The sequence below is a fragment of the Arthrobacter sp. P1_B3 genome, assembly GCF_056406615.1.
The window spans coordinates 283,054-338,353 of sequence record NZ_JBFTZV010000001.1 but is presented as its reverse complement, the minus strand read 5'-3'; the positions used below and the strand labels follow the sequence as shown (position 1 = coordinate 338,353).

General features: G+C 68.2%; 55 protein-coding genes (2 of these 55 running past the window's edge). 15 read left to right on the top strand and 40 right to left on the bottom strand.

All coding sequences use genetic code 11. From position 1 onward, the window contains the following. From panC to dacB, 14 genes are all read right to left on the bottom strand, one after another. Window positions 1–190, bottom strand: partial view of a pantoate--beta-alanine ligase gene (gene panC / locus AC1D2F_RS01595; protein ID WP_229994122.1) — the beginning only. It extends 713 nt beyond the left edge of the window; the window shows 190 of its 903 coding nt (coding positions 1–190); the start codon lies at window positions 188–190; its stop codon lies beyond the left edge, outside the window. Window position 191: 1 nt separating this feature from the next. Next, window positions 192–1,112, bottom strand: coding sequence for a Rossmann-like and DUF2520 domain-containing protein (locus AC1D2F_RS01590; RefSeq protein ID WP_364746891.1), 921 nt, complete (start codon window positions 1,110–1,112; stop codon window positions 192–194). After that, window positions 1,105–2,706 carry a PH domain-containing protein gene (locus AC1D2F_RS01585; protein WP_229994120.1) on the bottom strand — a complete coding sequence of 534 codons (1,602 nt, stop codon included), beginning with the start codon at window positions 2,704–2,706 and terminating at the stop codon, window positions 1,105–1,107. The genes AC1D2F_RS01590 and AC1D2F_RS01585 overlap by 8 nt, the downstream gene beginning before the upstream one ends. An 18-nt stretch (window positions 2,707–2,724) precedes the next feature. Beyond that, a complete protein-coding gene (locus AC1D2F_RS01580) occupies window positions 2,725–3,237 on the bottom strand; it encodes a PH domain-containing protein (protein WP_229994119.1) in 513 nt (170 codons plus the stop codon). Then, window positions 3,218–3,742: a DUF3180 domain-containing protein gene (locus tag AC1D2F_RS01575; RefSeq protein ID WP_476966052.1), complete on the bottom strand. Its 525-nt coding sequence runs from the start codon at window positions 3,740–3,742 to the stop codon at window positions 3,218–3,220. Before AC1D2F_RS01575 ends, AC1D2F_RS01580 begins: the two co-directional genes overlap by 20 nt. Continuing rightward, on the bottom strand, window positions 3,739–4,308 hold the full coding sequence (folK, locus tag AC1D2F_RS01570) for a 2-amino-4-hydroxy-6-hydroxymethyldihydropteridine diphosphokinase (RefSeq protein ID WP_476966051.1): 570 nt from the start codon (window positions 4,306–4,308) through the stop codon (window positions 3,739–3,741). The genes AC1D2F_RS01575 and folK overlap by 4 nt, the downstream gene beginning before the upstream one ends. After that, complete coding sequence (gene folB, locus AC1D2F_RS01565) at window positions 4,305–4,664, bottom strand: dihydroneopterin aldolase (protein ID WP_476966050.1); 360 nt, start codon at window positions 4,662–4,664, stop codon at window positions 4,305–4,307. Before folB ends, folK begins: the two co-directional genes overlap by 4 nt. Window positions 4,665–4,677: 13 nt before the next feature. Beyond that, a complete protein-coding gene (gene folP, locus AC1D2F_RS01560; protein WP_229994115.1) occupies window positions 4,678–5,628 on the bottom strand; it encodes a dihydropteroate synthase in 951 nt (316 codons plus the stop codon). 11 nt (window positions 5,629–5,639) lie between these two features. Next, window positions 5,640–6,284, bottom strand: coding sequence for a GTP cyclohydrolase I FolE (gene folE / locus AC1D2F_RS01555; RefSeq protein WP_229994114.1), 645 nt, complete (start codon window positions 6,282–6,284; stop codon window positions 5,640–5,642). Window positions 6,285–6,293: 9 nt separating this feature from the next. Beyond that, the gene (ftsH, locus tag AC1D2F_RS01550; RefSeq protein ID WP_476966049.1) at window positions 6,294–8,360 is read right to left on the bottom strand and encodes an ATP-dependent zinc metalloprotease FtsH; all 2,067 of its coding nucleotides are present in this window, start codon (window positions 8,358–8,360) and stop codon (window positions 6,294–6,296) included. A gap of 201 nt (window positions 8,361–8,561) precedes the next feature. Further along, on the bottom strand, window positions 8,562–9,113 hold the full coding sequence (gene hpt / locus AC1D2F_RS01545) for a hypoxanthine phosphoribosyltransferase (protein WP_091564803.1): 552 nt from the start codon (window positions 9,111–9,113) through the stop codon (window positions 8,562–8,564). 30 nt (window positions 9,114–9,143) lie between these two features. Continuing rightward, on the bottom strand, window positions 9,144–10,181 hold the full coding sequence (gene tilS, locus AC1D2F_RS01540; protein ID WP_476966101.1) for a tRNA lysidine(34) synthetase TilS: 1,038 nt from the start codon (window positions 10,179–10,181) through the stop codon (window positions 9,144–9,146). Window positions 10,182–10,279: 98 nt separating this feature from the next. Then, on the bottom strand, window positions 10,280–11,437 hold the full coding sequence (locus AC1D2F_RS01535) for a zinc-dependent metalloprotease (RefSeq protein ID WP_476966048.1): 1,158 nt from the start codon (window positions 11,435–11,437) through the stop codon (window positions 10,280–10,282). Between the two features lie 111 nt (window positions 11,438–11,548). Further along, window positions 11,549–13,051 carry a D-alanyl-D-alanine carboxypeptidase/D-alanyl-D-alanine endopeptidase gene (gene dacB / locus AC1D2F_RS01530; protein WP_476966047.1) on the bottom strand — a complete coding sequence of 501 codons (1,503 nt, stop codon included), beginning with the start codon at window positions 13,049–13,051 and terminating at the stop codon, window positions 11,549–11,551. 141 nt (window positions 13,052–13,192) lie between these two features. Here dacB and AC1D2F_RS01525 point away from each other — a divergent pair, with 141 nt between their 5' ends. Further along, window positions 13,193–13,684, top strand: a complete 492-nt coding sequence (locus AC1D2F_RS01525) for an inorganic diphosphatase (RefSeq protein WP_018774943.1) — start codon at window positions 13,193–13,195, stop codon at window positions 13,682–13,684. 100 nt (window positions 13,685–13,784) lie between these two features. Beyond that, window positions 13,785–14,537 carry a DUF429 domain-containing protein gene (locus AC1D2F_RS01520; protein ID WP_476966046.1) on the top strand — a complete coding sequence of 251 codons (753 nt, stop codon included), beginning with the start codon at window positions 13,785–13,787 and terminating at the stop codon, window positions 14,535–14,537. A gap of 14 nt (window positions 14,538–14,551) precedes the next feature. Here the strand turns inward: AC1D2F_RS01520 and AC1D2F_RS01515 are convergent, their stop codons facing one another. Continuing rightward, the gene (locus AC1D2F_RS01515; RefSeq protein WP_364747073.1) at window positions 14,552–16,963 is read right to left on the bottom strand and encodes a phosphoketolase family protein; all 2,412 of its coding nucleotides are present in this window, start codon (window positions 16,961–16,963) and stop codon (window positions 14,552–14,554) included. Window positions 16,964–17,152: 189 nt separating this feature from the next. On the opposite strand from AC1D2F_RS01515, the gene AC1D2F_RS01510 reads away from it, so the two are divergent. Continuing rightward, the gene (locus tag AC1D2F_RS01510) at window positions 17,153–17,752 is read left to right on the top strand and encodes a hypothetical protein (RefSeq protein WP_229994109.1); all 600 of its coding nucleotides are present in this window, start codon (window positions 17,153–17,155) and stop codon (window positions 17,750–17,752) included. Between the two features lie 40 nt (window positions 17,753–17,792). Here AC1D2F_RS01510 and AC1D2F_RS01505 read toward each other — a convergent pair whose 3' ends face one another. Continuing rightward, on the bottom strand, window positions 17,793–18,623 hold the full coding sequence (locus tag AC1D2F_RS01505) for an HAD family hydrolase (RefSeq protein ID WP_476966100.1): 831 nt from the start codon (window positions 18,621–18,623) through the stop codon (window positions 17,793–17,795). Between AC1D2F_RS01505 and AC1D2F_RS01500 the strand changes: the two genes are divergently transcribed. Beyond that, the gene (locus tag AC1D2F_RS01500) at window positions 18,523–18,819 is read left to right on the top strand and encodes a pentapeptide repeat-containing protein (protein ID WP_476966099.1); all 297 of its coding nucleotides are present in this window, start codon (window positions 18,523–18,525) and stop codon (window positions 18,817–18,819) included. The two genes, AC1D2F_RS01505 and AC1D2F_RS01500, sit on opposite strands and share 101 nt — an antisense overlap. An 87-nt stretch (window positions 18,820–18,906) precedes the next feature. Here AC1D2F_RS01500 and serS read toward each other — a convergent pair whose 3' ends face one another. Continuing rightward, on the bottom strand, window positions 18,907–20,187 hold the full coding sequence (gene serS / locus AC1D2F_RS01495; protein ID WP_229995923.1) for a serine--tRNA ligase: 1,281 nt from the start codon (window positions 20,185–20,187) through the stop codon (window positions 18,907–18,909). Between the two features lie 77 nt (window positions 20,188–20,264). Between serS and AC1D2F_RS01490 the strand changes: the two genes are divergently transcribed. Next, window positions 20,265–21,329 carry a diacylglycerol/lipid kinase family protein gene (locus AC1D2F_RS01490; protein ID WP_229995922.1) on the top strand — a complete coding sequence of 355 codons (1,065 nt, stop codon included), beginning with the start codon at window positions 20,265–20,267 and terminating at the stop codon, window positions 21,327–21,329. A gap of 25 nt (window positions 21,330–21,354) precedes the next feature. On the opposite strand, the gene AC1D2F_RS01485 is transcribed toward AC1D2F_RS01490, so the two are convergent. From AC1D2F_RS01485 to AC1D2F_RS01475, 3 genes are all read right to left on the bottom strand, one after another. Further along, complete coding sequence (locus AC1D2F_RS01485; protein WP_018774949.1) at window positions 21,355–21,576, bottom strand: hypothetical protein; 222 nt, start codon at window positions 21,574–21,576, stop codon at window positions 21,355–21,357. A gap of 94 nt (window positions 21,577–21,670) precedes the next feature. Then, the gene (pheA, locus tag AC1D2F_RS01480) at window positions 21,671–22,654 is read right to left on the bottom strand and encodes a prephenate dehydratase (RefSeq protein WP_476966045.1); all 984 of its coding nucleotides are present in this window, start codon (window positions 22,652–22,654) and stop codon (window positions 21,671–21,673) included. Window positions 22,655–22,672: 18 nt separating this feature from the next. After that, window positions 22,673–22,999 (bottom strand): rhodanese-like domain-containing protein, encoded by a 327-nt coding sequence (locus AC1D2F_RS01475; protein ID WP_229995920.1) that lies wholly within the window; start codon window positions 22,997–22,999, stop codon window positions 22,673–22,675. 288 nt (window positions 23,000–23,287) lie between these two features. Between AC1D2F_RS01475 and AC1D2F_RS01470 the strand changes: the two genes are divergently transcribed. Continuing rightward, window positions 23,288–24,760, top strand: a complete 1,473-nt coding sequence (locus tag AC1D2F_RS01470; protein ID WP_476966044.1) for an amidase — start codon at window positions 23,288–23,290, stop codon at window positions 24,758–24,760. 326 nt (window positions 24,761–25,086) lie between these two features. On the opposite strand, the gene AC1D2F_RS01465 is transcribed toward AC1D2F_RS01470, so the two are convergent. Further along, window positions 25,087–27,030 carry a sialate O-acetylesterase gene (locus tag AC1D2F_RS01465; protein WP_364746877.1) on the bottom strand — a complete coding sequence of 648 codons (1,944 nt, stop codon included), beginning with the start codon at window positions 27,028–27,030 and terminating at the stop codon, window positions 25,087–25,089. A 403-nt stretch (window positions 27,031–27,433) separates the two neighbouring features. Between AC1D2F_RS01465 and AC1D2F_RS01460 the strand changes: the two genes are divergently transcribed. The 3 genes from AC1D2F_RS01460 (at window position 27,434) to AC1D2F_RS01450 (ending at window position 31,072) form a co-directional block, all read left to right on the top strand. After that, on the top strand, window positions 27,434–28,579 hold the full coding sequence (locus tag AC1D2F_RS01460) for an alcohol dehydrogenase catalytic domain-containing protein (RefSeq protein WP_364746875.1): 1,146 nt from the start codon (window positions 27,434–27,436) through the stop codon (window positions 28,577–28,579). Between the two features lie 128 nt (window positions 28,580–28,707). Next, complete coding sequence (locus tag AC1D2F_RS01455; protein WP_364746873.1) at window positions 28,708–30,213, top strand: peptide MFS transporter; 1,506 nt, start codon at window positions 28,708–28,710, stop codon at window positions 30,211–30,213. Window positions 30,214–30,217: 4 nt separating this feature from the next. Next, window positions 30,218–31,072 carry an aminoglycoside phosphotransferase/kinase family protein gene (locus AC1D2F_RS01450; RefSeq protein ID WP_229995629.1) on the top strand — a complete coding sequence of 285 codons (855 nt, stop codon included), beginning with the start codon at window positions 30,218–30,220 and terminating at the stop codon, window positions 31,070–31,072. 30 nt (window positions 31,073–31,102) lie between these two features. On the opposite strand, the gene AC1D2F_RS01445 is transcribed toward AC1D2F_RS01450, so the two are convergent. After that, window positions 31,103–31,846, bottom strand: coding sequence for a DUF4190 domain-containing protein (locus tag AC1D2F_RS01445; protein ID WP_476966043.1), 744 nt, complete (start codon window positions 31,844–31,846; stop codon window positions 31,103–31,105). A gap of 148 nt (window positions 31,847–31,994) precedes the next feature. On the opposite strand from AC1D2F_RS01445, the gene pgm reads away from it, so the two are divergent. Further along, window positions 31,995–33,644 carry a phosphoglucomutase (alpha-D-glucose-1,6-bisphosphate-dependent) gene (gene pgm, locus AC1D2F_RS01440; RefSeq protein WP_229995631.1) on the top strand — a complete coding sequence of 550 codons (1,650 nt, stop codon included), beginning with the start codon at window positions 31,995–31,997 and terminating at the stop codon, window positions 33,642–33,644. Between the two features lies 1 nt (window position 33,645). Here the strand turns inward: pgm and AC1D2F_RS01435 are convergent, their stop codons facing one another. The 3 genes from AC1D2F_RS01435 to AC1D2F_RS01425 form a co-directional block, all read right to left on the bottom strand. After that, complete coding sequence (locus AC1D2F_RS01435) at window positions 33,646–34,794, bottom strand: GGDEF domain-containing protein (protein WP_229995632.1); 1,149 nt, start codon at window positions 34,792–34,794, stop codon at window positions 33,646–33,648. A 147-nt stretch (window positions 34,795–34,941) separates the two neighbouring features. Continuing rightward, on the bottom strand, window positions 34,942–35,508 hold the full coding sequence (locus AC1D2F_RS01430) for a hypothetical protein (RefSeq protein ID WP_229995633.1): 567 nt from the start codon (window positions 35,506–35,508) through the stop codon (window positions 34,942–34,944). Between the two features lie 215 nt (window positions 35,509–35,723). Beyond that, the gene (locus AC1D2F_RS01425) at window positions 35,724–36,329 is read right to left on the bottom strand and encodes a malonic semialdehyde reductase (protein ID WP_229995634.1); all 606 of its coding nucleotides are present in this window, start codon (window positions 36,327–36,329) and stop codon (window positions 35,724–35,726) included. A 293-nt stretch (window positions 36,330–36,622) separates the two neighbouring features. Here AC1D2F_RS01425 and AC1D2F_RS01420 point away from each other — a divergent pair, with 293 nt between their 5' ends. Then, window positions 36,623–37,978: a uracil-xanthine permease family protein gene (locus AC1D2F_RS01420; protein ID WP_476966042.1), complete on the top strand. Its 1,356-nt coding sequence runs from the start codon at window positions 36,623–36,625 to the stop codon at window positions 37,976–37,978. A gap of 58 nt (window positions 37,979–38,036) precedes the next feature. On the opposite strand, the gene AC1D2F_RS01415 is transcribed toward AC1D2F_RS01420, so the two are convergent. Further along, window positions 38,037–38,333, bottom strand: a complete 297-nt coding sequence (locus tag AC1D2F_RS01415; RefSeq protein WP_476966041.1) for a hypothetical protein — start codon at window positions 38,331–38,333, stop codon at window positions 38,037–38,039. 60 nt (window positions 38,334–38,393) lie between these two features. Beyond that, window positions 38,394–39,326 (bottom strand): SDR family oxidoreductase, encoded by a 933-nt coding sequence (locus AC1D2F_RS01410; RefSeq protein WP_476966040.1) that lies wholly within the window; start codon window positions 39,324–39,326, stop codon window positions 38,394–38,396. A 226-nt stretch (window positions 39,327–39,552) separates the two neighbouring features. Between AC1D2F_RS01410 and AC1D2F_RS01405 the strand changes: the two genes are divergently transcribed. Beyond that, the gene (locus AC1D2F_RS01405) at window positions 39,553–40,053 is read left to right on the top strand and encodes a DUF6328 family protein (RefSeq protein WP_476966039.1); all 501 of its coding nucleotides are present in this window, start codon (window positions 39,553–39,555) and stop codon (window positions 40,051–40,053) included. Further along, window positions 40,050–40,760 carry a DUF6766 family protein gene (locus AC1D2F_RS01400; protein WP_356815845.1) on the top strand — a complete coding sequence of 237 codons (711 nt, stop codon included), beginning with the start codon at window positions 40,050–40,052 and terminating at the stop codon, window positions 40,758–40,760. Before AC1D2F_RS01405 ends, AC1D2F_RS01400 begins: the two co-directional genes overlap by 4 nt. A gap of 40 nt (window positions 40,761–40,800) precedes the next feature. Here AC1D2F_RS01400 and AC1D2F_RS01395 read toward each other — a convergent pair whose 3' ends face one another. From AC1D2F_RS01395 to AC1D2F_RS01350, 10 genes are all read right to left on the bottom strand, one after another. Continuing rightward, complete coding sequence (locus tag AC1D2F_RS01395) at window positions 40,801–41,925, bottom strand: glycerate kinase (RefSeq protein ID WP_229995639.1); 1,125 nt, start codon at window positions 41,923–41,925, stop codon at window positions 40,801–40,803. A 51-nt stretch (window positions 41,926–41,976) separates the two neighbouring features. Then, window positions 41,977–42,819, bottom strand: coding sequence for a glycerophosphodiester phosphodiesterase family protein (locus AC1D2F_RS01390; RefSeq protein WP_229995640.1), 843 nt, complete (start codon window positions 42,817–42,819; stop codon window positions 41,977–41,979). A gap of 69 nt (window positions 42,820–42,888) precedes the next feature. Continuing rightward, window positions 42,889–43,137: a hypothetical protein gene (locus AC1D2F_RS01385; protein ID WP_229995641.1), complete on the bottom strand. Its 249-nt coding sequence runs from the start codon at window positions 43,135–43,137 to the stop codon at window positions 42,889–42,891. Between the two features lie 174 nt (window positions 43,138–43,311). Then, entirely contained in the window at window positions 43,312–44,130 is an 819-nt protein-coding gene (locus AC1D2F_RS01380) for an HAD family hydrolase (protein ID WP_229995642.1), read from the bottom strand. A 130-nt stretch (window positions 44,131–44,260) separates the two neighbouring features. Then, on the bottom strand, window positions 44,261–44,773 hold the full coding sequence (locus tag AC1D2F_RS01375; RefSeq protein WP_476966038.1) for a YbhB/YbcL family Raf kinase inhibitor-like protein: 513 nt from the start codon (window positions 44,771–44,773) through the stop codon (window positions 44,261–44,263). 13 nt (window positions 44,774–44,786) lie between these two features. After that, the gene (locus tag AC1D2F_RS01370; RefSeq protein WP_364746861.1) at window positions 44,787–45,740 is read right to left on the bottom strand and encodes a carbohydrate kinase family protein; all 954 of its coding nucleotides are present in this window, start codon (window positions 45,738–45,740) and stop codon (window positions 44,787–44,789) included. 74 nt (window positions 45,741–45,814) lie between these two features. Next, on the bottom strand, window positions 45,815–47,176 hold the full coding sequence (locus AC1D2F_RS01365; RefSeq protein ID WP_229995823.1) for an MBL fold metallo-hydrolase: 1,362 nt from the start codon (window positions 47,174–47,176) through the stop codon (window positions 45,815–45,817). A 30-nt stretch (window positions 47,177–47,206) separates the two neighbouring features. Continuing rightward, the gene (locus AC1D2F_RS01360; protein ID WP_229995824.1) at window positions 47,207–47,509 is read right to left on the bottom strand and encodes a rhodanese-like domain-containing protein; all 303 of its coding nucleotides are present in this window, start codon (window positions 47,507–47,509) and stop codon (window positions 47,207–47,209) included. 159 nt (window positions 47,510–47,668) lie between these two features. Continuing rightward, window positions 47,669–49,021: a Na+/H+ antiporter NhaA gene (nhaA, locus tag AC1D2F_RS01355; RefSeq protein ID WP_229995825.1), complete on the bottom strand. Its 1,353-nt coding sequence runs from the start codon at window positions 49,019–49,021 to the stop codon at window positions 47,669–47,671. A gap of 177 nt (window positions 49,022–49,198) precedes the next feature. Then, window positions 49,199–49,996: an alpha/beta hydrolase gene (locus AC1D2F_RS01350; protein WP_229995826.1), complete on the bottom strand. Its 798-nt coding sequence runs from the start codon at window positions 49,994–49,996 to the stop codon at window positions 49,199–49,201. 247 nt (window positions 49,997–50,243) lie between these two features. Between AC1D2F_RS01350 and AC1D2F_RS01345 the strand changes: the two genes are divergently transcribed. Next, entirely contained in the window at window positions 50,244–51,350 is a 1,107-nt protein-coding gene (locus AC1D2F_RS01345) for a GTP pyrophosphokinase (protein WP_229995827.1), read from the top strand. 232 nt (window positions 51,351–51,582) lie between these two features. Here AC1D2F_RS01345 and AC1D2F_RS01340 read toward each other — a convergent pair whose 3' ends face one another. Together AC1D2F_RS01340 and AC1D2F_RS01335 are read right to left on the bottom strand one after the other, a co-directional pair. Next, window positions 51,583–51,867, bottom strand: coding sequence for a DUF1540 domain-containing protein (locus AC1D2F_RS01340; RefSeq protein ID WP_229995828.1), 285 nt, complete (start codon window positions 51,865–51,867; stop codon window positions 51,583–51,585). A 127-nt stretch (window positions 51,868–51,994) separates the two neighbouring features. Next, window positions 51,995–53,518: a SulP family inorganic anion transporter gene (locus tag AC1D2F_RS01335; RefSeq protein WP_476966037.1), complete on the bottom strand. Its 1,524-nt coding sequence runs from the start codon at window positions 53,516–53,518 to the stop codon at window positions 51,995–51,997. A gap of 248 nt (window positions 53,519–53,766) precedes the next feature. On the opposite strand from AC1D2F_RS01335, the gene AC1D2F_RS01330 reads away from it, so the two are divergent. Then, window positions 53,767–54,834: a bile acid:sodium symporter family protein gene (locus tag AC1D2F_RS01330; RefSeq protein ID WP_364746852.1), complete on the top strand. Its 1,068-nt coding sequence runs from the start codon at window positions 53,767–53,769 to the stop codon at window positions 54,832–54,834. 7 nt (window positions 54,835–54,841) lie between these two features. Here AC1D2F_RS01330 and AC1D2F_RS01325 read toward each other — a convergent pair whose 3' ends face one another. Next, window positions 54,842–55,300, bottom strand: partial view of a LacI family DNA-binding transcriptional regulator gene (locus tag AC1D2F_RS01325; protein ID WP_476966036.1) — the 3' portion only. Its footprint extends 117 nt past the window's final position; only the last 459 of its 576 coding nucleotides appear in the window; its start codon lies beyond the right edge, outside the window; it ends in the stop codon at window positions 54,842–54,844.

Sequence of the window (55,300 nt, the reverse complement as noted above, 5' to 3'; positions counted from 1 at the left end):
GCGGGTTGACGAAGATGCTGGCCACCACGACGTCGTTCTGGGCGACGGCTGTCCGGGCCAGCTGGGCATGCCCCTCATGCAGTGCGCCCATGGTCGGCACGAGCCCCTGGGACGTGCCACCTTTCTGCGCCAGCAGCCGGGCGCTTCCGGCGCGGAGCTGGGCGGCCGTGGTCACGAGTTGGATTGCCATGTCAGGGTCCTTCCGGGGCGTGCGTCCCGTTCTGGTCGGGGCCGCCGAGCGCCTGTTCGATGCCGTCGATTTGTTCCGGCTTCAGGAGTCCGCGGCTTCCTGCCCGGCGGGCTGTCGCCCGGGCCATGGCCAGGTACGCCTCAAGAATATCGCCGGCGGCCCCGCCGTCGTATTCGCGGAGGGCGCCGGCGTGCGCGGCAACCGTGCCGGTGTCGCCGCGGGCTACGGGCCCGGTCAGGGCCGATTCGCCGGAGGCGAGGGCGTTCTCGAGGGTGGCGCGCAGCAGCGGGCCCAGCATCCGGTCCGGGGCCTCGACGCCGACGTCGCGGAGCAGTTGCGAGGCCTGCGCCACGAGCGTGACCAGGTGGTTCGAGCCGTGCGCGAGGGCAGCGTGGTAGAGGACGCGGTCGGCCTCGGCGATCGCGACGGGCTCGGCGCCCATTTCGACGACGAGTGCCTGGGCGATCGGCAGCATCGCGGCGTCGGCCGTGACGCCAAAGGTGCAGTCCAGGAGCCTCGTGAGGTCCAGGCTCATGCCCGTGAACGTCATGGCCGGGTGCAGCGCGAGCGGCACGGCGCCGGCGGCACGGACCGGGTGCAGGATCCCGACGCCGAAGCGCCCGGAGGTGTGCGCCACGAGCTGGCCGGGTTGCCAGGCGCCGAGCTTGGCCAGGCCGTTCACGAGCGGGCCCAGGGCATCGTCAGGGACGGCGAGCAGGACCAGCTCGGCGCGCTCCACGATGTCCTGCACGTCCAGGATCGGGACGCCGGGCAGGAGTGTTTCGACGCGTTCCCGGCTGGCGTCCGAAACGGCGGACGCCCCGATGACAGCGTGCTCGGCTCCGCGCAGCGCCGCCCCCAGGACGGCACCGACCTTCCCGGCGCCAATGATTCCGACGCCGAGGCGTCCTGGTTTAGCCATGATGCGGGCCTTCCTGGGGGTCGTCTGCGGGTGGTGCGGCCGGCTTGGCCGCCGGCTCCATCCAGTGCTCGCTCTTCTGGCGCTTGCGCGCGGCGCGGGCACGGGACGACTGGGCATCGAGCAGGGCCCGGGCTTCGTCGAGGCCGGCCTGGATGAGCCGCGGGGCCACCGGACCTGCCGTGGTGTGCAGGACCAGGTCCGCCACGCGGAATCTGCGGGCGAGCGGGCCCTGCTGCAGGGCCATGGACTGGGTGCGCTGATGCGGCACCACCACGAGGTTCCGCCACCACCGCCCCGATCTCAGGAGCAGGGCGGTCTCCGTTGCCGTGAAGCCGTTGCGCCGCCAGCCCAGCGGTGCCAGGAACCGGGCCCGGCGCGGGCTGGTCACGAAGCCGCCGTCGGTGTCCTGCCCGCCTCCGCTGCCTGGCGTCCCGGCGGCGTCCGCGAGGCCGGTGATCCCTGCGGTGAACACGCCCAGCGGATCCGGAGTGCCTGGATCCGGGAGCACCAGGGCGAGGATTTCCAGGACGTCGGCGAGGGATCCCACCGGAAGCAGCGTGGTCCGGGCTGATCCTTCGCCGGCGCTGGCGGCCAGGCCGTAACCGGCCACATTGACCTGGATCCGGTACCAGCCGAACAGCCGCCACAGCGGCGGCTGGCTGACCTTCAGCGCCTGGATCCTGCCCGGCGGCACGGTCTGCGCCTGTGTGTCCAGCAGGCCGTAGCGCAGCCGGATGCCGTCCGGGGAAACGGCGGCGGTGAAGTTGTAGCCCTTGTTGAACGAGGACCAATAGGAGGCCACGAGTCCGATCGCGGCAGGGATCAGGAAGACCGCGAAGCTCCGGTTTTCGGTGACGGCGGAAAGCAGCACTGAGGCGATGCCGCCGGCCAGGATCACGACGCTTTGTTCGCTCAGGAGCAGCGAGCCCATCAGGCGTGGCGGCGGCACGGTCAACACCACTCGTTCCGGGGCCTCCACGGCGGCGGTCTCGGGCTGTCCCGGCTCCGGCGACGGCGACAGCGACCCGCCGGAGGTGCCTGAGGCGCCTGAGGCGCGGGCCAGGATTGTCGCGCGGAGCTGTCGGGCCTCGTCCGCGCGCAGGTACGCCAGGCGCACGGCGGATTCGCCGGCGTCGGCGACTTCGAACCTCAGTTCAGCGAGTCCGAAGATCCGTGCCAGCAGGGGCTGCACGACGTCGATTGCCTGCACCCGGTCCAGCCTGGCCTGCCGCTGCTGCTTGAAGAGGAAACCAGTGTTGACGCGCACGTAGCCGCCTGCGACCTGGTAGCGGGTGAAGTACCAGCTCAGGACGTAACCGAAGACAGTCAGCAGCAGCAGGATGCCGCCGCCGGCCAGCAGCCACGGCGCCCGTCCGGCCAACCGCTCGTCAAAGAGCGGGCCACCCTGAAGGAGACGTTCGAAACTGTCACGTCCAAAAAAGAACAACAGTGCGGCCAGCGCCACCCAGCCGCGGACAAAGGGGGACGCCGGGTGCACGCGCAGCCAGACGTCGTCGGCGGGTCCGCCGGCGTCTGCCGTTCCGGCGGCGATTCCGTCGCCGGCGGGTCCGGCGCCCTGCGGTGTCAGCGCCATCCCGTCACGCTCTTCCCGTCACAGCCCGGCCAGCCGGGCTTCGCCGCGGGCGGACAGCTGTTCGCGGAGCCTGGCCCCTTCGCTGGCGGGCAGGCCGGGAATCTCGGCGCTGGTCGCGGCTGCGGCGGTGTGCAATTTCAGGGTGCACAGGCCCAGCGGACGCTCGACCGGGCCCACCGAGATGTCCACGTACTGCATCCGCCCGTAAGGGACCACGAGGGTGCGCTGGAAGAAGATGCCCCGCCGGATCAGGAGGTCGTCCTCCCGCTCGGCGTAGCCGATCGAGCGCACCTGCCGGGGAATCAGCACGAGCCGCCACAACGCCAGAAGCAGCCAGGCGGCGGGAATGGCGATGCCCAGCCAGACCGGCGGCCAGGTCCACGCGCCGGCAAGCACCAGGACCAGGGGAAGCGACAGCAGGGACACCGCGATCAGGTTTCCCAGCGCCCACCCGGCGAGGCGCACCGTGACGTACTTCGGGGACACCCTGAGCCAGTCGATGCCCGGGGGATCAATCGCTTCGGTACGCATATTCGCCTTCCGCCGAGGGCTTGCTGCGCTTTCCCTGCACGCCGGGCCGGGATTCGGCCTCGCCGTCCTCGGGCGGAATCCGGCAGAACCGCTCGACGACGAGCCCCACGATCACCATGATCAGCCCGCCGCCGGCCATTGCCAGGGCCTGCCAGGTGAGGTCCTGGTTGCTGCGCAGGTTCCACAGCCGCAGTTGCTCCAGCACAATTCCCGCGTGCCAGCCCAGCAGGACCGTGCCGGTATAGGCGCAGGCCTGGGCGAGGACCAGGGTCCAGGCCGCCAGGATGGGGTTGAGGATTTTCTTCTTCTTGCCGTTGCGCCACCGGAGCACGCGGATGCCCAGCACCAGGGTGAGGGCCACGATCACGCCCATGGTCAGCAGCCCCGTCAGCGGCAGCACCGGGGAGGCCAGGCCGTAGCGGCCCGAGAGCATGGTGGCGAACCAGCCGGCCACGGCCAGGACCACGCAAATGGCCAGCAGGAGCAAGGGGCTGGTCAGCTTCACGGCCGCTCCGCCGCGCCGGACACGCCGGAGCGCCCTGTGGCTGCGATGTCCGCGCCAGCGGTGCTCTGGAAGCCGTCAAACGTGGCGAGGTCGCCGAAATCGGCGGCTTTCGCGGCGAGGTCGCCCACGCGTTCGCCGTTGAGCTCCGCCGCGGAATCGATCAACGACCACGGGTAGAGCACGAACGCCCGTTCCGCGGCCCGGGGGTGGGGCAGGGTGAGCTCCGGGTCGGAGCTCACCACGTCCCCGTAGGTGATGATGTCCACGTCCAGGGTCCGCGGCCCCCACCGGACCTCGCGCACACGCAAATGCTTCTGCTCCACGGCGTGGCAGTGCTCCAGCAGGGCGCGCGGCGGCAGGGACGTCTCGACGGCAATCACCATGTTCAGGAAGTCAGGCTGGTCGGGCGGGCCACCCACGGCCTTCGTCTGGACGATCGGCGAGATGGCCAGCAGGCGCACCTCCGGCGGGTCGACGAGGTCCGCGACGGCGGCAGAGAGCGTGTCGCTGCGCTCCCCCAGATTGCTGCCGAGCGCGATCACGGCGCGGGTGTAGAGCGGGCTCACGGCCGCCTCCGGTGCACGCTGACGGAAACGTCGCCGAAGTCGACTTCGATTGGGGCCTTGGGCTTGTGCACGGTGATGTCCACAGCGGCCACCGGAAATTTCTGCAGCACGTCCTCGGCAATCCGCACGGCGAGGGCCTCGATCAGGTTCAGCGGAACACCCGTGATCCAGTCCCGAATGCAATTGGCCACTTCGCCGTAATGCGCCGTGTCCAGGACGTCGTCGGAAGTCGCGGCCTTGCTGAAGTCCAGGTGCAGCACCGCGTCAACGACGAACGGCTGGCCGTCGCGGCGCTCGAAATCGAACACACCGTGATGGCCGACGGCGGTGACGCCGCTCAGCGTGATCTGGTCCATGGCGCCGGCCGGATCAGTTGGTGCCGGCGTCGGCGGAACCAGCCGTTGCCGGGGGCGTCGGGGGTGCCATGCGGGCGGCGACCTTGACGGCGTCGAGGCTCGCGCCGACGTCGTGCACGCGTACGGCCCAGGCGCCGCGGAAGGCGCTGATGGCGGTCACGGCGGCGGTCGCGGCGTCGCGTTCAACGGGCTGGGCGGCCTTGCCGGCGACGGTCAGGAGGCTGCCGAGGAAGCGCTTGCGTGAGCCGGCGACGAGGACCTTGTGACCCATGGCCTGCAGCACATCCAGGTGCTGCAGGAGCTCCCAGTTCTGGACCTCGTTCTTGGCGAAGCCCAGTCCCGGGTCCACAATGATCTGCTCCGGCGTGACGCCGGCGGCGTAGAGCTTTTCGCGGACACCGGCGAGTTCCGTCACCACTTCGCCGGCGACGTCACGGTAGTCCGTCAGGGAGTTCATGGTGCTGGCGTCGCCGCGGCGGTGCGTCAGGATGTAGGGGACCTTGGTGCGGGCGGCCAGTTCCGCCATTTCAGGCTCCATAGTCAGGCCCGAGACGTCGTTGATGATCGCGGCGCCGGCTTTCAGGGCCGCAGCCGCCGTCACGGCGTGGGTGGTGTCGATGCTGACGAGGGCGCCTGCCTTGACCAGGGCCTCGATGACCGGCAGGACCCGGCGCTGTTCCTCGTCAACGCCGACTGCCGTGGCACCCGGGCGGGTGGATTCGCCGCCGACGTCGATGATGTCCGCCCCGGCGTAGAACATCCGCAGTCCCGCCGCGATCGCCGTGTCCGGGGTCGCGTGCGCTCCGCCGTCGCTGAAGGAGTCGGGGGTGACGTTGAGGATTCCCATCACGAGTGTCCGGTCCGCGGGCAGGTCCTGGAACTTCGCCGCCGGGCGCGGTTTGCGCAGGATGGGCAGGGGCGAGGTGGCGGGCCCGGTCCCCGGGGCTGCAGCTAGGGAGTCCATAGTCTGTGTTCTTACCTTCCGAGTATGAGGCTCATGGCTTCGGCACGGGTGGCCGGGTCATGCAGTTGCCCGCGCACTGCGCTGGTGACGGTCTTGGCGCCGGGCTTGCGGATTCCCCGCATGGACATGCACAGGTGTTCACATTCGACGACGACGATCGCGCCGCGCGGTTTGAGGTGCGTGACGAGGGCCTCGACGATCTGGGTGGTCAGGCGTTCCTGTACCTGCGGGCGCTTGGCGAACATGTCCACGAGCCGGGCCAGCTTGCTCAGGCCCGTAACCTTGCCGTCATGAGACGGGATGTAGCCCACATGCGCCACCCCGTGGAACGGCACCAGGTGGTGCTCGCATGTGGAGTAGAACGGGATGTCCTTGACCAGCACGAGTTCCTCGTGGTCGAGGTCGAAGGTGGTGGCCAGGATCTCGGAGGGGTCGTGGTGCAGGCCGGCAAACATTTCCGTATAGGCCTTGGCCACCCGCTTCGGGGTGTCCAGGAGACCGCCGCGATCCGGGTCCTCGCCGATGGCCAGCAGGATTTCCCGCACGGCGGCTTCGATCCTGGGGCGGTCCACCTTGGACCGTGAATGTGGGGTTTCCCCGTCCCCCGCCGAAGCAGCAGCGGGGGCGGGAACGTCGTCGTCGAAGTTAGAAGTCACAGAAGAAGCCTAGCCGGGATGACCATCAGTCCCGATATCCGTTGCACCGCCCTGGAAGGACTCCTGTCCGGACACGCCCTGGGCATGCGGGGGCTGGGCATCCAGGGGCTCTTCGAGCCGGGCCTGCGTAGCTTCCTCCTGCGCTTCACGCTCCGCCTTTTCGCGGCGCGACTCCACCGGGCCGGCGGACTGGAGCGTGCGGGTCTCCTTGGAGAGCCAGACGTCGCGGAAGTCGCGCTTGCGGATGTTGGTGAAAACTTGCGCGATTTCGGCCTGGTTCAGCGTCTCGCGTTCGAGCAGTTCCAGCGCCAGTTCGTCCAGGACGTCCCGGTTCTCGGTCAGGATGGCGTAAGCCTCATCATGCGCGCCGTCGATCAGGCGGCGCACCTCTTCGTCGACGATGTAGGCGATCTGGTCCGAGTAGTTGCGCTCGTGGCCTGCGTCGCGGCCCAGGAACGGCTCGCCGCCGCCCTGGCCGAGGCGCACCGACCCGACCCTTTCACTCATGCCGAACTCGGTGACCATCTTCCGGGCGATTCCGGTGGCCTTCTCGATGTCATTGGAGGCACCCGTGGACGGATCGTGGAAGACGAGTTCCTCGGCGACGCGGCCGCCCATGGCGTAGGCCATCTGATCGAGCAGCTCGTTGCGGGTGATGGAGTACTTGTCGTTTTCCGGGACCACCATGGTGTAGCCGAGGGCACGGCCGCGGGGCAGGATGGTGATCTTGGTGACCGGGGCGGAGTTCCGCAGGGCAGCCGCCACGAGGGCGTGGCCGCCTTCGTGGTACGCGGTGACCTTGCGTTCGTGTTCCTTCATGACCCGGCTGCGCTTCTGCGGGCCTGCCATGACGCGGTCGATCGCCTCGTCGAGGGCGCGGTCATCGATCAGGTTGGCGTTGGAGCGGGCCGTCAGCAGGGCGGCCTCGTTCAGGACGTTGGCCAGATCCGCGCCGGTGTAGCCGGGGGTCTTCTTGGCAACAGCCTTGAGGTCGACGCCGGCAGCCATCGGCTTGCCCTTGGCGTGCACCTGCAGGATCTGGTCGCGGCCGATCAAATCGGGGGCCTCGACCGAGATCTGCCGGTCGAAGCGGCCCRGACGCAGCAGTGCGGGGTCCAGGACGTCGGGGCGGTTGGTGGCGGCAATCAGGATGACGTTGGTCTTGACGTCGAAGCCGTCCATTTCCACCAGCAGCTGGTTCAGGGTCTGCTCGCGCTCGTCGTTGCCGCCGCCGATTCCTGCGCCGCGGTGCCGGCCGACGGCGTCGATCTCATCGACGAAGATGATTGCCGGCGCGTTGGACTTGGCCTGCTCGAAGAGGTCGCGGACGCGGGAGGCGCCCACACCGACGAACATTTCCACGAAGTCGGAGCCGGAGATGGAGAAGAAGGGAACGCCGGCCTCGCCGGCAACCGCGCGGGCCAGGAGGGTCTTGCCGGTGCCCGGAGGGCCGTAGAGCAGCACGCCCTTGGGGATCTTGGCGCCGACGGCCTGGAACTTGGCCGGCTCCTGCAGGAATTCCTTGATCTCCTCGAGTTCCTCGACGGCCTCATCGGCGCCGGCGACATCGCTGAAGGTCACCTGGGGCATGTCCTTGTTGACGAGCTTGGCCTTGGACTTGCCAAACTGCATGACCTTGGACCCGCCGCCCTGCATCCGGGAGAGCAGGAACCAGAACAGGACGCCGAGCAACAGCACGGGCACCAGCAGGGAGAAGAGCCCGGAGAACCAGTTGTTTTCGAGCGGCTGGTCCGTGAAGCCGCCCGACGGTTTAGAGTCCGTGACCGCCTTGACGACGTCCTGGGCCCGGGCGTTTACGAAGTAGAACTGGACGTTCTTGCCCTTGTCCTGCCCGTCGACCTGCAGGTTGTCCTTAAGGACCAGGTCCACACGGTTCTCGGCGTCGAAAATCTTGGCCTGTTCAACCTTGCCGCCGGCCGTCAGCAGTTCAAGGCCTTTGTCGGTGTCGATCCGGCTCGCGCCGCCCGGTGCCAGGGTGGCAAATGCCAGCAGCAGCATGGCCACCACGACGACAATCCAGATGCCGGGGCCCTTGAAGAAACTCTTAGCTTTCATCTGTTCGGGGCTGGCCCCGTCCCTCCTGGTAGTGCTGCACGGCGACCGTTCTGCGCGCGTGTGGTGCTGCGTCAGGTTCTAGCTATACACCGTCGCACTAACTCACGCACGGCGGAGTGCAAAAGTTCCCTGTGGGCGTAGCGGGGCCGGGCCTCCCCGGCACCCGGGCGCCGGGCGGAGGGGTGCCTCTGCACGAACGATTTACTCGTAGACGTGCGGGGCCAGGGTGCCAACGAAGTCCAGGTTGCGGTACTTCTCGGCGTAATCCAGGCCATAGCCCACGACGAATTCGTTGGGAATGTCGTAGCCGACATACTTGACGTCGATCTTGACCTTGGCGGCCGTCGGCTTGCGGAACGCGGTGCAAATTTCCACCGACGCCGTGCCGCGGGATTCCAGGTTCGTCTTGAGCCAGGACAGTGTGAGGCCGGAATCGATGATGTCCTCGACGATCAGGACGTCCTTGCCCATCAGATCGGTGTCGAGGTCCTTCAGGATGCGGACCACGCCTGAGGACTGCGTGCCGGAGCCGTACGAGGAGACGGCCATCCAGTCCATGGAGACGTGGCTGTGCAGTGCACGGGCCAGGTCCGCCATGACCATGACGGCGCCCTTGAGCACGCCGACGATCAGGAGGTCACGGCCCGCGTAGTCCTTGTCGATCTGCGCCGCGAGTTCGGTGATCCGTTCCTGGATCTGTTCCTTGGTGTAGAGAACGTGTTTGAGGTCTGCCTGGACGTCGTTTGAATCCACCAATGGCTCCTGTGTAGATGCGGGGTGCGACTAATTTCGGGGCGGCTGTTGAGGCCGGAATACAAGCTTCCCACAGCGGGCGGCTTCGCGGGGAACACCGGAGGCACCGGACGGCTCCGCAGCAAGGAGCTGCGCGAGCGAGAGCCGGTAGACGCTGACCGCACCGGGAAGCTCCACCGGACCGGCTGATCCCTGCCGGCGCAAGAGTGCTTCCGCTGCGAGCAGGCGCTGGTAGCTGGGCTGCTGGCCTCCGACGGCGGCGGCGGCCTTGGCGATCACCCGGAACCTCACGGCCGGGGCAAGATCGCGCAGCTCAGCTTCCGGGAGGCTGATCTCCTCCCCGGTCTGCTCGCGCAGCCGGTCGAAGGTGTCGTTCGCCACGTCCTCCAGGTAATCGGCGTCCAGCTGGAGGATCGCGGCCGTGCGGGCGAGCGATTCGGCGACGCCGGGGCCGAGCTTGTCCTCAAGCAGGGGCAGCACTTCAACCCGGGTCCGGGAGCGCGCGTACACCGGGTCCGTGTTGGACGGGTCGTGCCAGGGCACCAGGGCCTCCACCCGGCAGATCTCAAGGGTGTCCGCACGCCGCAGGCCCAGGAACGGGCGCAGCAACCTGCCCCGGGAAGGTCGCATCCCGGCGAGGGACCGGGTGCCCGACCCCCGCGCCAGGCCGAGCAGCACTTGCTCGGCCTGGTCATCGAGGGTGTGGCCGAGCAGGATCGCGCCTGCACCCGCCTCATCCGCGGCGGCCTCGAGGGCCGCGTGGCGGGCGTCCCGGGCTGCCGCTTCGGGGCCCACGCCGGTGGATGCGACGTCGACAGTCCGGATCTGCACGGGAGAGAGCCCGAGGTCCTCAAGGGTCCGGGCGGCGGTGGCGGCGACCCCGGCCGAGCCCGGCTGCAGCTGGTGGTCCACGACGACGGCGCCAATGGACACAGGGCGGCCGTCCACGTGACCGCGGCGGGCGAAGTAGGCGGCGACGGCGGCGAGAGCGAGCGAGTCCGGCCCGCCGCTGCAGGCGACCAGGACGCGCTCGGGGTAGCCGGCCCCGGCAAGGGCGTCCTGCAGCATTTTTCGCGCCGTGCCGACCACCGGCGCGAGGCGGCCGGGCCGGCGTCGTCCGCTGGAAACTGAGGTCGAACCGGCCCCGTTGCGGGCAGTCATGACGGTTAGAGGCCCATCCGGTCGAGCCAGAGCTTGGAGTCGTGGATCTCGGGTTCGCTGGGGAGATGCTCAGCGGACTCCCAGACCTTGTTGAAGCCTGCCATGCCGGCGGCGTCCACCACTTCCCGGACGAACTTGGCGCCGTCAGTGTACTGGCGCATCTTGGCGTCGAGGCCGAGCAGGTTGCGGATGAACTTCTCGATCATGCCGCGGTCCTGGCCGCGGGCATTGAAACGCTGCCGGATGGTCTTCACCGAGGGGACGATGCTGGCGTCCACGGCGTCCATGACAACAGTGGCGTGGCCCTCGAGCAGGCTCATGAGAGCCGTCAGGCGGGACAGGGCCGCCTTTTCCTCCGGGTTCTGGAGCAGGTCCAGGATGGCGCCACGTCCGGGCGCGGCGCCGGGTGCCGCGCGGTCCTTCAGCGACTTCGCGGCGGCGGAGGCCCGTTCCATCAGGGAATCGACGTTGCCCAGCAACAGCCCGCTCAGGTTTTCGATCTCTTGGAGCATGTGGTGCCGCAGCCACGGGGCGGCGGCAAACTGCACCCGGTGCGTCTGTTCATGGAGGCAGACCCAGAGCCGGAAGTCCGCGGGCTCGACGTTCAATTCGCGTTCCACGGAGATGATGTTCGGAGCGACAAGCAGCAGGCGCCCGGATGCGGGGGCCGTGGAGTTTTCGGCCAACGCGGAGAAGGGATCGTACTGGCCCAGGACTTTGCTGGAAAGGAAGGCCAGGATGGCGCCGAGCTGGCTGCCGGTGATGGCCGCGCTGACGCCGGCAGCTCCGGGGCTGAGGGATCCGCGGCCCTCCAGCAGCTTTTGCATGGCGGGCTTGAGCATGACGGCGAAGCTTTGCGTGTTGGCCTTGGCCCATGAGGCCCTGTCCACCACGAGGACCTCGGAGTCGCGCAGGTCCCGGGCGGCGTCAAGGCCGGTGATGTCGTGGACGTGCGGCACGGAAATGTCCGCCATGAGCCGCAGGTTCTCGACGGCGGCGCCGATCTCGGCAGCGCTCAAAACAGGGCCCGCCGGGGTCAGGCGGGCCGCCGTGGACGCGGCGAGCTCCCAGTTGATGAGATCTTGGGCCTGGACCTCGCTTGATGTCCCACTCGGCGTCCTTGGTGATGGCTTGCTTGATGTCTCGCGTGCAGAGGGCTCCATGGGATCCATCAGAACACAGAGGCCCGACAATCCGCCTTAATTTTCGCTGACCGGCGAACCAGCCGGCCCAAGTCACGGGCGGGCACCGGGGTCCAGCCGGGCCGCCGACTGTCAGCGGCAGCCGCAGCCGGCGAGGACAGCGGCGGAGCGGTCCAGCGCGGCCTTGTTCGCGGCGCCCGGGGTCAGCCCGTTGCCGACGAACGAAAAGACCAGAAGCCGGCCGTCGGCGTCGACGACGTAGCCGCTGAGCGCAATGACCGTGTTCAGCGTGCCCGTCTTGGCGCGGACCAGCCCGGCGCCCGCGGCCGAAGCCGCGTCCGTGTACCGGTCCCCCAGCGTGCCGGTGAGACCGGCTACCGGGAACCCGGTGAGGGCGGCGCGCAGCCGGGCGTCTGTCCCCGAGGTCATGGCCCGGACCACGTCCGTGAGCTGCCGGGCCGAGACCCTGTTGGCCAGGGCCAGGCCGGAGACGTCCGCGGCCCGGAGGGCGTCCGTGGGAACGCCCATATCCCGGACCTGCGCCAGCACGGCGGCAATGGCGTCGTCGCTGCTGCCGGGCCGGCCGGCGCCGAGGGCGGTCATCCGTCCCATCACCTCGGCGAGATAGTTGTCCGAGGTCTGCAGCATGAAGTCCACCTGCTGCCCCACCGTGGCGGACTGGACCTCGGCCAGGACCTTGGCGTGTGCGCTGTCGTATGCGCTGTCCGGTGCGCCGGCGCCGATCCGGGCGACCCCGGGGGCCACGGACAGCCCCGCGGCCGCCGCGGCCGCCGTGAGCCGGGCGGCGAACGCCTCGGCGGCGGTCATGGCGGCGTCCTGCGGGCGGGGTCCGGTGGTCTTGGCGGGATCGAACCTGGCGGAGTTCAGGGCCAGCGGGTACAGCGGGGCCATCTCGCCGGCGGCCACGTCCTCGGGGTTCCATGCCTGGCTGAGCGACGGGCCGGTGAAGAGGGAGTCATCCAGCAGGACGCTCACGGCGCCGGTCACGCCGCCGGCCTGGAGGGCCTCGACCGTCGCGTCGGCGAGCGTCGCGAGCCCGGCACGGCCCAGAACGGCCGCGGGGGCGGATTCTCCGGCGCCCAGGAGGACGTCGCCCCCGCCGGTCAGGACYACCGAGCCGGGGGTTGGCCCGGCCACCACCCGGGTGCTGAAGCGGCGGTCCGGGCCCAGGACGCGCAGGGCCGCGCCCGCTGTGAGGAGCTTCATGTTCGACGCCGGAATGCGGGCCTCGTCGGCCGCGCGGTCAAAGAGCACCTGCCCCGTGGTGGCATCCTGGACGATCCCGGTGAAGGAGCCGGCGCCGTCGGGCTTTAGCGTCCCGTTGAGCTGCGCCGCGAGGGCAGCGCCGGCTGGGACTGGCGCGTTATCGCTGAGGGGCCCGATTCCAGCGGCACCGCTGCCGGGGGCGCTCAGCGTGGCGGGGATCTGCTGCCAGGGCGGGGCTGCCTGCGAGGCGCCGAAGGGCCGGTCAGGGCCGAGGAATGCCGGGGCGATGGCGATGCCGGCGGGCAGTGCCACCGCTACCACCAGGAGGGTCTGGAGCAGCAGTACGGGGATCCCGCGAATCCTGCCGGCCGCCTGTTCGGTGCCCGCGCGGCTGGTTCTCGGTTTCATGCTGCTGCTGGTCCTTAGTCCTGAAATGTCCCCACTAGTTCCTGAAACCAGCGCCTCTCGCTATATCCTCAATAGTAGTCGGCGGCACCGACAGCCCTTATGCACGTGCCGCGCACCCCTGAATTCGTCAAGGAGCATTCCATGAAGCATGACGTGACCATCGAGATCCCCAAGGGATCGCGCGTCAAGTACGAAGTCGACCACGAGACCGGCCGCGTCCGCCTGGACCGCGTCCTGTTCACGTCGATGCAGTACCCCACCCACTACGGTTTCTTCGAGAACACCCTGGGTGAGGATGGAGATCCGCTGGACGCACTGGTGCTCCTGCAGGACTTCGACCTTTACCCCGGCGTGATCGTCGAGTCCCGCCCGATCGGCGTTTTCAACATGACCGACGACGGCGGCGGGGACGCCAAGGTCCTGTGCGTCCCGACCGATGCCCGGTTCGACCACATCAAAGAGATCAGCGATGTCAGCGAGTTCCTGATCAAGGAAATCGAGCACTTCTTTACCCGCTACAAGGACCTGGAGCCGGGCAAGTGGGTCAAGGCCGAAGGTTGGGGCGACCGCGCCGCCGCCGAAGCCGAACTGGCTGCGTCCATCAAGCGCTACGTTCCGGCAGCCGGCCACTGACCGTTTCTGCGCTCCAACGCGGGGTTACTTGCCGCCCATCCGGACCTCCGGACCGGGCGGCAAGTGACCCCGCGTTTCTTTATTTACTGACGGCGCAACGGTGAGGACCCTCGGCGTCGACCTCGCTGCCGCCGAGAAGAAAACGGCGGTGGCGGTCATCGAATGGGCCGACGGCGCGGCACGCCTGGCGCAACTGTCCCTGGACGTTGGCGACGAGGAGATCCTCCGGCTCTTCGGCACCAGCGACATGACGGGAATCGACTGCCCCCTGGGCTGGCCGGACGCGTTTCTTCCCTTTATCGCCGGGCACCTGAACTTCGACGCCCATCCGGTGCTGGACCATGACGGGATCGAAGGCCGCCGGCTGCTGGCCTACCGGGACACAGACAGGTTCGTCACCGGCCAAACGGGCCTGATCCCGCTCAGCGTCTCCGCTGACCGGCTGGCCCACCCGGCGATGCGTTGTGCCGTCATCCAGGCAAAGATCGCCCGGGAATTCGGGGTGCAGGCCAGGGACGGCAGCGGCCGGCTCGCCGAGGTGTACCCGGCGGCTTCGCTGAAATTGTGGGGCCTGCCGACCCGCGGCTACAAGGGGCGGGGCGCACCGGAAACGGAGCGGCTGGCAGTGGCCCTGGACGCGCTGTCGACGGCCGCACCGTGGCTGGACCTGGCCGGACATGATGACCGGCTGGCCGCCTCCGATGACATGTTCGACGCCCTCATCGCCTCCCTGACCGCGCGGGCAGTGGCCCTGGGCAGGACGCTGCACCCCGATGACGGACATCGCCGGGCCGCCCTGACCGAGGGCTGGATCCACATCCCCCGGGGCGGGCTGCAAGAGCTCTCGGGCTAGCCCCGACGGAGGGGCTACTCTCGCAGCGACCAGTTGCTGATCGCGGCCGGGTCCTCGCCGTGCTCCCGGGTGTGGTCACGGGCGCGCATGCGGCTGTCCTGCAGGGACTGGCGCAGCAGCGAGTGCTTCTCGGACAACCCTGGGACCCGGTCGATCGCGTCAATTGCCAGCTGGAACCGGTCGATCCCGTTCAGCATGGCCATGTCGAAGGGGGTCGTGGTGGTGCCTTCCTCCTTGTAGCCGCGCACATGCAGGCCCTCCTGGTTGGTGCGCCGGTACGTGAGCCGGTGGATCAGCGCGGGATAGCCGTGGTAGGCGAAGATCACCGGTTTGTCCGCCGTGAAAATGCCGTCGAAGTCCCGGGACGTCAGCCCGTGAGGGTGCTCGCTGGCGTCCTGGAGCCGCATGAGGTCCACCACGTTGACCACCCGCACTTTCAGCCCGGGCGCCCCCTGCTTCAAGAGTTCGGCCGCGGCAACGGTTTCGACTGTGGGGACATCGCCGGCGCAGGCCAGGACGACGTCGGGCTCCTCACCGCTGACTTCGGAGCCGGCGAACTCCCAGATGCCCAGGCCGCGGCGGCAATGGTGCGAGGCCTCGTCCGGCCCGAGCCAGGTTGGCGAGGGCTGCTTTCCGCTGACCACGATGTTGATGTAGTCGCGGGAGTCCAGGCAGTGCTCCATCACGGCCAGCAGTGTGTTGGCGTCCGGCGGCAGGTAGACCCGGATGATCTCGGCCTTCTTGTTGACGGCGTGGTCAATGAAACCGGGGTCCTGGTGCGAAAAACCGTTATGGTCCTGCTGCCACACATGGGAGGACAACAGGTAGTTCAGCGAGGCCACGGGCTGGCGCCACGGCAGCTGCCGGTGGACCTTGAGCCACTTGGCGTGCTGGTTGAACATCGAATCGACAATGTGGATGAACGCCTCATAGCAGTTGAACACCCCGTGCCGGCCGGTCAGCAGGTACCCCTCGAGCCAGCCCTGGCAGAGGTGTTCGCTGAGGACTTCCATCACCCGCCCGGCGCGGGCAATATGCTCATCCAGCGCATCAATCCTGTACTGCCAGACCTTGTCGGTGGCGTCGTAGACGGCCTGCAGCCGGTTCGATGCGGTCTCGTCCGGGCCCAAGAGCCGGAAGGTGTCCGGGTTCAGGGCAATAACGTCCCGCAGCCAGGGTCCGAGCGTCGTCATCGGACTGATCCGCTCGACGCCGGGTTCGGCGACGTCGACGGCGTGCCGGCGGTAGTCCGGCAGGGTGAGCGGACGCAGCAGCAGCCCGCCGTTGGCGTGAGGGTTTGCGCTCATCCGCAGCGGGCCGGCAGGGGCGTTCCTGGCCGTCTCCGGCAGCAGCCGTCCGCGGCCGTCGAAGAGTTCCTCGGGCCGGTAGGACTCGAGCCACTGCTGCAGCTGGCTCAGGTGCTCGGGGTTGGTGCTGACCCCGCCCAGCGGAACCTGGTGGCTGCGCCAGGTTCCCTCCACCTGCAGCCCGTCCACCTCCTTGGGCCCGGTCCAGCCCTTGGGGGAACGCAGCACGATCATCGGCCACTGCGCTGCCCCGTCCTGCGCAGTGCCGTCCTGCGCCGTCCGGCCGCTGCGGTGGGCCTGCTGGATGGTCCGGATCTGGGCCAGGCAGGTGTCCAGCGCGGCCGCAAAATCCCGGTGGGCCGCGGCCGTGTCCGCCGGATCGGCCACGGTGACGAAATGGGGGACGTGCCCGTAGCCGCGCAGCAGCTGTTCCAGCTGGGCTTCTGGCATGCGGGCCAAAATCGTGGGGTTGGCGATCTTGTAGCCATTCAGGTGCAGGATGGGCAGCACCGCGCCGTCGGCCGCCGGGTCCAGGAAGTTGTGCGAATGCCAGCTGGCGGCCAGCGGCCCGGTCTCGGCCTCGCCGTCACCGATGACGACGGCGGTGATCAGCTCCGGGTTGTCGAAGACGGACCCGTACGCGTGTGCGAGTGAGTACCCGAGCTCGCCGCCTTCGCTGATCGAGCCGGGGGTCTCAGGGGCGGCGTGGCTTGGAATGCCTCCCGGGTAGGAGAACTGCCGGAACAGCTCGGCCAGGCCGGCTTCGTCGTCGCCGACGTGCCCGTAAATCTCCGAATACGTGCCTTCCAGCCAGGCGTTGGCCACCAATGCGGGGCCGCCATGGCCGGGACCGGCGACGAACAGCATTTGCTGGCTGTCCCGGCGGATGGCCCGGTTCAGGTGGGCATAGACGAAATTCAGTCCGGGCGTGGTCCCCCAGTGGCCAAGGAGCCGGGACTTTGTGTGTTCTGCGCTGAGGGGTTCGCGCAGCAGCGGATTGGACCGGAGGTAGATTTGCCCCACTGAGACATAGTTCGCCGCCCGCCACCAGCGGTCCACCAGGTCCATGGCCGCACCGTCCGGGATCGGGCCGGCCAGAATCGGGCCGTCGGCCGGCATTTGAGTGCGGGTGCTTCCATTCACGTCACTGCTGGACATGTCACTGCTCACTGGGGTCCTCGCATCCGTGGTCCTGCCTCGGCGTATTTTGTCCATCGCAACACGTCCGGCGGACGGGACACAACCCCGGTCCACGGGCGCTGCCGGCGACTTGCCCCCCAAGTGCCAGCAGGTAGTGTGTCATCCAGAATGTTCACGCTGACCATCAATCAAACCGACAGCCGGCGCGACGGCGACCGCGTGCCGCAGCTCCTGAGGGACCTGCGGCACATTCCGGCGCGCCTCGATTTCGACCGTTCCGTGGAGGACGAGGTACAGGGGATCGTGGACTGTCCGCATCAGGCGGTGGAAGCGGCCATGATCGCCCTGCGCAGCGGCAGCTGGTACGTCGGCATTGGCGTGGGACCGGTCAATGAACCCCTGCCGAACCAGATCAAGGACGCCTCCGGACACGGGCTGATCTATGCCAGGCGCGCCGTGGATCGCCTCCGGAACCACAAGGACCGCGTTCGGGTGGCCGTGGAGGGACCGCTGGCCGATATTGCGGCAGAAGCCGAGGCCGTCCTGCGCCTCCTGGGCCACATTGTGCACGACCGGAGCCACGCGGAATGGCGGGTGCTGGACCTGCTCACTCCGGGAGTACGGGGTCAGCAGAAGGCAGTCGCGGAGGAACTCGGGATCACTACGCAGGCCGTGAGCAAAGCCGTGGCCCGGTCCCAGTGGAACGAAGAGCACGCGGCCCGGCCGGGCGCGGCACGGCTCCTGGGCCTCATCCTGGACGTCCGCTAGCCGGCCCGGTCCCTTCCGGGAACCGTCCGCCCCGCGATGCCTAGAGGAGGCTGCGAAGCACGTGCGCGGCGCCGTCGTCGTAGACCGATTTCGTCACTTCATCTGCGGCGGCAATCACTTCAACGGGGGCCTGGCCCATGGCCACGCCACGGCGCGCCCAGGTCAGCATCTCGATGTCGTTGCGGCCGTCCCCGACGGCGATGGTGCGGTGGGCTTCAATGCTGAGCCGGTCCCGGAGCTGTTCCAGCGCGCTGGCCTTTGTGACTCCGGCGGCGGCAATGTCCAGCCACGCCGTCCAGCCCACCGAATACGTCACGCCGGCGAGCCCGATGTGGCGGATCGCGGTGTTGAACTCTTCGGGCGTGTTCTCCGAGCTGAAGACCACCACGCGCACGGCGGTTGCCTCAAGCATGGTCTGGAAGTCGACGCCGACCGCTTCGACGCCGAAGCTGGCGTCCTGGAAGCGTTCGGTGGACAGGAAGTTGCCGTCCGCGTCCTCGAGCGCGTACTTGGCAGTGGGCAGCCGCTTACGCAGGGCGCGGAGCACCGGCCCGGGGTCAAATGTTGCCTTATGGAGGATTTCATAGCCATCCGGCAGCCCGGAGTCGACGCGCAGGATCACACCGCCGTTGGAGCACACGGCGTAGCCGTTGTCGATCCCGATGTGTTCGATCACGGGCAACGTTGCGTTGAGGGAGCGGCCGGTGGCGATCATGACGTGGTGGCCGGCGGCCACGACGGCCTGGGCGGCCTCGCGGACGGGAACCGACATGTGCCCGTCGTGGTCCACGAGGGTGCCATCGACGTCCAGGGCGATCAGCATCTTTTCGCCGGCGCCGTTCCGGGCGCTTCTGTCCCGCGCTGACTTGATCGGGGCTGACTTGATCGGGGCTGACTTGACCGGGGCTGCCGTGATCGGGGCTGCCGTGTTCTTGTCTGTCGTGTTCTGGTGTGTGGTGCGCCGGTCATCGTTGCCGGCGACTGAGGATTCAGTCATGGTTGTCATCTCACAAGTAGAGCAGACACCMCCGACGGCCGCTAGGACACACGCCACAGCAGCGTGTTAACTTGTGGTAAACACCCACAGCTTCTCCCCAGTGTGAATGTTTACCCGGCGGCCACCGGAGGCCTGGCTGGGGTTAGGGACGGGGGGGTTAGAGGACGGGGAAGACCGTCATGCCGCCAAGGTACTTCTGCAGCGCGGCGGGGACGTTGACGGAACCATCGGGGTTCTGGTGGTGCTCCAGGATGGCCACGATCCAGCGCGTGGTGGCCAGGGTGCCGTTGAGCGTAGCCACGGCCCGCGTGCCCTTGGGCGCACCGTCCTCGTTCACAACCCGTTCCCGGATGTTCAGGCGGCGCGACTGGAACGTGGTGCAGTTCGAGGTCGAGGTCAGCTCCCGGTACGCGCCCTGGGTGGGGACCCATGCCTCACAGTCGAACTTCCGCGCCGCCGAATTGCCAAGGTCCCCGGCAGCGGTGTCAATGACACGGTACGGGAGCTCGCACTTGGCCAGCATCTCCTCTTCCCACGCCAGGAGGCGGTCGTGCTCGGCGGCCGCCTCCTCAACCGTCGTGTAGATGAACATCTCCACCTTGTTGAACTGGTGGACCCGGATGATGCCGCGGGTGTCCTTGCCGTGCGAGCCTGCCTCGCGGCGGTAGCACGAGCTCTGGCCCGCGTAGCGGATGGGGCCGGCCGAAAGGTCCAGGATCTCGTCGGCGTGGTAGCCGGCCAGGGCCACTTCCGAGGTGCCCACCAGGTACAGGTCGTCTTCGGCGAGACGGTAGATCTCGGCGTCGTGCTTGACGTCGAAGCCGGTGCCCTGCATGGTTTCCGGGCGGACCAGGGTGGGCGTGATCATGGGGACGAACCCGGCGTCGATCGCCTGTTCCATGGCCATCTGGAGCAGTGCCATTTCCAGCCGGGCGCCGACTCCGCGCAGGAAGTAGAACCGGGATCCGGAAACCTTCGCCCCGCGTTCCATGTCAATGGCCCCGATCAGCTCACCGATCTCCAGGTGGTCCTTCGGCTCGAAGTCGGGGAATTCGCGCGGCGTGCCCACCTTCTTGACCACAATGTAGTCGTCCTCGCCGCCAGCCGGGACGCCGTCCTCGATCAGGTTGGGGATGGCGCGGAGCAGTTCCTCCTGGGCCGTTTGAGCTACATCGGCCTCGGCCGATGCGCTCTTGACGGAGGCAGCCAGAACCTTCAGCTCGGCGAGGAGGGCCTGCTTTTCCTCGCCCTTGGCCTGGGCGACCTTCTTGCCGTAGGCATTCTGTTCGGCCCGGAGGTTCTCGAACCGGATCAGCGCCGCTCGCCTGGCCGAGTCCGCAGCGATGATCGCGTCCACCACGGATTCGTCGGCGCCGCGGGCGCGCTGGCTGGCACGGAACTTGTCCGGATATTCGCTGAGGTCTTTTACGTCGATCACCAGACAAGAGTATCCAATCCGGCCACCGTTGCCGGGCAAGCCGGTCGGGGGCGCTGGCGGGATACTGTTGGATCACAATGCGCGACTGGCTGCTCTACCTCGTCATCGCTGGGGTCTTGGTCTTTGCCGCCTCCAGTTGGTGGGGGGTGCGCCGGCTGAAGGCCAAGCACACCCGCCCTGCCGTGTGGGAGGAAACCCACAGCCCTGGCACGGGCCGCCAGAAGGTTGCCGTGGTCCTGAACCCGATCAAGGCGAGATCGGCCGAGGCCCGGGGCCTGATTGAAGCCGCGTGCGCGGAGGCGGGCTGGCCGGCGCCGCGCGTCTTCGAAACCACCGCGGAGGACCCCGGCTTCTCGCAGGCGCGGGCGGCGGTGGCCTACGGGGCCGACGTCGTACTGGCCGGTGGCGGCGACGGTACCGTGCGTGTGGTGGCCGAGGTCCTTGCCGGGACGGACATCCCGATGGGCCTGGTCCCGCTGGGCACCGGCAACCTCCTGGCCCGCAATGTGCATCTGGAGGTGAACGACCTCCCCGGCAACGTGCAGGCCTCCTTGTTCGGACACCAGCGGTTCATCGATACGGCGCGGCTCACCTTGGAGAATTCACGCACCGGGGAATCCGCGCAGTACACGTTCCTCGTGATCGCGGGCATCGGCATGGACGCCGAAGTGGTCACTGACACCCTAGATGGCCTGAAGAAGGCCGTGGGCTGGCTGGCGTACACGGAAGCCTGGGTCCGGCACCTTGCGGGGCGTCGCAAGAGGGTCTCGATAGCGCTCGATGACCAACCCGAGCAGACCCGGAAGATCCGCAGCGTTTTGTTCGCGAATTGCGGCCTGATCCCCGGGGGAATCGACTTCATCCCGCAGGCCATGATCGATGACGGGATGCTGGACATCGTGGTGATGAGCCCGCGCAGTGCAATCGGCTGGCTGGCCATGTCCACAAAAATCGTGCTAAAGCACAAGAAAGACCTGCCGGTCATGACCTATTACCGCTCCGGCAAGATCACCATCCGATGCCCCGAACCTATGCCCACCCAGGTGGACGGCGATCCTTCCGGGGAGGCCACGAAGGTCGTCGTGGAAGTGGCCCCGGGATCCCTGCTGGTCCGGGTCAAGGACGGTATCAAAGGCGGCTAGGCGCCGACGGCGGCTGGAGCGAGGGCTAGGCGCTGGCGGCCTTCTTCGCCTCAGCCGCTTTTTTCGCCTCTGCTGCAGCCTTGGCGGCCCGGGCTTCGGACTGCTCCCGGATCATTGCCTGCTCCTCTTCGAAGCGCAAGCGGTCCGCGCGGTCGGCGTCGTCGCCGTCCCAGTCCTGGTTCTCAGCAGTCGGCTTGGGATTGACAATCATTCCCTGGCCGTCATTTTCTGTGCTGGTGCCTGACATGACCCGCTCCCTCCCGTAGGGGACTTCCCCAATATGGATCAGGCAAGCATACGCACAGTTGGGAAGTGGTGGAAGTGCGCCATATGGCATTTGCCTACGCTCTGGGCGAAGCCCCCGGGGTATATTCCGCCTCAGCAGATGCGCCGCCCAGAATGTCTTTCACCCACGCATGCGCGGCGCGGAATGCCTGGTCCGAGGTATGCGGGGCAACGCTGGTGCGGTGGCCGTCGGCACGCTCGTAGGAACCGAGGAAGCGTGTGGCCGGGCTGATCCGGTGCAGACCCGCGAGCGCGTCGGCCACCCGGGCGTCCGCCACGTGGCCGTCGGCGTCAATGCTGAAAAAGTAATGGCCCAGGTACTGCCCGGTCGGCCGGGATTCGATCCGGCTCAGGTTCACGCCGCGGGTGGCGAACTGGTCCAGGATCTCCATCAGCGCACCCGGCCGGTCCTCGGGCAGGGGCACCACCACGGTGGTCTTGTCCGCGCCGGTGGGGGCAGGCAATTCGCCCGGCCGGCCCACGAGCACGAACCGGGTGACCGCGCCCGGGTTGTCGCCGATGTTTTCCGCAAGCACCTTCAGGCCGGGCTGCTCTGTGGCCACTATCGGGGCGCAGATCGCGGCGTCGTAATGGACGCTGTCGCCGTCCAGCAGGCCTATGGCGGCAGCGGCGGTGGAAGACCCGGGGATATATTCCGCATTGGGAATATTAGCTTCAACCCAGAGCCTGCACTGGGCCCAGGCATGACCGTGGGTGGAGACGCGCCGGATGTCCCCGATTGCGACGCCGGGCCTGGCCACCAGGACGAAGCTGATGGGCACCAGGGCCTCCCGGAGGATCCTGAGTTCCTGGCCGGTGGCGATGGCGTCGAGGGTGGCCGTGACGCCGCCCTCGACCGAGTTTTCGATCGGCACCATGGCCGCATCGGCGGAGCCGTTCCGCACCTTGTCCAGCGCCGTGTTCACATTCGAGGACGGGATGCGGATGGCCTCGGCCGCGTCCGGGACCTGCATCAGGGCAGCCTCGGTGAAGGTGCCCTCGGGTCCGAGGAATGTGTAGGTGAGCGTTGGTGCGGGCATCAGTTCTTCCTTCTTCGGTTACAGGACGACCGGTTTAAGCCCGTTGTCGGACACCAAAGGCATGCCGGACTCGACCCACTGGTCCATGCCGCCGGCCACATTCACCGCGGAATATCCCATTCCGACCAGCCACTGAGTGGCCCGGTAGGAACGGCCGCCGGTGCGGCAAATAACATAGAGGTCCTCGTCCGGGTCAAGCTCCTCGACCCGGGCCGGCAGCTGGTCCATGGGAATGTGCAGGGCACCCTCGGCGTGGCCCGCAACCCATTCGTAGTCCTCGCGGACGTCCACGATCTTGGCACCATCGGGGATGCCCGACACGCTCACGGTCTGGAAGTCGCTCATGTTCACCCTTTCCGCAGATTTGAAGCTCCGATCCCAGCGTATCCCCCGCCGCTTCCAGCGCGCCCACGCCGGCGGCAGGTTACGCTTCTGGAGACCGCAAAGGAGACCTCATGGCAGCCCAACACCCCGCGGAGCGGTCCGTCCGCGGCCCCCGCCACGGGACATGCCCTCCCCTGGCCGCGAGCGCTGGGCATAATGCCATTGTGTCCTTCCGCAGTTCCCAAGAATGGGCATGTCCCGCGGGGATTCGGGCCGCGCGGCCCACGGAACGGCCGGGACCCCGCCTCCTTGGCTGAGATCCACGAGCTCTCGGCCGTCGAGCTCCGCGATGCGCTCCGGTCCGGGGAACTGTCCGCCAGGCAGGCCACCGATCATTTCCTGGACCGCATCGAAGCCCACAATCGGCAGCTCGGGGCCTTCATCACCGTCACCGCGGAGCAGGCGCAGAAGGACGCCGCGGCAGCTGACCGGCTCCACGCCCTCCGGAGCCGGAACGGCGGCGCCTTGCCGCCGCTGCATGGGGTACCGGTCGCGTTCAAGGACCTGACGGATGTGGCAGGGGTCGTCACCACGCATGGCAGCGCCGCACTGGAGCGTAAACCGGCGCTGGCCGACGGCGCACTTCCCGTCGCGCTCAAGACTGCGGGGGTCATCTCGCTGGGCAAGACCCAGGTCCCGGAGTTCGGCCTGACGGCCTACAGCGAGAACCGGGTCGCTCCGCCGTCGCGCAATCCGCATGCGCTCAGCCGCAGTTCGGGCGGCTCCTCGGGCGGCAGCGCTGCCGCCGTGGCCGCGCGGATGTTGCCGTTCGCCCCCGGGTCCGACGGCGGCGGCTCCGTCCGGATCCCGGCCGCGGCGTGCGGGCTGGTCGGGCTGAAGCCCGGACGTGGGCTCGTGCCGGCGGGGGAAAGCTCCGGCGATCCCGCGCAGCTCGTGGTAGCCGGACCGCTCGCCCGCTCCGCCGCCGATGCCGCCCTGCTGCTCGATGCCCTGATGCCCGGCGCGGCTCCGCACGGTGCAAGCCAAAGTGAGGACGGACCGGCTGCGGCAGGCCCGGCGGAGGCCGGATATCTCGAACTGACTGCCAGGGAGCCGCGCCGGTTGCGGATCGGGATAAGCCTCGACAGCCCGTGGCAATCGATCTTCCCTGTCATCCCGGACCCGGAGGCGCTCGACGCGCTGGCCGGCGGCGTCGCGCGGCTTGAGGCGGCGGGCCACGAGACCTCGACTGCAGCGATTCGCTATGACAACCGCTACCCGGATGCCTTCACCACAGCGTGGACCGCCGGCATTGGCAGCGCGCGAATCTCGCCCCAGCGCGAGGCGCTGCTGACCCCGCTCACCAGGACGTTCCGCCGGCGCGCACAGCAGCGCAGTGCGGCCAAAGTCAACGAATCCGTCGGGTTCCTCCGGCAGTTCCAGCGGGACACGATCGCGCAGTACACCCCATGGGACCTCATACTGACGCCGGCCCTGGCACAGACACCCCGCCCGGTGGGCTGGTTCACGGGCGCGACCCACGGCGGGGGCTACTGGCCGGTCGCGGAATGGGCGGGCGACGCCGACGACGACTACCGCAAACAATGCGAATACGCGCCGTGGTCGTCCATGGTGAACGTCTGCGGGCTGCCGGCGATCAGTGTCCCGGTGCACTGGACCGGCGGCGCCCCCGGTTCCGGCCTGCCGATGGGCATCCAGCTGATCGGGCCAATGGGTTCCGAGGGACTGCTGCTGCAGGTGGCCGCCCAACTGGGGTTCTAGCCAAGGACCCGCCACTCACCGGGGACATGCCCAGTTCTCACGCCGGACACGGGACATTTTCGGAACGCAGGTCAAGCAGGGGACATGCCCACCCTCCACCGTTGAGGACATGCCCATTCCCCACGCCGCACCCGGGACATGTCCGGTGCTCATCCTGGACATGCCCACCCCTTGCCGCGGCCGCTGGACACAATGCCATCATGTCCACCCGCGGGCGCCAAGAATGGGCATGTCCCCCGGCCGGGCCCAGGAAGCCAGCCAGACACCTACCCCGTGGCACCCAGGAATCCAGCGGGCCGCCCTTCGTTCCGCGACGGACCGGCCCCCTACCCGCGGAAGTAGCCGGCGACGTCGGCGATGATCTGGACGGATCCGCTCGAGTTATTCGTAATCTTGACGTTGCCGTCCGGCCCCACCGGAACCACGGCCAGGTTGGCGATCGTCTGGCCGCGCACGTAGAACAGGCTCGAGGCGTTCGGCGTGGGCGACCCCGAGCCGAACGCCGTGAGGAACCCGGTGGACTTTGCCTCGGTGGTCGTCAGGTTGACCACCACGGCGGCCACGGTTGTCGCGATTCCCTTGACGCCGCGCACGTGGAACGTCAGCGAGGCCCCGGCCGCGACGGGGCCGGAGGAGACCCGCGTGTCCAGGAAGCGCGTGGGGCTCAGGGCGCGGAGGGCGCCTGCCTGGACGGGTTTGCCGGGCAGGAAGTATCCCGCGACGTCAGCAATGACCTGCGCGGCCCCGGATGAGGTGTTCGACACCGTCACTTTCCCGTCCGTCCCGACGGGGACCACGACGAGGTTGGGCACGGTCTGCCCCGCCGAGTAGTTGACATTGGACGCCCTCGGCATCAAGGAACCCGCGGCGTACGCGGTCAGGAAACCGAAGCTCGCTGTCTGGGTCGCCGTGAGATTCAGGACCACCGCCGAGGCGTTCGTCGGGATCCCCAGCTTGCCACCGACCATGAAGGACACCGATTTTCCGCCGGCAACCGGCCCGGAGGACAGCCGCGTGTCCAGCAGCCGGGTGGGCGCCACGGAACTGAACGTCCCCGGCGACGACGGCTTGCCCTCGTGGAAATAGGCGGACACATCTACGATCAGATGCGCTGTCCCGGACGAGGTATTGGTGAGCGTCAGCCGGCCGTCCGCGCCCAGGGGCACCATGGCGAGGTTTGAAACGGTCTGCCCGGCAACGTAGTTCAGGTTTGAGGTGCCTGGTTTGTTTGTTCCGGAGGCGTAGGCGGTGATGACGCCGTACGACGTCGGCGAGGTCACCGTCAGGTTCACGACGACGGCGGACGCGTCGGCCGGCACGCCGCGGACGCCGGCAACGCGGAACGTTACCGACTTGCCCGCAGCCACCCGGCCCGGCCAGACCCTGGTGTCCAGGAATCGCGTCGGATCGATGGCAATGGCCCGGCCCGCACAGTTCGGCACTGCGAGATCCGGAGTGGCAATGCCGGACGCTTGAGTGTTCGCGATCGCCTTCCGATACGCGGAAAGGTATGACCTTCCCAGGTATTCGATGCCGGCCCGGGAGAAGTGGGTCATGTCCCCCGGATTCAGGGCGCAGGCCAGGGAGGGCGCGAAGCCGGTATAGGCGACGCGGCCCGGAGTCTGGTACTGGCTCTTGTCCACGTTGCCCCTGCCCGGAGTGGCCGCGATGCCTTCCGGCGACATCCGTCCCAGCACAAAGGGCAGCTTCGGCGCGGACAGCCGGTCGCGGAAGAAGGCAATGAGCTGGTCCAGCCTCGCACTGTAGGTGGCAGTGCTTGTGGCGGAGTTGCTCTCGCCCTGGTGCCAGAGGATGCCCTTGAGGCTCACGGTGTAGCCGGCCGTTTTCGCCGCCGCGATGCCGCTCAACGTCTGCTTGACGGCGAGCGTCGGCAAATCGAACTCCGGGGCCGAAGCCGCGCCGACGGCCCAGGTCAGGGTCCCCGGCAAGCTGGTGAATGCGGTGTCGCCGTGCGCGGCCGGGATGATGAGGACTCCGACGTCGGGGGGCTGGGTCTTCAAATACTCGCGGGCCATGGTCATCGCGGGGGAAATGCCGCTGGGCGTGTCGTTCATGTCCAGCGGGACAGAGGCAGGGCGGAGCGAGCGGATCTTGGCTCCGTACTGAAAGATTCGTGGGTTCGGCGCCGTGTCTGCCGTTTCAATGATGGGAACGCCCCGCCCGGACATGTTCGACTGCCCGGCGGCGAGAAAGACGTGAAGAGTGGTGACTTTCCCTACAGCCTGCGCCGGTACAAGGCCCGCCATCATGAGGGCAGAAACCGCCAGGCCGATCAGGAAGCGGTGAAGCCACCGGCCGTGGGCCCATGTGGCGGACCTTCCTGACGGGGCCGGGGCCGAGGGCCACCGGGGTGGCCGCGGAACAGAGGCCGTTGTTGAGGAAGGCAATACCCTCACCACCCTCACCGCGGCCCTGCCGGGTTCGGGGGACGACAGAGCTTTCCCCGACCAGCCATGGTTCACACTCTGGCCCTGCCACCTTGAGGTTTTCTTGCCTGCGGGGGCGGCCCGGGGCCCTCCGTGGCGCCGGGGCGCGGCCCTCCGCCAGCCGCTAACGGCCAGCGCGGGCGCCGTCGGGAAGCCCCAAATGGACGCTGGCTGCGGCCGGCGGCTATCGTTCACTCAAACCCGACCAGGCCGCGAAAGAGGATCAATGAAGATCACCGGTGCAGTACTTGAGGAAATCGGCCGCCCGCGCCCCTTCGCGGACTCCAGGCCCATCAGCATCTCCGAGCTGGAACTCGCGGCTCCCGGGCCCACCGAGATCCTCGTCCGGATGGAGGCCGCCGGGATCTGCCACTCGGACCTGAGCGTTGTCGACGGCAACCGGGTCCGGCCGGTACCCATGCTGCTGGGCCACGAAGCGGCGGGCCGCATCGTGACGGTCGGTTCCGACGTCACGGACCTTCAGCCCGGCCAGCGGGTGGTCATGTCCTTCCTGCCCCGGTGCGAGAGCTGCGCGAACTGCGCCGAGGACGGCCGGCTGCCCTGCACGGCAGGCTCGCAGAGCAACAACGACGGAACGCTGCTGCACGGATCCAGGCACCTGAGCCGCGACGGCGAACCCGTCCACCACCACCTGGGCGTCTCAGGTTTCGCCACCCACGCCGTGGTGGACCGCGCTTCCGCCGTGCCGGTAGACGACGACATCCCCGCGGACATTGCGGCGGTCCTGGGCTGCGCCGTGCTGACCGGCGGCGGCGCGGTGCTCAACGCGGCCCGGCCCCGCCCGCAGGACAGCATCATGATCGTCGGTCTCGGCGGCGTGGGGATGGCGGCGCTCATCACCGCCATCTCCCAAGGAATCTCGCGGATCATCGCCGTGGACACGCTGGAGCAGAAGCTCGATCACGCCCGCCGCCTCGGCGCCCACGAGACATACACTCCGCAGCAGGTCCTCGAGGCCGGGGTTAAAGCCAGGTTCGTGATCGAGTGCGCGGGAAATCCGCGCGCGTTCGAAACCGCGTTCGCTGCGACCTCCCCCGGCGGCACCACCGTCACGGCCGGGCTACCCTCCCCCGATGCCCGCGCCCAGCTGGCGCCCCTGACCGTCACCGCAGAAGCCAGGACAATTGTGGGCAGCTATCTTGGCTCGGCCGTCCCGTCGCGGGATATCCCGAAATACGCCCAGTTGTGGCGGGACGGGAAACTCCCCGTCGAGGAGCTGATCTCGGACCGCATCGCCCTGGCCGACATCAACCGGGCCATGGACCAGCTGGCAGACGGCCACGCTATCCGGCAGATCATCATGTTCGACGCGGACGAGCCCGTCGGCGAGCCCGCCGGGGAGACCGCCTAGGACATAGCCGCGCGGCCCGGCACGCCCCGGGAAGTCCTCCCGAAAGAGAGGCAAAACACGGTTTGGGTTGCTTGCCTGGGGCCTGCGCGAATGTGACAATCGCGCGTCACAATGTCACCATTAAGTAAATGAGCACAACTCATTTATCCCATCCCCCCGCTACAACGCCGGGCGATCCCTCGTTCAGTCCCCCCACGAAGACGCCGGACGACACGTCGTTTTTTGGCCACCCAAAGATGCTGGCCAGCCTTTTCTCCGTAGAGATGTGGGAGCGCTTCTCCTTCTACGGAATGCAGGGGATCCTCCTCTATTACATGTACTTCTCGGCCGCCCAGGGTGGCCTTGAGATTCCGCAGGCCCTGGCGGCCGGCCTGGTCGGCGCCTACGGTGGCGGCGTCTACCTCTCCACAATCCTCGGCGCCTGGCTCGCGGACCGGCTCTTCGGGTCCGAGCGCGTGCTGTTCGGCGCGGCCGTCCTGATCATGGCCGGCCACATCGGGCTGGCACTCGTGCCCGGCGTACCCGGCCTGATCGCCGGACTGGTGCTGGTGGGCGTCGGCTCCGGCGGGCTGAAGGCCAATGCCACCGCCCTCGTCGGCAGCCTGTACGGCGAGAAGGACGAACGCCGCGACGCCGGGTTCTCCATCTTCTACATGGGCATCAATGCCGGTGCGCTGATCGGCCCGCTGGTCACCGGCTGGCTGCAGGAAAGCCAGGGCTTCCACTGGGGCTTCGGCGCCGCCGCCGTCGGCATGGCCGTGGGCCTGGTCATCTACTCGCTGGGCCGCAAGAAACTGCCCGCAGAAGCACACCGGGTACCGAATCCCCTCCCGGCCGCCCAGCGCACCCGGTACGGCTTGATCTTCGCCGGCATCGCCGTGATCATCGCCGTGCTGCTCGTGACCGGCACCGTGAACGCCGAGAACCTTGCCGTGTCCATGGCCTACGCCGCCATTGGCGCGTCTGTGCTGTACTTTGCCCTGATCTTCAGCAGCAAGAAGATCACCGCCACCGAGCGCGGACGGGTGGCGGCGTTTATCCCGCTGTATATCGCCTCGGCCGCGTTCTGGGCGCTGTTCCAGCAGCAGTTCACGTTCATTGCCGTGTACTCGGAGGAGAAACTGGACCGGAATCTCTTCGGCTGGGAAATGCCTGCCGCCTGGGTCCAGTCCATTAACCCGGTGTTCATCATCATCTTTGCCGGCATCATGGCCGCCCTGTGGACCCGGCTCGGCCGGAAGCAGCCCGGTTCGGCGCTGAAGTTCTCGATAGGCCTCTTCGTGATGGGCCTTGCTTTCCTTGCCTTCATCCCGCTGGCCGGCGCCGGCAAGACCCCTCTGCTGGCACTCGTTGGAATCCTGCTCCTTTTCACTCTCGCGGAGCTGTTTCTCTCCCCCATCGGCCTGTCCGTCACCACCAAGCTGGCGCCCAAGGCCTTCCACACCCAGATGGTGGCGCTGTTCTTCCTCTCCGTGTCCCTGGGCACCACGGTGGCCGGCATCCTGTCCGGCCTGTACAACCCGCAGGACGAGCTGCCCTACTTCATCGGCATCGGTGGAACCGCGATGCTGCTGGCTGTGGGCCTGGCGGTCGCCTCCCCGGCGATCAAGAAGCTCATGGGCGGCGTACGCTGACCCGATGAACCCCGTGCATCGCGTCCCGGTTGCTTCGCGCGTCTACACCCCCGCCCCGGGCGAGGCGTCCGACGTCGAAAGTATGCCGGCGGGCGATGTCACCGCGGGTGTGGTGCGGGTTGGCGGAACCATCCGCCGCCCGCACCAGGAACAATCATTCGCCGTCGCCGAGTATCTCGACTGGCTCCACGACGCCGGCTTTGAGGGCTCCCCGCGCTTCCTCGGCCGCGACATAGAAGGCCGGGACGTCCTGACCTTCGTGCCGGGACAGTGCGCCGGGGCGCCGCCGGAAGCCTGGGTGCAGTCCGAGGACCTGCTGGCCTCCGTGGCCCGCCTGGTGCGGCGCCTGCACACCGCGTCAGCGGGCTTCGTGCCGCAGGTCCACGCGTTCCCGCCCCGGCCGGTCCGGCCGAACCCCTCCGATGCCGCCGGGCTCATCTGCCATCTGGACGTCACACCCCAGAACGTGGTGGTCCGGGACGGCCTGGCCGCGGGACTGGCGGATTTCGACCTCGCCGGACCCGCCACGGCACTCCACGATTCGCTCAATACCGCCATGCACTGGGTGCCGCTCCGCGACCCGTCAGACGCGTGGCCGGGCTGGGATGACCACGACCCGTTCCGCCGGCTGCGCACCTTCGCCGACGCCTACGGCTGGACCGAGGATGAACGACGCCGGGTGCCCGGCGCCGGGATCGAGGCCGCGGCGCTCAGCTTCGAACGGATGCGGCACAACGCCGCGGCCCTGGGCGGCGGCTGGGCGCGGATGTGGCAGGACGGCGTGGGCGGCCAGATCAACCGGCGGCGTGCCTGGCTTGAGGCCAATGCCGGAGCGCTCGTGGCTGCGCTGACACGCTGAGCCGACGCAGGCCCCGGCCGCAGGGCAGGCCTAGACGCCGTATCCGCTGTTGCGTGCGGTGCCGATGACCAGTCCGAAAATGACCAGCACCAGGATAGTGACGGCGATGCCGACGTATCCCATCACGAGGCCGGCGATCGCCATGCCCCTGCCGGCCGGTTCGCGCCGCAGGGCCAGGTGTCCCAGGATGACGGCGGCCAGCTGCGGGAGCAGGAAGAATCCGAATCCCACCAGCGCGGCGATGCCGCAGCACATGCTGGCGATGCTCAGGCTCTTGGGCGCCGCCGGTGCGCCGTAGTACGCGGGCTGACCGTAGGCGTTGGGACTGCCCGGCTGAGCGTACGGCGACGGTTGGCCATACGGTGGGGCCGGCTGGTTGTAGGCCGCTTGGCCGTAGCCCGGCTGGCCCGCCGCATATGGCGCCCGGTCGGACTTGCCGTAGATCGGAGGGTACGGGCTTGAGAACTGGCCATGGCCAGGTGCCGCCTGGCCGGGCTGCTGCTGGCCGGGCTGCTGCTGGCCCGCGTGGGGCTGCTGGCCGACGTGGGGCTGCTGGCCCGTGTCGGGCTGCTGCCCGGACCCCGGCTGCGCGCCCGCATAGGGCTGCTGCCCTGACCCCGGCTGCGCGAACTGCTGCGTCGCCGACTGTCCGTGGTCCTTACTGGCGGGCGGTGCCTGCTCTGGCGGAAAGTCCGGTTGGTGGTCCGGGAGCCGCAGGGTCGGCTGGTAACCCTCCGGGGTCTCGTCTTTGCCTTGTTTTGGCTGTTCAGTCATGGCATGTCCCCTCAAGAAGTCTCTGGATCCAGCGTACCGCCGCAGGGTTGGCTTGGGACCGGGCCGATCGGCGGGTTTTCTTTCGTCACAGGAACGGGTTTGACGCGAAACCGTGCTGCACCCCGCCCTCGTCTGGCATGCTGGTGCCATGGCTAGCCGCGCGGGCACTGTTGCCCAACCCCAAGACCTTGTTGACCTCACTGCGCTATTGGATGCGTACTACGACGTTTCGCCGGACCTCTCGGACCCGGGCCAGCGGGTGGCCTTCGGTACCTCCGGGCACCGGGGATCGAGCCTGAAGGCGTCCTTTAACGAACCCCACATCCTCGCCATCACGCAGGCGATCGTGGAATATCGCGCGGGCCAAGGCATCACCGGCCCCCTTTACATGGCGAAGGACACCCATGGCCTGAGCGAGCCCGCACAAAACTCCGCCCTTGAGGTGCTGGCGGCCAATGGCGTGCACGTCCTCATCGACGCGCGCCACGGCTACACCCCCACCCCTGCCCTGAGCCACGCCATCCTTACGCACAACCGGAACGCCGCTCCGGGCGCGCCGCAGGCCGACGGCATCGTGGTGACCCCGAGCCACAACCCGCCGGGAGACGGCGGATTCAAGTACAACCCCCCGCACGGCGGCCCCGCCGACACCGACGCCACCGGCTGGATCGCCAACCGCGCCAACGAGCTCCTCGAAAACGGCCTGCGCGGAGTCAAGCGGATCCCAGTGGCCGACGCCCTCGCCGCCGGGACCACCGGCAAGTTCGACTTCCTCAGCAGCTACGTCGACGACCTCCCCTCGGTGCTGGACCTGAATGCGATCCGCGAGGCTGGCGTGCGGATCGGCGCCGACCCGATGGGCGGCGCGTCGGTGGACTACTGGGGCGAGATCGGCGAGCGGCACCACCTGAACCTCACCGTGGTCAACCCCACCGTCGACCCCCAGTGGGCCTTCATGACCCTCGACTGGGACGAAAAGATCCGGATGGATTGCTCCTCGCCGTCGGCGATGGCCTCCCTGATCAACCGCATGTCCGACGGCGCCAAGTTCGACGTCGCCACCGGCAACGACGCGGACGCCGACCGCCACGGAATCGTTACGCCGGACGGCGGGCTGATGAACCCGAACCATTACCTCGCCGTCGCCATCGATTACCTGTACCGGCACCGCACCGGCTGGAACCCGCAGTCCGTGATCGGCAAAACCCTGGTCTCCTCCTCGATCATTGACCGCGTGGCTGAAAGCCTGGGCCGCAAGCTTGTCGAGGTTCCCGTGGGCTTCAAGTGGTTCGTCCCCGGGCTGCTGTCCGGAGAAGGCGCTTTCGGCGGCGAGGAATCCGCCGGTGCCTCCTTTAACAAGATGGACGGCAGCGTCTGGACCACCGACAAGGACGGCATCCTGCTGGCACTGCTGGCCTCGGAGATCACGGCGGTAACAGGCAAGTCACCGTCGCAGCTGTACAAGGGCCTCACCGACCAGTTCGGCGACCCGGTCTACGCCCGGATCGACGCGGCGGCCACCCGGGAGCAGAAGGCGGCCCTCGGCAAGCTCTCTTCGTCCGACGTCACCGCGACAGAGTTGGCCGGCGAAACGATTACGGCGAAGCTGACCGAGGCACCGGGCAACGGCGCGGCGATTGGCGGCCTCAAGGTTGTGACCGAGAACGCCTGGTTCGCGGCCCGGCCCTCCGGCACGGAGGACGTTTACAAGATCTACGCCGAGTCCTTCAAGGGTGCCGAGCACCTCAAGCAGGTCCAGGCCGAGGCGAAGGCGCTGGTGGACGGCGTTATTTCGTAGTTCAGCCGCCGGTGGCCAACTCGGCGCGGTCCCTGCCAAGCGTTTTTGCCTGGTAGAGGGCCGCGTCGGCCAGGACCACTGCAGCGTCGAGGCCGTCCGGTCCGGAGCCGGTGGACGCGATGCCGTAGCTCACGGTGGGCAGCCGGGGAACGGCTGCCGAGCCGGTTTGATGGAGCCGGACGCTGATGTCGGCCGCGATTTCCTGCGCCCGGTCCGGCGTGACGCCCGGCAGCAGGAGGATGAATTCCTCGCCGCCGTAGCGGCCCACGAGGTCGGTGGAGCGGACGCTACCGGCGCAGGCCCTGGCAAACGCCTGCAGGGCGGAGTCTCCGGCTGAGTGGCCGAACTGGTCGTTGATCGTCTTGAAGTGGTCCAGGTCCGCCAGGATCAGCGACGCCGTGGTGCCGGTCCGGCGCAAGCGGCGCAGTTCGTTTTCCGCAAGATCCAGGAACGCCGAGCGGTTGAGCAGGCCCGTGAGGCCATCCACGGTGGCGCGGGCCCGCAGATCCCGGGTCTGTTGTTCGTAGCTCAGCTCGGCCATGGTGAAGGAAGCAACCACCAGCGTCACCATCGAGAAGACCGTCATGGGGACGGATCCGAAGACTGACGTGAAAACCGCACCGTCCGGTCCCTTCGTCAGGAAGGCGAAGAGGCGGCCAAGGTAGAAAACGGCCAGGATGCCGGCGCCGACGGCGAGGGGACGGTGGACGCGCGAGTAGTCGCGCTCGAGCAGGAACAGCTCCCGGGATCCCAAGCCGATCAGCACGGCCATGAATCCCAGGTACACGGGGCCTCCGGCCCACGTGTTGGTGGCCGGGTGGTCAAGAACTGAAGCGACGGCGGTGGCAGCCGGGCCGGCCGCGAGGTGCCAGAGCCGGGGTGAGGGGGCCCTCAGCGATCGTCCGCCGGCCCAGATGCTGGCGGCACCGGCGACCAGCAGGACGTTGCCGGCAGGGTTGGCCCACCCCTGGTGCACCGTACCGTCCAGCAGGTACGCGGCGTTGCCGACCAGGAACAGCAAGAGGGCCATGCACCACCAGCCGCTGTAGGGCGACCGGGTGCGCCGGAACGTGATGAAGTAGAACAGCATGAGCAGTGTGAGGTCGACAAGCGCCAAGGCAACCCGCAGTGTCGCGGTGTCAAGCATCATTTAGTGGTCCCCCCGGTCCGCCGTGATTTGCCCGAATACGTCACTTCACCGTCGAAGTTGACCCAAGTATGGCACCCGGCCCGCAGGAATCCACCGCCGGTGTCCCGGATATGACGGGAAGGCTATCCCATGAGACCGTTCCGGCGCTTACGCCGGGCCTTCGGTCCACAACTTCAGGATCCGGCGCGTGGCGTGCCCGCCGTCGGGCGCCATGTCCACCAGCGCTATCCGGTCAAGGGCGAAGGTGTCGCCCTGCTGGAGCCGTTTGTCGCCGTGGTGCGAGACGTGCGGCCGGTATCCTTCCAGGGTGTAGGCGGGCGTCGAGATCCTGCCGGGCAGCTGCTCCACGATCCGGACCAGCTCGTTGTGGAGGAACTGCAGCTCTTCGCTGGGCTCAATCAGGTTGACCGGGATCGACCCTGCGCGCCCGAACCCGGCTTCGCCGTCCACGCTGAGCCGGCAGCCCAGGGCAGCGGTCACCGGGTCCGCCATGAGGGTGGCGATCCGTTCGGCGAGCGGATCGACTGAGGCCGGCGCGTCAGGTTCAGGTTCGGTGCCGGCTTCCTCGCGGGGTTCGACGGCGCCGAACTTAACCACATCGAACTTAACCACGTCGAACTTAACCAGGGTGAGGTGCAGCGGCCAGTCATCACGGGGAAACTCGAGCCCCTCGGCTACCGGTTCCACGAAGGCCACCGCGATCAGGTTCCGCATGGGAAAAGTGTGCCACGTCGCGGCGTTTACGGACCGGGCGGCCGTCGCAAAACGCACAGTGCCGGCGGCGAAGGCACGGACTAAAATAGGAAGTGGCCCTGGATGTGGGCCTTGCGCTGAACCGCAGAATCGCATCCCGCGTGCCTCCGGCCTGTCCCCCATGGTGCCGGAGGCACCTCCGCGGGCGGACAGCGCCGGAGGGCGGCGCCGGGGCCTTAGACGGTACGGACGACGTCCTCGTAGGCGAATTTCGGCTTGGCTGCGCCCCATGCATCTTCCCCGGGCTGGCCGATGTTGACCACCAGGAAGCTCTTCTGGCTCCCGTCGGGGAAGAACGCGGCGTCGATCTTGGCGAAGTCGGCGCCGGTCATCGGGCCGGCCGCGAGGCCCAGGGAGCGGACCGCGAGGATGAAGTAGCCGGCCTGCAGGTGGGCGTTGTTGTTGCCCGTGGCCGCGGCGAGGTCCGGCGCGGCGTCGTACATGGCCTTGGGGGCGTTGTAGCCGGGAAGGAACGCGTCCCACTGTTCCTGCCAGGCGGTGTCGTAGCTCAGGACCGCGACGAGCGGCGCGGAGGCCGTCTTGGCACGGTTTCCGGCGGAAAGTGCGTCCACGAGCGTGGCCCGGGCTTCGTCGGAGCGCACGTAGGTTACGCGCAGCGGCTGGGAGTTGAAGGCGGTGGGGCCGAACTTCGTCAGTTCGTAGATGGCGCGGGCCTGGTCCTCAGTAACGTCGCCGGTGAAGGCGTTCGCGGTGCGGGCCTCGGCAAAGATGGCGTCCACCGCTGCTGCGTCGATTACTGCTTCTTCATGGGCGATCGTCATTCGCATCCCTTTCCCTGGGCTGGCGCACTCTTGGGTGGCCGGCTTCTCCTGCTGTCCATAGTTGCAACTTCAACGGCCTGCGTCTGCTTCCCGCGGCATCCTGTGACGTCGGACACCAGCCCGGCGCACCCCGCCGTCCCGATCCGCGCCGTCCCGATCCGCGCCCTCCCAACACACGCCCTCCGGAGGCAACGGACGGCCGGTAGAGGATCGGCCGGTATACCCCTGGGCGGTAAAGTTGCTCGGGAAGATTCCTTCCGCCTCCGCCCCACATTCTCTGAAAGGCTCCCGGCATGAGCATGCTCGGCACCAAATGGAAGCTCCACGGCACGGGCAAGTCCGTCCGCCCCGGTGAGGTCGTCAGGCCGGATGAGCGGCTCATCTGGCCCCTGACGGTAGGGATCGGGATGCAGCACGTTGTGGCCATGTTCGGTGCCACCTTCCTGGTCCCGATCATCACGGGCATGCCGCCAGCCACCACCTTGTTCTTCTCCGGCATCGGCACCCTGCTGTTCCTGGTCATCACGCAGGGACGCGTGCCGAGCTACCTCGGTTCCAGCTTCGCGTTCATCGCACCGATCATGGCTTCCCAGCAGCAGTTCGGCATCCCCGGGGCGCTGGGCGGCGTGGTGCTGGCCGGCGCGGCCCTCGCCGTGGTTGGTGCCGTGGTGCAGAAGTTCGGCGCCGGCTGGATCAACCGGGTCATGCCGCCGATCGTGACCGGCGCGATCGTGGCCTTGATCGGGCTGAACCTGGCGCCCGCGGCGAAGAGCAGCTTCGACCAGGCCCCGGTGACAGCCTTCATCACCTTGGCCGTCATCATCGTGGTCAGCGTGCTGTTCCGCGGCATGCTGGGCCGGCTGAGCATCCTGGTGGGCGTTCTGGTGGGCTACCTTGTTGCGATGATCCGGGGCGAGGTGAACTTCTCCAAGATAGACGGCGCGGCGTGGGTCGGTCTGCCGCATTTCCAGACTCCCGAGTTCCACCTCGGCGTCGTGGGCCTCTTCGTGCCGGTGGTGCTCGTGCTGGTGGCGGAGAACATCGGCCATGTGAAGTCCGTGTCGGCCATGACGGGCCAAAACCTCGACGGCGTTTCCGGCCGGGCGCTGCTGGCAGACGGCGCCGCCACTGTACTTGCCGGTCTGGGCGGCGGGTCCGGGACCACCACGTACGCCGAGAACATCGGCGTCATGGCTGCCACCAAGGTGTATTCGACGGCGGCGTACTGGGTGGCCGGGATCTTTGCAGTGATCCTGAGCTTCTCGCCGAAGTTTGGCGAACTTATCGCCACCGTCCCCGCCGGCGTCCTGGGCGGCGCGGCCACGATGCTCTACGGCATGATCGGCGTGCTGGGTGTGAAGATCTGGGTCCAGAACAAGGTGAATTTCTCCAACTCGATCAATCTGACCACGGCCGCCGTCGCCCTCATTGTCGGGATTGCCGACTACACCTGGACCATCGGGGACCTGAAGTTCACCGGGATCGCGCTGGGCTCGGCTGCGGCACTGGTGATCTACCACGGCATGAAGGCAATCGCGAAGGTGCGCGGCACGGTGGCGGAACCGGAAACTGAAGATCCCTTGCCGGCTGCGGCCTCGACGGCCGCGGTCAAGGCAGCCACCAAGCGCACTCCCAAGAAGCGCCGCTAAAAAAACTCCGCTAAGAAGCGCCGCAGCGGAGGGGCGACGGGGGGCGACGGCGCGGGGACTAGCCGGCGTCGAAGGCGTCCTTGTCGTCGTCGCGGTCCTTCGGCGACCTGCCCTCCGGCAGGTCCGTCCCGGAGCCGTCCGGCAACCCAGCAGCATCCTGCCCGGACTCGGAGGAGAAGGACCGCCCGGGGGCAGGCTCGTCGGTATTTGCCGGGTCCATTTCGGCCTCAGCGGACGGCACGGCAGCCCCGGACTCCGCCCGGACATGCCGGCCGGCCATTTCCTGCTCGGCGGTCGGCGCGCCGTAGCCGCCCTCTTCTTTGGCGGTCTTCGGATCCTGCTGGTTGTCAGTCATGTCATTGCTCCTGTCGTTGGAAATGGGACTAGCTGGCATTGGGACGGGTCCGGAGCGGGCTCAGAGTCCTTTGCCTCCGGTGACCGGAAGGACTGCTCCGGAAATGTAGGAACCGTGGTCCGAGGCGAGAAGCACATAGGCCGCCGCGAGCTCCGCCGGCTGCCCCGCCCGCTGCAGGGGCGTGTCCTGGCCAAACGACGGCAACTTCTCCGGCCACTCGGTGGCCGGAATCAGCGGCGTCCAGATGGGGCCAGGGGCCACGGCGTTGACCCTGACCCCCTTTGGCCCGAGCTCCTGCGCCAGCGCTTTGGTGAACGCTACCTGCGCCGCCTTGGTCATGGCGTAGTCGATGAGTTGCGGGGACGGGTTGAAGGCCTGGATCGATGCTGTGGTGATGATGGAGGCGCCGGCTTTCAGGTGCGGGACGGCGGCGCGGGCGGTCCAGAGCAGGGAGTACAGATTGGTTTTGAAGACACGGTCGAACTCTTCGGTGGGGAGCGATTCCAGGCTGTCCCGGTTCTTCTGGTAGGCCGCATTGAGCACCAGGACATTGAGGCCCCCGAATTCGGCCAGCGTCGCCTTCACGATGTTCGCCGCGAAGTCCTCGCTGCGGCCGTCGCCAGGAAGCAGCAGGGCCTTGCGTCCGGCCTTCCGGATCCACTCGGCGGTGTCCTGCGCGTCTTCCTCTTCCTCCGGCAAGTAGGAAATGGCGACGTCGGCCCCCTCACGGGCGAAGGCGATCGCCACCGCTTTGCCGATTCCGGAGTCGCCGCCTGTGATGAGGGCGGCTTTGCCGTTCAGGGCGCCGCTGCCGCGATAGCTTTCCTCGCCGTGGTCCGGTTTGGGCTCCATCGGCGAGGTGAGGCCGGGCTGTTTCTGGACCTGTTCCGGGAACGGGCCGGAATGGTAGCCGGCGCGGGGATCGCGCGGCTGGTCCTGCTGCTTGCCCTGGCCGCCCGAGCTGCTGGCTGCGGTGCTGCTTGCGTCACTCATAGTCCACCTAACCAATGTGTGTCGGTTTCCAGGGATGCGCCTCGGGGCCCGTGTGACGGGGCCCTCGGAGAACGTCCCAGCGAAGTAAACAGTCTTACCCTAACCGCAATATCATCAGCAAGCTTAGTACCGACTTGTTTTTGGCAACTCTCAAGCCTAGGTTGAGGGTGGACTGCACGCTGCGGCAGGTTCACGATGATTTCAGGATTGCGCGGAGGAGCATCAAATGACAGGCCCAGTGGCGCCGAAGGATGACGGCCGGGATGAATCACGTGCTGAGCGGATGGACCGCAACTGGGCCGAACTGCTGCAGGAACTGCGGGTTCTCCAGACCGGGGTCCAGCTCCTTGCCGGCTTCCTGCTGACGCTGCCGTTCCAGGCGCGCTTCGAGACGCTCGATGATTACCAGACCCGCCTGTACCTTGCCAACGTCGTCCTGGCCGCCCTCACCACGGCCACGATCCTGCTACCTGTGAGCGTGCACCGCCGGCTGTTCCGGCAAGGCCTGAAGGCCACGCTCGTGGCCAGCGCCGACACCATCGCCAAGTTCTCACTGGCCGGCGTCGGGCTCCTGAGCGTGGGTACCACATCCCTCATTTTCGACGTCACCGTGGGCCGGACGGCGGGCCTGATAGCCGGCGCCGGCCTGCTGGCCGTACTGGTGCTGCTGTTGGTGGTCGTCCCTGCCGGCCTCCACCGCAAGGGCCGCGAGGAGGAGCCACTATGACGGACGTTTCGCAGGAGCAGCTCGGGGCAGGCACGGGAGGAACCATGGGCAGGTGGGTCAAGGAACACGGACTGCTGCTGGCCAATATCGGGCTGTTCGCCATCTTTTTCGGCGGCATGGTCCTCAGCGGAGCCAGCACCTACAGCGACGAGCAGATGGCCCACGGCGAACCGGCCGTGACCGTCCTGAGGTACCTCGGCACCGGGGCCTTCCTGGAGGCGACATTCGAGAACTGGGAGTCGGAATTCCTGCAGATGGGCATGTACGTCGTCCTGACCGTCTTCCTGTTCCAAAAGGGGTCCTCGGAGTCCAAGCCAATGGGCCGCACTGCCCCGCAGGACGAGGACCCCCGGCAGGCCAGGGTCAAGGCTTCCACCCCTTGGCCCGTACGGCGCGGCGGCTGGGTGCTCACGCTCTACGAACACTCGCTTTCGATCATGTTCCTGCTGCTGTTCCTGGCATCCTTCATGCTGCACGCGGTTGGCGGCACGGACGAGTACAACAGTGACCAGGAGGCACACGGACAGCCCACCGTGACGGTGCTGGGCTATCTGGCGACGAGCCGATTCTGGTTCGAGTCCTTCCAGAACTGGCAAAGCGAGTTCCTCGCTGTGGCGGTCCTGGTGGGCGCCTCGGTCTACCTGCGCGAGAAGGGCTCCCCCGAGTCCAAACCCGTGGCCGAGCCGCACTACGAGACCGGCGCCTGAACCACAAGGTGGTCGGCACGGCAGCCGGCCAGCAGGTGCGCTAGGCGCCTTCGAGGACCTGGCTGGTGACCCAGGCAAGGTACTTTGCGGCGTTGGCGACAGCGTCCTCCGCGCTGCCGGCGACGTCCAGCAGTTGCGCCGCGGCGACGACTCCGTGCCGGCCGAGGTCCTCCGGGGTGACGAGGATCCGGCCGGCCACCACGATCACCGGAATGCCGAGGGCCTGGGCCGCGTCGGCGAGGGCGATCGGCGCCTTGCCCGTCAGCGATTGGCTGTCCATGGAGCCCTCCCCGGTGATGACCAAATCAGCCACGGCGAGTTTCGCGGCAAGCCCGGTGAGCCCGGCCACCAGCTCGAAGCCGCCTTCGAGGGCGGCGGTGCTGAAGGCCAGGAACGACGCCGGGAAGCCGCCGGCCGCGCCGGCGCCGGGCACATTGACGTCCCGGCCCGTCGACGCGCGCAGGATCGAGGCCCAGTTGCGCAGGCCGGCGTCGAGCAGCTCAATCGCATCGGCGTCGGCGCCTTTTTGCGGACCGAAGACGTACGCCGCCCCGTCGCTGCCGTACAGCGGGTTTTGGACGTCGACGGCGATCCTGAACTTCACTTCGACCAGCCGCGGATCGAGGCCACTGATATCCACGGATGCGACCTCGGCGAGCGATCCTCCGCCGAGGGGCACCACGTTGCCGGCGGCGTCCAACGGCTTGAGTCCGAGGGCCCGGAGTGCGCCGCTGCCGCCGTCGCTCATGGCCGAACCGCCTACGCCCAGCACGATTTCCGTGGCACCGGCGTCCAGCGCGGCGGCAATCAGCTGGCCGCAGCCATAACTGTGGGCGCGCAGCGAGTTCGCCGGTGTGGGCTCCATGTGCGCCAGCCCGGAGGCCTGCGCCGTTTCTATCACCGCGGTGGCCCCGCCGAAGGCGTCGGCACGGATGGCCCACGCGGCACCGATCGGGGCCAGGATGGGGCCAACGACTGCGTTGAGCCGTTCCTCGTAGCCGGCCGCGACGGCCGCCTCGAGGGTCCCTTCGCCGCCGTCGGCCACCGGAAACTGGATGGCTTCGGCGTCGGGGTAGACGCGCAGGGCGCCTTCGGCAATGGCGGCGGCGGCTTCAACGGCGGTGAGGGAGCCCTTGAACTTGTCCGGGGCGATGAGGATGCGCATGGCTCTATCCTGCCAGTCCGGCGGTCCCGGCGTGCTGAGGAGACGCGGTGTTCAGGCCCAGGTTCCGCGCTCCGTCAGGACCGCTTTGAGCAGGTCCGCTCGGTCCGTGACAATCCCGTCGACGCCGAGGTCCAGCAGCCGGTGCATTTCGGCGGGCTCGTTGACTGTCCACACATGGACCTGCAGGCCGTGCCGGTGTGCCCGCCGGATGAAGCCGGGCGTCACCACAGGCACGGCGCCGTAGCGGACCGGGACCTGAAGGGCGTGGACGCCGCGCAGCGCCCGGCGCGCCACGAGGGACATCAGCCGCGTCGGCAGCACGGGCCCGAGCAGAACGAACACGGCATTGGACACGATGCCGGCCGAGCTCGCGGCAGGACGGCTCAACTGCTTCAGCACCGCGCGGCGCCGCCGGTCCGAGAAACTGGCCACCAGCACGCGGTCGTGCAGTCCGTGGCGTTCAATCGCCGAGGCCAGGGGACCGACGGAATTCCAGTCCTTGACGTCGACATTGAGCCGGACGTCCGGGAAGGCCGCGATCAGTTCCTCGAACCGCGGGATCGGTTCGGTCCCGCCGATCCTGGCCAGGTCCACGGTCGCGGCCGGAAGGTCCGCGATCCGGCCCCGGCCCTCCGTGATCCGGTCCAGGGTTTTGTCGTGGAAGAGCACCAGCACGCCGTCGGCCGTTGTGTGCACGTCCGTCTCCAGATGCCTGAACCCGAGGTCGACGGCGGCGCGGAACGCGGCCATCGAGTTCTCCAGCCCGTCCAGCGAGAAGCCCCGGTGGGCCATCGCCAGGGGCGCCCGGACGCCGCCCGGGGCCCGGGCTGCGGTGTCCTCCGGACCGCCGTCGCGATTGCCGCGAGGGGCAAAGTAGGGGTGCTGGTCAGTCACTCCTGAAGCGTACCCGAGCCCTTGATCTGCCGGCCGCCGGGCCTCAGCTGCCCTTGGCGGGACGAGGTGTCAGGACTCGTGTTGGCGGATTTCGACGTCGTCGCTGCAGTGCAGCAGCGTGCGGCCGCGGCCGCCGTCGAGATCCACCCAGACCACGCTGTGGTCCGCCGTCACGGCGTCCACGAGCCCGCCCGTCTCGAAGCCCGGACCCAGCCGGACGCTGACGCGGTCGCCTTGGCGCAGCTGCCGCCAGTGCCGGTCCGGCTCCACCGGGTGCAGGGGTTGTTCGTCCGTGTTGTTGATGCGATGCCTGGCCATGATGTCCCCACTATCAGTCAAACGATCTGTCGCGAGCTTCCAGCCTAGGACGCCAAGGTGAACGCAAGTTGACTGTCCGCTGGGAATCCGGTGTCCACGGGGAACTGGACCGGTGTGCGGCGCAGTGCCGGCCGTGCCGGGCGCCTGTTCGGACAGCCGGGCGCCGGGTGGCTTTTAGCGGAGCCGGACGCCGAGTTCGGCGAGCTTGGCCTCGAGGATCTGGGCGACGCCGTCGTCGTCGAAATGCGGGGCCTGCTGGCCGGCGGCCCGGATCGCTTCCGGGTGGCCGCTGGCCATCGCGTAGCCGTGCCCGGCCCAGCGCAGCATCTCGATGTCGTTGGGCATGTCCCCGAATGCCACCACGTCCGCGGCGCCGATGCCGAGGGACGACGCATATTCAGCCAGGGTCACGGCCTTGTTCACGCCGGGCAGGGACAGCTCCAGCAGGGCCATGTTCGGCGCCGAGTGCGTTGCGGCGGCCAGATGGGCGACGGCGGGCGTCACCTCGGCCAGGAAATCGTCGGCGGTGCCTTCCCGGACTATGGCCAGGAACTTCGCAATGGAGTCCCCCTCGGTGAGGGTGGTGTGCAGCGGGGCCGGAGTGAATTCCGCGAGCAGTCCGCTCGAGCCGTTTTCGATAAACCCCGGCTCCAGGTGGAAGCCGGTCAGGGTTTCGGCGGCAAAGAGTGCGGACGGACGCAACCGCTTGATGATGCGGCGGACTTCGAACATAGCGTCAAGGTCCAGTGTCCGCGCCGAGAGCATGCGGTCCGCCTCGAGGTCCCACACCACGGCCCCGTTGGAGCAGATGACCGTTCCGGTGTGCCCCAGCTGGTCCTGCAGGGGGTGGAGCCAGCGCGGCGGCCGTCCCGTGACGAACACCAGTTCCAGCCCGGCGTCGCGGCAGGCGTGGAACGCGCGGACAGTCCGGCCGCTGATTTTGCCGTCATGGCCGAGGATCGTTCCGTCGATGTCACTTGCTACCAGCCGCATAATGCCAGTCTACGTGCGCCGGGACGGTCGGCCCTCGCGGCCGTATGCGCCGAGATCGCCGGACCGCGCCGGGTTCGCCGGACAATTCCGGCGATCTGGAGAGTTTCCGGCGAACTCGACGGCGGCCGGCTCAGTGGCGTTCGAGGATGCCGGTGAGTGTGCCCCGGCCCAGGGTGTGCCGCGACAGCTTCGCTTCCAGGCCGCCCGGAGCGGTGTGCTCGTTCAGCCCGGACGGTGCAATGTCGAGCGCGTGGACGGTGATGACGTAGCGGTGCGGCCCGTGCCCGGGAGGCGGCGCGGCGCCCAGATAGCCGTGGAATCCGCCGTCGTTCCTTAACTGGATGGCGCCCGCGGGAAGGAGGTGGCCGCCCTCGGCGCCCGCCCCTGCCGGCAGCGACGTGACGTCGGCGGGGACGTCGAGCACGGCCCAGTGCCAGAAGCCGCCGCGGCCCGGGGCATCGGGGTCGAACATGGTGACTGCATAGCCCTTTGTGCCGGCCGGGGCGCCGCTCCAGCTCAGCTGCGGGGATTCGTCCTGGCCGCCGGCGCGCATCTTCCCGCTGCGCTGGGCAGGCGGGAGCGTCTGGCCCTCCGTGAAGGATTCACTACGGACAGGGAACACCGGAAAATCGTGGCGTGTCATGGCTGCCTTTCACTCACTGCAGGGGCGGGGCCCCCATTTCCATCCGTGCCATCTCCGCGCGGGTGGGCGGGTTGGCGCCGGCGCGGGACACGGTGACCGCCGCTGCCCGGGAGGCATGGGCGAGAAGATCGCGGAGACTTTCGGGGGAGAGTTCGCGCAGGGCCTCGCGGTTTTGTGCCCCGTCCAGGCCCAGGTCCACCACGCCGGACAGCAGCGCGGCCATGAACGAATCCCCTGCCCCGACTGTGTCCGCGACGCTGATCTCGGGGGCGGGGAACTGCGCCGCACCTGCAGCGTTGATGCCCCAGGGGCCCTTGCCGCCGCGGGTCACCACCACCATCGCGGGACCTTCGGAGCCGCCCAGCGCCAGCCAGCGGCGGGCCGAGTCCAGCGGGTCAACACCAGGGTAGAGCCATTCGAGGTCCTCGTCGGAGGCTTTCACAACGTCAGAGAGCGTCACGAACTTTTCGGCCTGCCCGCGGGCATAGTCCACGTCCGGGATGATGCTGGGGCGGCAATTGGGGTCAAAGCTGATAGTGGCGGACGGGTGGGCGCGTTCGACGGCGGCAAGCACGTCAGCGGCGCCGGGCGCCAGCATGGTGGCGATGGATCCGGTGTGCAGTAGCGTGGTTCCCTGGAGCAGGAACGGCAAGCGCGCCGCAACGCCGGGAAGCTCCCAGGCGAGGTCGAAGGTGTAGGTGGCGGCGCCGGCGTCGTCGATCAGTGCGGCGGCCACGCTGGTGGGCAGCTCGTCGGGTCCTAGCGGGAGCAGCACGGAGCTCGACTTCAGGTGCGCGGCCAGGGCCTCTCCATAGGCATCGCGGCCGTAGCGGCCAATGAACTGGACGGGATGGTCCAGCCGCGCCAGCCCTACCGCCACGTTGAGGGGGCTGCCGCCGACATGGGCCTGGACGCCGGAGGACCGCTGGACTACATCAACCAGCCCCTCGCCAATAACTGTGAGCATGACCATACTCTGCCAGAGAATCCGCTCCGGCGCCGTGTGTTGCGCGCACGGCCCGCAACCGCCTCGCTGCCCGCTCAGGCCGCCGTGGTGTCCAGGGCGATCCCGGCGGACGCGGCGTGGGCGAACCTGGCGTCGATGTGGACCACATCCCGGCCTGCCCGCGCCAGGAGGCTGGCGGCGATCCCGGCACGGTACCCGGAACCGCAGTGCACCCAGAGCTTCCCGGCAGGGACGTCCCCGAGGCGCAGCAACAGCTCGTGCAGCGGCACGTTGACCGCGCCCACAACGCGGGCGGCGGCGAATTCGTCGGCCCGGCGCACGTCCAGGACGGTGTCCCCAGGCGCCCGGTGCGCGAGCACGCCGTCCCAGCCCACGCGCGGGTAGGAGGCAAGGCCGGCCTGTGGCGCCAGGACCTCCGGCTCGGTTCCGACGGCGGCGTCCGGGGATTCGATGCCGATCCGGGAGAGGTCGCGGATGGCGCTCTCTATGTCTTCCCGCGAGCCCACCAGGGTCACCGGTTCACCCCACGGCAGCACCCAGCCGAGATAGGTGGTGAAACTGGAGCCGGAGCCATACTCAAAACTGACGCTGCCTTTGAGGTGGCTGCTGGCGAACGCCACCCGCCGCCGCACGTCCACCACCCACTCGCCGTCGTCCAACCGCCGGGTGAGCTCGGCGGCATCGAGCGATTCGGGAACGGCCAGCTCCGCAGGCCCCGGGCCCCGAAGGTTGGCCGGACTCATGTGGGCGTAGTACGACGGGTGGTCCGTGAGGTTGGCGATGAGCTGGCTGACGAAGTGGTCCTCGTCAGGGTCCGTCAGGGCATGGTTGGCGGCGAGCTGTTCGCCGATGGTCGAGGACCGGGCGCCCGTGGCGGGTCCCGAGGAGCAGAACGAGCCGAATCCGTGGGTCGGGAACAGCGCGGCACCACGGCCGGCCTCGGCGGCGAGGCGACGGACCGAGGCGTACTGGTCATGGGTCAAGCCGACCGTGTCCGCCTCGGCTACGAGGTCGGTGCGGCCCACGGAACCGTACAGCAGGCTGCCGCCCGAGAAGACGGCCCGCTTCCCGCCGTCGTCCACGATGAACGACATGTGGGTGTGCGTATGGCCCGGTGTGGCCACCGCCTTGACCGAGAGCGAGCCCACCCGGATCGTTTCGCCGTCGGAGATTGGCGTGCGCTCGAATGCCACGGGATCGGCGGCGTTCACGAGGTAGCTGGCGCCGTGGGCGCGGGCCAGGATCAGGCCGCCGGTGATGTAGTCATTGTGCAGGTGGGTCTCGGCCACGTGCGTGATGGAAACGCCGGCGTCGCGGGCGGCCGCCTCGATGCGGTCGGTGTCACGCTGCGGGTCGATCGCCAGCGCCACAGAGCCGTCGTGGACCAGGTAGCTGCGGTCCCCGAGTTGCGGGGTCTCGATAACGATGACTTCCATGGTCCCTCCGCTGAGGTCAGCCCTGTCAGGTCAGCCCCGGTTGACGGGGTGCCCCTCGTCCTGCCACTGCATGATCCCGCCGGTGACGTTGACGGCGTCGTACCCCTGGTCCTCCAGGTAGGTGGTGGCCTGGGCGCTGCGGCCCCCGGCGGCGCACATGACGTAGACGGTTCCGCTGGCCGGAACCTCGTCGAGGGACTGGACAAACCGTGAAAGCGGGATGCTCCTGGCGCCAGGAACGCGGACAGCGGCGTATTCGTCTTCCTCGCGGACGTCGACGATTTCGGTGGCGTCGCCCAGGGCGGCCAGGTCCTTGACGGAAATGCTCTTCATGCCTGTTCCTTTCGCGGGCGCCGGACGGCCCGGCGCGCGTATTCCAGCGAGACAATGATACCCCTTGGGGTATCATGCATGCTCTGGACGGCACGTCCTTGCCGCACCCTCAAATCTCGTCCGTCGGCCTGTCCTGTCCATCTGGCCCGCGGACTCCACTTAGTCTGCGGGACGGTCTTGCTGGTAGACGTCCGGGATGCCGTCGTGGTCCGAGTCGATCTTTTCTTCCTCCTCGGCCCGGCGGTACTGCTGGTTGCGGGCCCGGAGCACGCCGGTGGCGAGGAGCGCCGCGAGCACAGAGGCCGCGAGAATCCCCACCTTCGCGTGGTCTTCGTGGGCAGTACCTTGACCAAAGCTCAACTCAGCCAACAGCAGCGACACCGTGAAACCAATGCCGGCCAGGATCGAGAGGCCGAAGACGTCGATCCACTTGAAGGAGCCGTCCAGCCGGGCCCGCGTGACTTTGGTGATGAGCCATGTGGTGCCGAGGATCCCGGCCGGCTTTCCGGCCACGAGCGCCAGGATGATGCCCACCGCCACGGGATCCGTAAGGGCGGCACCGAGGCCCTGCCAGCCACCAATGACCACCCCGGCGGAAAAGAACGCGAAAACCGGGACGGCGATCCCGGCCGAAATCGGGCGGAACCGGTGTTCGAAGAGCTCCGCGAGCCCCGGGCCGGCTTCAGGGCCGCCGCTGGCCCGGGAGCGCTTGACGGGAATTGCAAACCCGAGCAGGACCCCGGCCACGGTTGCGTGGATGCCTGACGCGTGCACGAGCGCCCACGTCGCCGCGCCGAGCGGCAGCAGGATCACCCAGGCCGCCCATGCGTGCATGCCGAAGAACCGGCGGCATTTGTGCGCCAGGATTGTGTAGAGGCCCAGCGGGAGCAGGGCCAGCAGGAGCGGCTCGGGGTGGAGGTCGCTCGTGTAGAAGATCGCGATGATGGCGATGGCCAAGAGGTCGTCCACGACCGCGAGGGTCAGCAGGAAGATGCGCAGCGCACTGGGAAGGTGGGAACCGATGAGCGCCAACACCGCGACGGCGAAGGCGATGTCTGTGGCGGTGGGAATCGCCCAGCCGTGCAGGGTCTCGGGGCCTGAAAGGTTGACGACCGCGTAAATGAGCGCCGGAACGGCCACACCGCCCACGGCGGCGGCCACCGGAACCACGGATTTGCTCGGCTGGCGCAGATCGCCGGCGACAAATTCGCGCTTGAGTTCGAGCCCGACCAGGAAGAAGAAGATGGCCAGCAGGCCGTCGGCGGCCCAGGCGCCCAGGGTCAGGTCCAGATGCCAGGGCGCGTAGCCGACTTTCAAGTCGCGCAGCGCGAAGTAACTCTCCGAGGCCGGGGAGTTGGCCCAGACAAGGGCCACCGCCGCCGCGGCGACCAGCAGCGCGCCGCCCACGGTTTCCTTGCGGAGGATTTCGCCGATCCGCAGGGCCTCGGAGTAGCTGCCCCGGCCGATAACGGTGAGTCGAGGGGGTGTGGGAGTGGGTGGCAGGGCGCTCATGGAGTCCTCAAAGTGGGGTCGACGGAACTATGCCGACCAGACTTCCCGGCGCACCTGCGGTCCAGTGTATTCGCTTTCGCCGCCGTGGGACGCCGGGTGGACGCCGGACGAGTGCTTGGCTGGCGGCAGGGCGGGCGTCTGGCCGACAGCTTCACCGGCAGCCGGGCCGGCCGGATTTCAGGCCAACAGCTGCTGCACGAGTTCACGGCATTTCCGGTAGGCGGGTGCTTTCGGATCAATCAGCGCAAAGTGGTCGCCCGGGACCTTCAGCAACTGAACCGGCGCGCCGGCCGCCTTGGCTGCTCCGGCGTAGGTCTCGGACTGGCTCACCGGCACGGTGTCGTCTTCCGTACCGTGAACGGCATATACGGGCACGCCCAGCGGCACCGCGCTCATGGGGTCCGCATATCTATGACGCTTGGGATATTTCTCGGACGAGCCGCCCAGGAAGTTGCTGACGGCGCCGTTGCTGAGATTGAGCCGCTCGGCGGCCGCGAGGTTGAGCACCCCCGACTGACTGACGACGCCGGTAAGCTGCACCGCGCCGTCGTCGTCGCCTCGGCGCGTGAGCTGGCGGTCCGCATCCGGGGCGCCGAGCCCGGCGAGGCGGCTGCGTCCCGCCGCCCAGACCGCGAGGTGACCGCCGGCAGAGTGGCCCAGGGCCACCACCCGGTCCAGCCCGAGCCCGTGCTCGTCGGCGAGTTCACCGAGCTTGTCGATTCCGGCCAGGACGTCGGCAAAGGTGTTGGGCCAGCCTCCGCCGTTGCCGGCGCGCCGGTACTCCAGGTTCCAGGCTGCCATGCCGTGCGCGGCGAGGTCCTTGGCAAGGGGCTCCCCAAGTTCTGCGCCGTACTGCGAACGCCAGTACCCGCCATGGATCACCACCACCACACCCTTGGGCGCGGCCACTTCCGGGAGGAAGAGCTCACCCCACTGGCTGGGGTCCTCGCCATATTGGTACTTCTGCCTCTTCACAGCGTCCTCCTTGGGGCCCGGTGAACAGGCGGCGGAGATTGCCCCCAAAGTCACCGCCGCTGCGCCAGCGATCATAGTCCGCCGCCGCATTTCAGCCATGTGCTGAGCCTACCTTGGGCGCCAAGCGGCCCCGCGCAGGCCGGCCCCCTGCACGCCGCCCTTGCCCACCGCCCTTTGGCGGCGGCTGCGAAAGTGCCTGCGGGAGAGCCTGCGGCCCGGTGTCGGTGGTGCGCCGTAAGCTGGATCCATGGCGAGCAACTGGGACCGTTTGGACTTGAGCCTGCGCGATTCCGTGCAGGAAAACGTGGAACTCTACGAGCGGGTCCGGCCTGCCCTGAAGCTGGTCACCCGGGAGGTCCTGCTCACGCTGCGGACCATGCTCAAGGACACCGAGGTCACGCCGTTGTTCGTCACCGGCCGCACCAAGACGGTTGAATCCTTCCGCGAGAAAATTTCCCGCACGGAAGAACCGCTGGAGCCGGGCGGACCACCGGTGCTGAAGTTCCCGGACCCGTTCCGGACCCTGAACGACATGGTGGGCATCCGCGTGATCACCAAGCTTCCGGCGGAAAACGCGGTGGTGGCCAATCTGATCAAGCGCCAGCGCCAGCTCTTTGACTGCCGCGGGGACCGTGAAAAGGACATCGGCTCGATCGAGTCCGGCACCTACGGCTACTCCAGCCGGCACCTGATCCTGCGAACCATACAGAACGAGGCCGTCAAGGACTACCAGCTGGCCTTCAACCCCGACATCCCGCCGAACGGCAGCTACTTCTTCGAGTGCCAGATCCGCACAGTGTTCGCCCACGCGTGGAGCGAAATCGAGCACGACATCCGCTTCAAGGCCGAGGACCCGAGGGCCTGGACCCCGCACTTCGACCGCCAGTTCACCGCCACGGCCGCCATGCTGGAGACCGTGGAGAGCGCCTTCTCGGACCTGCATGAGCGCTACGAGGAGGTCCGCGGTTACTGGGATGTGGACGGCGAGGGTGCCGCACCGCTGACGCCCAACCGGATCCGCGACGTCTGGCGGACCCTGCTGCCGCACGTGGACCGCAAGGTCGACGACGACTGGGGCTGGGCCGCGGAGCTCATGGCCGCCCACGGCCTCAACCAGACCATGCAGCTCGCCGGGCTGCTCAGCGCCAACCGGATCACCGAGGTCCGCAAGGCCCTGGACCACCGCTACTCGCCCGGCCCGGACCGGCTCCTCGATGACCTGCTGCTGTGGCAGTACGGCACTGAACACATCGAGCTCACCGCCGAGCCGGCCGACGCCGTCCCGCACCCCCGGCGCGACAGCCTCCTGCGGCGGCTCAAGCAGATCGAACGGTACCGGCTCACCCAGGGCTAGCGCGGGCGGGCCTGCGGACGCCTATGGCGCGCTCTGCTGCGCTCTGCCGCGCTCTGTTGCGCCCTGCCTGCCTGCCGAGTCTCCCCACCTTTGACACAGCTACGCCGGGACTCGCCGGCGATTCGGCGGGGCACGCCGGGCGCCGACTTCAAAGGTGGGGAAAGTCCGGCGTCGATTCCGGTGGAGACGGCTGGTATTCCTTGGTTCGATGGGCGCGGACGCCGCGTGCGGCTTATTTGTGGGCGTAGGTGAGGCAATCGGCGTTGTCGACCCCCGGGCCCACGTGAACTTCGGAGGCCTTGCACATCAGATGGTCGTTGTGGGTGCATTCAGTTCGCTGGCAGGCGCCGACGTCGGCCAGCACCTTGGGGAGCCCGCCGTGCACACCGATGTCGATGAAGGTCGCGCACGAGGCATGATCTTCAGCGCCGCCGACGGTAATGGCGGCTGCGTTGCAATGGGAGTGGTCGTTGAAGGAGCAATTGTTCACGCTGCAGTCGGCTACGTGCGTCGTCATTGGGTCTTCCTCCATGCTCCGGCCACCCCGGCCGGGCGGCGCCGTGGTTCCACCGTAGGCCGCACCTGGGCAAACAAAAAGACCCAAACGTGTGACCTAATACCGGTCCGGACGGGCGCCCTGCCGGCTAGTTTCCGGCGCCGAGCTTGCCGGCCAGGCGTTCGCGCATCAGGGCGCTGGCCTCATTCAGGCCCACGACGTCGACGCTCTTGCCGTGCCGCCGGTACTTCTCAGTGATGGCATCCAAAGCTGCGATCGTGGAGGCGTCCCACAGGTGGGAGTCGCGCATATCAATGACCACGTGCTCCGGGTCCAACGCGTACTCGAACTGGGTGTAGAGGTCATTCGAGGAGGCGAAGAACAGTTCGCCGTCCACACGATACGTGGCGCGGCTGCCGCCGTCGTCCTCCGTCACCGAGCGCTCCACTGTGACGAAGTGGGCCACCCGCCCGGCGAACAGAACCATCGCAACAATGACGCCGACGCCGACGCCGATCGCCAGGTTGTGCGTGGCCACGGTCACCACCACGGTGGACGCCATGACCGCGGTTTCGCTCTTGGGCAGCGCCTTGAGCGTGGCGGGCCGGATGCTGTGCCAGTTGAACGTGGCGACGGAGACGAAGATCATGACGGCCACCAGCGCGGCCATCGGGATCAGGGACACGATATCTCCGAGGGCCACCACGAGGATGAGCAGGAAAACGCCGGCCAGGAGGGTGGAGATCCGGGTGCGGGCGCCGGAGGCTTTGACGTTGATCATGGTCTGGCCGATCATGGCGCAGCCGCCCATGCCGCCGAAGAAGCCGGTGACGATGTTCGCGACACCCTGCCCCCATGCCTCGCGGGTCTTGGGTGAACGCGTGTCCGTGATGTCATCGACGAGCTTCGCGGTCATGAGGGATTCGAGCAGCCCGACGAAGGCCATGGCCAGCGCGAACGGGAAGATGACCTGAAGCGTTTCGGGCGTGAACGGCACGCCTGGAAGGGACAGGGCGGGCAGCGAGTCCGGCAGTGCGCCCTTGTCCCCCACCGTAGGAACGCCGACGGCGGCCGTCACCGTGATGAATGTCAGGGCCAGAATGGCCACGAGGGGTGCGGGGACGGCTTTGGTGAGCCTGGGCAGGCCGAAGACGATCAGCAGGCCCAGGGCGGTGAGCGGGTAGACCAGCCATGGCACGCCGATCAGCTCGGGCACCTGCGACATGAAGATCAGGATGGCCAGGGCGTTCACAAAGCCCACCATGACCGGGCGCGGGATGAAGCGCATCAGTTTGGCCACGCCGGAGAGGCCCAGGACGATTTGGAACACGCCGGCCAGAATCACCGCCGCCACAAGGTAGTCCAGGCCGTGGGACTTCACGAGTGGGGCGGTCACCAGGGCGACGGCGCCGGTGGCAGCCGAGATCATCGCCGGACGGCCGCCGACGAAGGCGATCGTCACCGCCATCGTGAAGGACGCGAAGAGCCCGATCCTCGGGTCCACGCCGGCGATGATCGAGAAGGCGATCGCCTCAGGGATCAGGGCCAGCGCCACGACGAGTCCGCCCAGGACCTCGGTCTTGAGCCTGCGCGGGGACGTCAACGCACCTCGGACCGATTGCAGTTGCTCGGGCGTGAAGGCCGGGGCCTCCGCGTCGATACTGGTGGCCATCGCTGGCTCCGTTCGTGGCTAAGAAGGCGCAACGGCCTCCAGATTTCAAAGAATGTGCAGAATTCAGGGAATGTGGGGCGCTGCGTCGCGCCGGAGGGGCGGGGAGTTCGCCGATTTGGGCTCACCCACCCACTGAAACCCTACCCGTTGGGTTCTCCCGGCAGACGGATGCCCAAAAATCTGACATATTAGTCCGACAGGTGGTCACGAAGTGGCCAGTGCCCGGACGCCGGTGGCACCATTCTTGGATGCTTGAGGCAACTAAAATCCCCGATACCGTCCAGGATGCGAGCATCGCCGCAGGCGTCCCGGCCAATCCCGCCCTCGCCGCCGAGGCAAAGATCGCCCGCATCGCAGTAACGGTCTTCCCCATCCTCGTCGTGGTGGCCGGGCTCGCCGGTTTCCTGCTCCCCGGGGCGTTCAAACCCCTCGCACCCAGCGTGCCCTTCCTGCTGGGCATCATCATGTTCTGCATGGGCCTGACGCTGACCCCGCCGGATTTCGCCTCGGTGGCCAAGCGCCCCTGGGCCGTGGCCCTGGGAATCGTGGCGCACTACGTCATCATGCCGGGGGCCGGCTGGCTGATCGCCGTCGCCCTCCACCTCGAGCCGGAGCTTGCGGTGGGCCTGATCCTGGTGGGCTGCGCGCCGTCGGGCACGGCCTCCAACGTGATGGCGTTCCTCGCCAAGGGCGACGTGGCCCTGTCCGTGGCCGTCGCTTCCGTGTCCACCCTGATCGCCCCGATCGTGACGCCGCTGCTGGTGCTGTTCCTGGCCGGCTCGTACCTGAGCATCGACGCCGGCGGCATGGTCCAGGACATCGTCAAGACCGTCCTCCTGCCTGTCATTGCCGGCCTGCTGGCCCGCCTCTTCCTCCGCAAACTGGTGGCCAGGGTCCTCCCGGCGCTGCCGTGGGCCTCCGCCGTCGTAATTTCCCTGATCGTGGCGATCGTGGTGGCCGGCAGCGCGAGCAAGATCGTCGCCGCGGGTGGCATCGTGTTCCTCGCTGTGGTGCTGCACAACGGTTTCGGACTGGGCCTGGGCTACCTGGCCGGCAAGCTGGGACGCCTGGATGACAAGGCGCGCAGGGCCCTCGCCTTTGAGGTCGGTATGCAGAATTCCGGCCTGGCCGCCACCCTCGCCACGGCGCACTTCGGCGCGCTGGCAGCGCTGCCGTCTGCCGTCTTCTCCCTGTGGCACAACGTCTCCGGCGCGATCGTGGCCGCATGGCTGGCCCGGCGCCCCATCCGGGAAACCGCAACGCAGGAAACCGCAACGCAGGACACAGCACCGGAGGCCTCCGCGCTGAAAGCCTAGGCGCGACCTAGCCCCGGAGCCGGCCGAGCAGCAAAGCGACGGCGCGCTCGGCCAGGACCGCGGGCGTGTCCGTTCCGGCCGGGACCACATCGTATCCGCCCTGGACAGCGAGGCTGCCGGCCCCGGCGTCGTCCGTAATGAGCACCTGGGCCATGCCGCGGCCGGCGAGTTCCGCCATTGTCCCGGAGTCATCGCCAGTCGCCGGCGCGCAGGTGTGGATCACGCCGTCAGCGCCGCCGGAGAGCATGAACTGCCGCCAGCCCCCGCCCAGCAGGATGACCGCCTGGTAGCCGCGCTCCGGCAGGATCCCGGCCAGCAGCGTGGCGATAGCCCTGTCCCGCGGCTGTTCGAGGTCCGCGACGGCCACAACCACGAGCTCCGTGCGGCCCCGGCGCATTCCCCGGGCGGCACGGTTGGCCACGTAGCCAAGTTCGCGGACCGCGGAGTGCACCCGGTCCTGGGTGGC

Excerpts from the sequence above, each read along its gene's own strand:
- tilS (WP_476966101.1), bottom strand. The coding sequence starts at position 10,181 with ATGCTGCAGGACGCCCTTGCCGGGGCCGGCTACCCCGAGCGCGTCCTG.
- AC1D2F_RS01450 (WP_229995629.1), top strand. The coding sequence starts at position 30,218 with ATGAACCCCGTGCATCGCGTCCCGGTTGCTTCGCGCGTCTACACCCCC.
- AC1D2F_RS01420 (WP_476966042.1), top strand. The coding sequence starts at position 36,623 with ATGAGCATGCTCGGCACCAAATGGAAGCTCCACGGCACGGGCAAGTCC.
- AC1D2F_RS01415 (WP_476966041.1), bottom strand. The coding sequence starts at position 38,333 with ATGACTGACAACCAGCAGGATCCGAAGACCGCCAAAGAAGAGGGCGGC.
- AC1D2F_RS01430 (WP_229995633.1), bottom strand. The coding sequence starts at position 35,508 with ATGCGGAACCTGATCGCGGTGGCCTTCGTGGAACCGGTAGCCGAGGGG.
- folP (WP_229994115.1), bottom strand. The coding sequence starts at position 5,628 with ATGGACTCCCTAGCTGCAGCCCCGGGGACCGGGCCCGCCACCTCGCCC.
- pgm (WP_229995631.1), top strand. The coding sequence starts at position 31,995 with ATGGCTAGCCGCGCGGGCACTGTTGCCCAACCCCAAGACCTTGTTGAC.
- AC1D2F_RS01330 (WP_364746852.1), top strand. The coding sequence starts at position 53,767 with ATGCTTGAGGCAACTAAAATCCCCGATACCGTCCAGGATGCGAGCATC.
- AC1D2F_RS01360 (WP_229995824.1), bottom strand. The coding sequence starts at position 47,509 with ATGAAGAGCATTTCCGTCAAGGACCTGGCCGCCCTGGGCGACGCCACC.
- AC1D2F_RS01345 (WP_229995827.1), top strand. The coding sequence starts at position 50,244 with ATGGCGAGCAACTGGGACCGTTTGGACTTGAGCCTGCGCGATTCCGTG.
- AC1D2F_RS01410 (WP_476966040.1), bottom strand. The coding sequence starts at position 39,326 with ATGAGTGACGCAAGCAGCACCGCAGCCAGCAGCTCGGGCGGCCAGGGC.
- AC1D2F_RS01525 (WP_018774943.1), top strand. The coding sequence starts at position 13,193 with ATGAAGCATGACGTGACCATCGAGATCCCCAAGGGATCGCGCGTCAAG.
- AC1D2F_RS01475 (WP_229995920.1), bottom strand. The coding sequence starts at position 22,999 with ATGAGCGACTTCCAGACCGTGAGCGTGTCGGGCATCCCCGATGGTGCC.
- AC1D2F_RS01535 (WP_476966048.1), bottom strand. The coding sequence starts at position 11,437 with ATGGAGCCCTCTGCACGCGAGACATCAAGCAAGCCATCACCAAGGACG.
- AC1D2F_RS01445 (WP_476966043.1), bottom strand. The coding sequence starts at position 31,846 with ATGACTGAACAGCCAAAACAAGGCAAAGACGAGACCCCGGAGGGTTAC.
- AC1D2F_RS01460 (WP_364746875.1), top strand. The coding sequence starts at position 27,434 with ATGAAGATCACCGGTGCAGTACTTGAGGAAATCGGCCGCCCGCGCCCC.
- AC1D2F_RS01340 (WP_229995828.1), bottom strand. The coding sequence starts at position 51,867 with ATGACGACGCACGTAGCCGACTGCAGCGTGAACAATTGCTCCTTCAAC.
- AC1D2F_RS01590 (WP_364746891.1), bottom strand. The coding sequence starts at position 1,112 with ATGGCTAAACCAGGACGCCTCGGCGTCGGAATCATTGGCGCCGGGAAG.
- AC1D2F_RS01395 (WP_229995639.1), bottom strand. The coding sequence starts at position 41,925 with ATGCGCATCCTCATCGCCCCGGACAAGTTCAAGGGCTCCCTCACCGCC.
- nhaA (WP_229995825.1), bottom strand. The coding sequence starts at position 49,021 with ATGAGCGCCCTGCCACCCACTCCCACACCCCCTCGACTCACCGTTATC.
- AC1D2F_RS01375 (WP_476966038.1), bottom strand. The coding sequence starts at position 44,773 with ATGACACGCCACGATTTTCCGGTGTTCCCTGTCCGTAGTGAATCCTTC.
- AC1D2F_RS01425 (WP_229995634.1), bottom strand. The coding sequence starts at position 36,329 with ATGACGATCGCCCATGAAGAAGCAGTAATCGACGCAGCAGCGGTGGAC.
- AC1D2F_RS01580 (WP_229994119.1), bottom strand. The coding sequence starts at position 3,237 with ATGCGTACCGAAGCGATTGATCCCCCGGGCATCGACTGGCTCAGGGTG.
- AC1D2F_RS01490 (WP_229995922.1), top strand. The coding sequence starts at position 20,265 with ATGCGCGACTGGCTGCTCTACCTCGTCATCGCTGGGGTCTTGGTCTTT.
- AC1D2F_RS01515 (WP_364747073.1), bottom strand. The coding sequence starts at position 16,963 with ATGCCGGCCGACGGCCCGATTCTGGCCGGCCCGATCCCGGACGGTGCG.
- AC1D2F_RS01365 (WP_229995823.1), bottom strand. The coding sequence starts at position 47,176 with ATGGAAGTCATCGTTATCGAGACCCCGCAACTCGGGGACCGCAGCTAC.
- AC1D2F_RS01385 (WP_229995641.1), bottom strand. The coding sequence starts at position 43,137 with ATGGCCAGGCATCGCATCAACAACACGGACGAACAACCCCTGCACCCG.
- folB (WP_476966050.1), bottom strand. The coding sequence starts at position 4,664 with ATGGACCAGATCACGCTGAGCGGCGTCACCGCCGTCGGCCATCACGGT.
- AC1D2F_RS01335 (WP_476966037.1), bottom strand. The coding sequence starts at position 53,518 with ATGGCCACCAGTATCGACGCGGAGGCCCCGGCCTTCACGCCCGAGCAA.
- AC1D2F_RS01585 (WP_229994120.1), bottom strand. The coding sequence starts at position 2,706 with ATGGCGCTGACACCGCAGGGCGCCGGACCCGCCGGCGACGGAATCGCC.
- AC1D2F_RS01400 (WP_356815845.1), top strand. The coding sequence starts at position 40,050 with ATGACGGACGTTTCGCAGGAGCAGCTCGGGGCAGGCACGGGAGGAACC.
- AC1D2F_RS01455 (WP_364746873.1), top strand. The coding sequence starts at position 28,708 with ATGAGCACAACTCATTTATCCCATCCCCCCGCTACAACGCCGGGCGAT.
- AC1D2F_RS01380 (WP_229995642.1), bottom strand. The coding sequence starts at position 44,130 with ATGCGGCTGGTAGCAAGTGACATCGACGGAACGATCCTCGGCCATGAC.
- AC1D2F_RS01435 (WP_229995632.1), bottom strand. The coding sequence starts at position 34,794 with ATGATGCTTGACACCGCGACACTGCGGGTTGCCTTGGCGCTTGTCGAC.
- AC1D2F_RS01465 (WP_364746877.1), bottom strand. The coding sequence starts at position 27,030 with ATGATGGCGGGCCTTGTACCGGCGCAGGCTGTAGGGAAAGTCACCACT.
- pheA (WP_476966045.1), bottom strand. The coding sequence starts at position 22,654 with ATGCCCGCACCAACGCTCACCTACACATTCCTCGGACCCGAGGGCACC.
- AC1D2F_RS01405 (WP_476966039.1), top strand. The coding sequence starts at position 39,553 with ATGACAGGCCCAGTGGCGCCGAAGGATGACGGCCGGGATGAATCACGT.
- AC1D2F_RS01370 (WP_364746861.1), bottom strand. The coding sequence starts at position 45,740 with ATGCTCACAGTTATTGGCGAGGGGCTGGTTGATGTAGTCCAGCGGTCC.
- AC1D2F_RS01510 (WP_229994109.1), top strand. The coding sequence starts at position 17,153 with ATGTTCACGCTGACCATCAATCAAACCGACAGCCGGCGCGACGGCGAC.
- AC1D2F_RS01485 (WP_018774949.1), bottom strand. The coding sequence starts at position 21,576 with ATGTCAGGCACCAGCACAGAAAATGACGGCCAGGGAATGATTGTCAAT.